Below are 57,671 nucleotides of genomic sequence, written 5' to 3' on the forward strand. Positions count from 1 at the left end.
ACGAGTACCTCCAGCAGTACCGGGGCGAGCACGACATCCGCACCACCTGGCAGGCCCGCGAACGCATCGTCGTCGGCCTCACCGGCGGACCCGAAGGACGCACCCTCATCCGCCGCGCCGCACGCCTGGCGGAGAAGGGCGCGGGCGGGGAGGTGCTGGCCGTGTACATCGCCGCGAGCGACGGGCTGAAGGCCGTGTCGCCGAAGGAGCTGGCCGTCCAGCGCACCCTGGTCGAGGACCTCGGCGGCACCTTCCACCACGTCATCGGCGAGGACGTGCCCTCGGCGCTGCTCGAATTCGCCCGTGGGGTCAACGCCACGCAGATCGTGCTCGGTGTCAGCCGCCGCAGAGCATGGCAGTACGTCCTCGGGCCCGGGGTCAGCGCCACGGTCGCTCGCGAGTCGGGCCCCGATCTCGACGTCCACATCGTCACGCACGCCGCCGCCGCCCAGGGCCGCGGGCTACCGATCGCCCGCGGCGCCCGGCTCGGGCGGGCCCGGATCGTCTGGGGCTGGCTCGTCGGCGTCGCCGGGCCCGCCCTCCTCACCCTGCTGTTCAAGACCGTCGTTCCCGACCTCGGGCTCGCCAACGACATGCTGCTGTTCCTCACCTTCACCGTCGCTGCGGCTCTGCTCGGCGGCATGCTGCCCGCCCTCGCCTCGGCAGCCTTCGGCTCCCTGCTGCTCAACTACTTCTTCACCACGCCCATGCACCGCCTCACGATCTCCGACCCGAAGAACATCGTCGCCATCGTGATCTTCGCCGGTGTGGCCGTGTCCGTCTCCTCCGTCGTCGATCTGGCAGCCCGCCGTACCCACCAGGCGGCACGTCTGCGTGCGGAGTCGGAGATCCTCTCCTTCCTCGCGGGCAGCATCCTGCGGGGCGAGAACTCCCTCGACGCCCTGCTGGAGCGGCTCCGGGAGACTTTCGCCATGGACTCCGTCGCCCTGCTGGAGCGCGACGGCGAGGTCGAGCCCTGGTCGTGCGCGGCGGCGGTCGGCGGCCCCCCGGTCGGCCGTCCCGAAGACGCCGACGTCGACATACCTGTGGGAGACAACCTGGCTCTGGTCCTGAGCGGCCGGGCGCTGCGTGCCGAGGACCGCCGGGTCCTGGGCGCCTTCGCGGCCCAGGCGGTCGTGGCACTGGACCGGCAGCGTCTGGTCGGGCAGGCGGAGGAGGCGCGGAAGCTCGCCGAGAGCGACCGTTTCCGCACGGCTCTCCTCGCCGCCGTCAGCCACGACCTCCGTACGCCCCTGGCCGGGATCAAGGCGTCGGTGACCTCGCTGCGTTCCCATGACGTCGCCTGGTCGGAGACCGACCGCGATGCCCTCCTCGAAGGCATCGAGGAGGGGGCGGACCGGCTGTCCGCGCTGATCGGCAACCTCCTGGACATGTCCCGCCTCAACACGGGCACCGTCGTACCGCTGATCCGGGAGACGGATCTGGACGAGGTCGTCCCCATGGCACTGGGCGGTGTCCCCGAGGGCAGCGTGGAGCTGGACATCCCGGAGACCCTGCCGATGGTCGCCGTCGACCGTGGTCTGCTGGAACGCATCGTCGCCAACATCGTCGAGAACGCGGTCAAGTACAGCCCGGAGCACCGCTCCGTCCTCGTCTCCGCCAGCAGCCTGCACGACCGGGTCGAACTCCGCGTCGTCGACCGCGGACCCGGCGTCCCCGACGCGGCCAAGGGACACATCTTCGAACCGTTCCAGCGACTCGGAGACGCCCCACGAGGCGCTGGAGTGGGGCTCGGCCTGGCGGTCGCGCGGGGTTTCACCGAGGCCATCGGCGCCACCCTCACCGCCGAGGACACCCCGGGCGGAGGCCTCACCATGGTCCTCACCCTGCCCCGGACCGCCACCGGACCTCCGGCTTCCCCCGCCGGCCACGGTGCTGGGTGACCTGGTGGATCCGAGCCACGGGAGGGGTTGAGTCCGCATGTCTGTCCTCATGTCCGCGGAACTGTGAAGTCAGGGAGTCCCTCGACGAACCCGGCCTGCCGCTTGTCCCGGTGCGGCGGGCGGCAGGTGTGGAGCGCGTGGTACGTGGTAAGAGAGAGTCGGCTACTCTCCGCTACCTCGTATCGCTGAAGGGTTCTGTGCTCACATGCTGACCGACGTATGGCCGTTGAGCTGGAGCGTCGGAATCTTCCTGCTGGCCATGGCCGTCACCGTGGTGTGCAGCATCCGGCTCGCAGGGGTGGGCGACACCCTCGCCGACCGTACCGGCTGGGGAGAAGCCCTGTTCGGCGCGGTGCTGTTCGGCCTGGTGACGTCCCTCTCGGGCATCGTGATGACCGCGGTCAGCGCCGCCGCGGATCAGCCGGATCTCGCGTACAGCAACGCTGTGGGCGGTATCGCGGCACAGACCCTCGCGCTCGTCGTCGCCGATGCCTTCCTGCGGAGAGTGAATCTCGAACACGCCGCCGCGTCGCTGCCCAACATGCTGTTCGGCTGCCTGTTGATCGGCTTGTTGGGCATCGCCCTGATGGCCACGTTCAGCCCATCGGTCACCGTTCTGGGCCTGCACCCCGCGTCCGTGGTGATGGTGGCCTTCTACGTCGGGGGTCTCCAGCTCATCCGTTCCTACGGCGAACCCATGTGGCGGGCGGTGCCCACGAGGGACACGGTTTCCGACGTCGCGAGCGAAGAGACCGAGGGACTCGCCGGTCACAGGACATCGCGGCTCTGGAGCGAGTTCCTGGCCGTGGCGGTCCTCGTCGTGATCGGAGGGTGGGCGGTGGCCCGCGCCGCGGAGGGCATCGTCGAACACACCGGCCTGAGCGCCGGATTCGTCGGGGCCCTGTTCATGGGCCTGGTCAACGCCCTCCCGGAAACGGTCACGTCCATCGCGGCCGTCCGCCGCGGAGCCGTCACCCTGGCCGTGGCCGCCATCGTCGGCGGAAACTGCCTGGACGCCCTCAACCTCGTCGTCGGTGACATCGCCTATCGAGGCGGTTCTCTGTTCCACGCCGCCAACCTGGACGAGCTGTTCCTCACGAGTGGTGCGCTGGTCATGACAGCGGTCCTGCTCGGGGGGCTGCTCGTCCGCCAGAAGCGCGGCTGGCTCAGGATCGGCTTCGACGGGATCCTGCTCATCACCATTTACGTGAGCACCATTGCCGTGCTTGCCTTCTGACGGCCGCGATCCGCCCCACAGCGCTCACAGCGGCACCGAGCCGCCGGGCCCGGCGTCCGCCTGCCGCCGCGACGATGCAGGGCGACGAGGCTCGAACAGCGCGGCTCGATCTGCCACAACTGCCGCACCGCGGACCCCTCCTGACGACCACTGCGCATGGGAGCCAGGACTGCTCCGGCCCCCAGGGTCACCTGATCGCGTCGTAGCCGCGTCCGCCATACGGAGGTTCCGATTCAAGCACTCCACGGCCGTCCACCTTCTATGCTCTACATGTTTGTAGATTGCGCGCCGGCGGGGCGGAGGTCCGCAACTCCGGGGCGTGGATTCGCGTGCTCCGTGGAGCGCGCCATGAGGAGGGGAACGAGCATGGCTTCGATGGATCTTGACAAGGTGCTGGACAAGGCGTGGGCGGACAAGAGCCTGCCCGAGGTGCTGGCGGCGCCGGTGTCCGCTCTCAAGGGGGTCTCGGACCGGCAGGGCGACCTGCTCAAGGAAGCGTTCGGCATCAAGACCGTAGCCGACCTTGCCAAGTTGAAGTACGTCGGCTGGGCACAGGCCCTGGCCGCGCTGGACGAGGCCAAGTAGCCCTCCCCGCTGTCGGAACAAGTGGTGCCGCGGACCGGGCCTTCCCCGCGGCACCACCCCCGTACGAACCACACACGCAAGACGAAGGAGAACGCCACGATGGTGTTCAAGCGACTGCTCGGCTCCATGGGGGTCGGCGGCCCGTCCGTGGACACGGTCCTCGCCCCCGGGGCCGCGCTGCCCGGTGGGGGCTTGACCGGGGAGGTTCACCTCAGCGGAGGTCGGGCCGACTTCGACATCGAGCACATCACGCTTGAGCTTCTCGCCCGTGCGGAGGCCGAGCACGACGACGGCGAGCACGAGGGCATGGTGGTCTTCGAGCGGTTCAGCGTCGGCGGTGGCTTCCGCCTGGCCGAGGGCGAGCACCGCACGGTGCCGTTCGCGATCACGCTGCCCTGGGAAACCCCCGTAACCGAGCTTCACGGCCAGCCGCTCGGCATCGTCCTGGGAGTGCGCACCGAGCTCGCGGTGGCCGGTGCCAGGGACCAGGGCGACCTCGACCCTCTCGCGGTCCGCCCCCTGCCGGTGCAGGAGGCGATCCTGGAGGCCTTCGGGCAGCTCGGCCTCGGCTTCAAGTCCGCGGACCTGGAGTACGGCCGGATCCACGGCACTGGTCAGCAGTTGCCGTTCTACCAGGAGATCGAGCTCACCCCGCCCCCGCAGTACGCCGACCGGATCACGGAAATCGAGGTGACCTTCCTGGCCGACCCCGCGGGTATGGAGGTCATCCTGGAGGCCGACAAGCGAGGCGGCCTGTTCTCCGACGGCCACGACGTCCTGGGCCGGCACCGCGTCAGTCACGATGACACGGATCGCTGCGACTGGAACGCGACGGTCGGCTCCTGGGTCAGCCAGCTGGCCGATGCCCACTCCGTCCGAGTTTCCCACCATCCGTACGGGCACGGCGACCTGTACGACCACCACGTCCACAAGGACGAGCACAGCCACCAAGGACACGACGGGCACCACGGCGGCGAGCGGTCCGGTCCAGGCATGGGCACCGTCGTCGCTGCCGGTGCGGCGGGCCTGGCCGTCGGCGTGGTCGGCGGGATGGTCGCCGCCGAAGCCGTCGACGAGATCGGCGACTTCTTCGAAGGCGACGAGGAAGAGGGCGAGGAGGCGTAAGCCGTCCTGCTCCGACGGAGCCTACGGGGTGGGCGCGGGCGGCGGGCGGGTCGCCAGCCACGGGCCCTGACAGCGCCGAAAGATGAAAACGCGCTGGTCAGGGCCTACGGCCTCAGCACTCGATGATGTTCACCGCGAGGCCGCCGCGCGCGGTCTCCTTGTACTTCACGCTCATATCGGCCCCGGTCTCCTTCATCGTCTTGATGACCTTGTCCAGGGATACCTTGTGGCTGCCGTCGCCCCGCAGCGCCATCTTCGCGGCGGTCACCGCCTTCACCGCCGCCATGCCGTTGCGCTCGATGCACGGGATCTGGACGAGGCCGCCGACCGGGTCGCAGGTCAGGCCGAGGTTGTGCTCCATGCCGATCTCGGCGGCGTTCTCCACCTGCTCGGGGGAGCCGCCCAGGACCTCCGCCAGGGCGCCGGCCGCCATCGAGCAGGCCGAGCCGACCTCGCCCTGGCAGCCGACCTCGGCGCCGGAGATCGAGGCGTTCTCCTTGAACAGCAGGCCGATCGCCCCGGCGGCGAGGAGGAAGCGGACGACGCTGTCCTCCTTCTCCGCCTCGGTGCAGCCGTGGGACGCGAAGTTCATGTAGTAGTGCAGGACGGCGGGGATGATGCCCGCGGCGCCGTTCGTGGGGGCGGTGACGACGCGGCCGCCCGCCGCGTTCTCCTCGTTGACGGCCATCGCGTAGAGGGTGATCCACTCCATCGCGTGGGCCTGCGGGTCGCCCTCGGCGCGCAGCTGGCGGGCCGAGTTCGCGGCGCGGCGGCGGACCTTCAGACCGCCGGGCAGGATGCCCTCGCGGGACATGCCGCGCGAGACGCAGGCCTGCATGACGCGCCAGATGTCCAGCAGGCCGGAGCGGATCTCCGCCTCGGTGCGCCAGGCCAGCTCGTTCTCCAGCATCATCGAGGAGATGGAGAGGCCGGTCTCCCGGGCGAGCCGCAGCAGCTCGTCGCCGGTGCGGAAGGGGTGCCGCAGAACCGTGTCGTCCGGGACGATCGGGTTCTCGCCCGCCACCGCGTCCTCGTCCACGACGAAGCCGCCGCCGACCGAGTAGTACGTCTTCTCCAGGACCGGGGCGCCGTCGGTGTCGTACGCGAAGATCGTCATGCCGTTGGCGTGGTACGGGAGCGCCTTGCGGCGGTGCAGTACCAGGTCCGCGTCGAAGTCGAACGGGATCTCGTGCATGCCCAGCAGGTTGATCCGGCCGTTGCCGCGGATCTCCTCGACCCGGGTGTCGGCGTTCTCCACGTCGACGGTCTGGGGCGACTCGCCCTCCAGGCCGAGCAGGACCGCCTTGGGCGTGCCGTGGCCGTGGCCGGTCGCGCCGAGGGAGCCGTAGAGCTCGGCCCGTATCGAGGCGGTGTGCGCGAGCAGGCCTTCGTTCTTCAGGCGGCGCGCGAACATCCGGGCGGCGCGCATCGGGCCCACCGTGTGGGAGCTGGACGGGCCGATACCGACCGAGAACAGGTCGAAGACCGAGATGGCCACGGGAGGACTCCTTGGGGGTTGGTAGACGCCGTTGTCTGCCGGGTGGTGCGGGGGACAAGCGGGGCGAGAGCGGGGCAAGAAGGATGCGGGGGGACAAGGGACGGGGCACCGCGCTCACTCTCTCCAGTGTGCGCGGTGCCCCGCCCGCATGTGCGGTACCGCAGGCCAGGTGCTACTTCAGGCCGGGGTACAGCGGGAACTTCTCGGCCAGCGCGACCACGCGGGCCTTCAGGTCGTCCGCGTCGTAGGACGGCTTGAGGGCGGACGCGATGATCTCGGCGACCTCGGTGAACTCCTCGGCGCCGAAGCCGCGGGTGGCCAGCGCCGGGGTGCCGATCCGCAGGCCCGAGGTGACCATCGGGGGACGCGGGTCGTTCGGGATGGCGTTGCGGTTGACCGTGATGCCCAGCTCGTGGAGCCGGTCCTCGGCCTGCTGGCCGTCCAGCTCGGAGTTGCGCAGGTCGACCAGGACCAGGTGCACGTCGGTGCCGCCGGAGAGGACGGAGACGCCGACCTCGGTGACGTCCGGCTGCACCAGGCGCTCGGCCAGGATGCGGGCGCCGTCCAGGGTGCGCTGCTGGCGCTCCTTGAACTCCTCGCCCGCCGCGACCTTGAACGAGACCGCCTTGGCCGCGATCACGTGCTCCAGCGGGCCGCCCTGCTGACCGGGGAAGACCGCGGAATTGATCTTCTTGGCGAGCTCCTGGGTGGAGAGGATCACGCCGCCGCGCGGACCGCCGAGGGTCTTGTGCGTGGTGGTGGTGACGACATGGGCGTGCGGCACCGGGTTGGGGTGCAGCCCGGCCGCGACCAGGCCCGCGAAGTGCGCCATGTCGACCATCAGGTACGCGCCGACCTCGTCCGCGATACGGCGGAAGGCGGCGAAGTCCAGCTGGCGCGGGTAGGCGGACCAGCCGGCGACGATCAGCTTCGGCTGGGACTCCTTGGCGAGGCGCTCGACCTCCTCCATGTCCACGGTCCCGCTCTCGTCGACGTGGTACGGGACCACGTTGTAGAGCTTGCCGGAGAAGTTGATCTTCATGCCGTGGGTCAGGTGACCGCCGTGGGCCAGGTTCAGGCCCATGATCGTGTCGCCCGGCTTGAGCAGCGCGAACATCGCGGCGGCGTTCGCCTGGGCGCCGGAGTGCGGCTGGACGTTCGCGGCCTCGGCGCCGAACAGGGCCTTGATCCGGTCGATCGCGATCTGCTCGACGACGTCGACGTGCTCACAGCCGCCGTAGTAGCGGCGGCCCGGGTAGCCCTCGGCGTACTTGTTGGTGAGGACGGAGCCCTGCGCCTCCATGACCGCGACCGGGGCGAAGTTCTCCGAGGCGATCATTTCGAGGGTGGACTGCTGACGGTGGAGCTCGGCGTCGACGGCGGCGGCGACGTCCGGGTCCAGCTCGTGGAGGGAGGAGTTCAGAAGCGACATCAGGGGGTCCCTTGGGTCTCAGTTGCCGGAGAACGCGGTGTACTCGTCGGCGGAGAGCAGGTCGGCCGGCTCCTCCGTGACGCGCACCTTGAACAGCCAGCCGCCCTCGAAGGGAGCGGAGTTCACCAGCGAGGGGTCGTCCACGACGTCCTGGTTGAACGCCGTCACCTCACCGGTCACCGGCGAGTACAGGTCGCTGACGGACTTGGTCGACTCCAGCTCGCCGCAGGTCTCGCCCGCGGTCACCGTGTCACCGACCTCCGGGAGCTGGGCGTAGACGACGTCACCGAGCGCGTTGGCCGCGTACTCCGTGATGCCGATCGTGGCCACGCCGTCCTCGACGGCCGACAGCCACTCGTGCTCCTTGCTGTACCGCAGCTGCTGGGGGTTGCTCATGACCTGAATTCTCCTGTACGCGGGGGAGTGCTGATGAACGGTGGTCTTACGGTGTGAGACGGAGGTACGTCACTTCCGTGACGTCCGAGCGCGGGTGGGGAAGCCCGGTTTCTTCCGGGATATCACTTCTGGCGCTTGTAGAACGGCAGCGCGACGACCTCGTACGGCTCGTGCGTGCCCCGGATGTCCACGCCCACGCCCTCGGTGCCCGGGGCGGCGAAGGCCGCGTCCACGTACGCCATGGCGATCGGCTTGCCCAGGGTGGGGGAGGGGGCGCCGGAGGTGACCTCGCCGATCACCTTGCCGTCGGCGACGACCGAGAAGCCCGCGCGGGGGACCCGGCGGCCCTCGGCGATCAACCCGACCAGCTTGCGCGGCGGGGCGGTCTCGGCGCGCTCGGCGGCGGCGGCCAGGGACTCGCGCCCGACGAAGTCGCCCTCCTTCTCGAACTTCACGACCCGGCCCAGGCCCGCGTCGAACGGGGTCAGCGCGGTCGTCAGCTCGTGCCCGTACAGCGGCATGCCCGCCTCCAGGCGCAGCGTGTCACGGCAGGAGAGCCCGCACGGGATCAAGCCGTGCGCCTCGCCGGCGTCCGTCAGTGCCCGCCACAGCCGCTCGGCGTGCTCGGGCGCGACGAAGAGTTCAAAGCCGTCCTCGCCGGTGTAGCCGGTACGGGCGATGAGCGCCGGGACCCCGGCGACCGTGCCCGGCAGGCCCGCGTAGTACTTCAGCCCGTCCAGGTCGGCGTCGGTGACCGCCTTCATGATCGCGGGGGACTCGGGGCCCTGGACCGCGAGCAGCGCGTACGCGTCCCGGTCGTCGCGCACCTCGGCGTCGAAGCCCTCGGCGCGGGCGGTCAGCGCGTCCAGCACGATCTGGGCGTTGCCCGCGTTGGCGACCACCATGTACTCGGTCTCGCCCAGCCGGTAGACGATCAGGTCGTCGACGATCCCGCCGTCCTCCTGGACGATCATCGTGTAGCGGGCCCGGCCGTTGCCCACGGTGGCGATGTTGCCCACCAGCGCGTAGCTCAGGAAGGCCGCGGCCTCCGGGCCGGTGACGGTGATCTCGCCCATGTGCGACAGGTCGAAGAGCCCGGCCCGGGTCCGTACGGCGTTGTGCTCGTCGCGCTCACTGGCGTACCGCAGCGGCATGTCCCAGCCCGCGAAGTCGGTCATGGTGGCGCCGAGTGAGCGGTGCAGGGCGTCGAGGGCGGTGAGACGGGGGGCAGTGCTCATGGGCAGTGGCTCCAGGGCATGACGACGTCAGGACGGAATCCTCCCCATCTGTCATCGGAACCTGAGAGGTTCGCCGATAGCCCCGCAGGGGGTATGCCCCGGAAGAGGGCGCCCGGTCAGGGGCCTCGGCTTGCACCTTGGGTGGAGCCGCCGAAGCGGCCCGCTTTTCAGATCTGCCTCATCCACGCGGTACGGGGCCTGAGAGATTCAAGGGAGGATCTTGCTCCTTCGGCGCCCGGCTCACACTGTGGCCGGAACTCTCCCGCGCGGATTCGAACGGCCGGTATGCAGTTGGCCGGGTCATCATCGCACGCATCGCGGCGGAGTGGGGAGGCCGGTCCGTGGCGATGTGCGAACCGCGGCGACGGTTGTGCCGCCTTGCCGATTCTTTACACTTCAGGTGCAGGCGGGGGTGGCCCGACAGCAGGGGGATGGGCGATGACGTTGCAGTGGTCGGCACCGACCGCGGGAGTGGCGCACGACGCGATGCCCGCACAGCCCGGCGCACCGGCGCAGGAGCTGCTGAACGACCGCGCGCCGGTGGTACGCGATCTGCGCGGTCGCTCCGGAGACTCCCCCGACAGCCTCGATTTCACCGCCGGGGACATCGTGGTCGTCTCGGGCCTCCCCGGCAGCGGAAAGTCGACTCTCATCCGGCGGACCGTGCAGGGGGACGCCGTCGACTCCCAGAACACCCGGGACAGCTGGGCCGCCGCCCTTCCACGCTTACTCCCCTACGCCCTGTACCGCCCCCTGGTGCGCGCCACCCACTACCTCGGACTCCGCAAGGCCCTGCGCGCCGGCGCGTCCGTCGTCGTGCACGACTGCGGCACCCAGGCCTGGGTGCGCCGCTGGCTCGCCCGGCACGCCGCCGGCCGCGGCCGCACCCTCCATCTCATCCTGCTCGACGTGACCCCCGAGGTGGCCCGGCAGGGGCAGCGCGAACGCGGCCGCGGAGTCTCCGGTTACGCCTTCGCCCGCCACCGGCACGCGGTGGCCCGGCTGCTCGCCGACGTCGAACAGGGGCTGCTGCCCGCTGGATGCACCTCGGCGGTCCTGCTGGACCGCGAGGCCGCGGGCGCGCTCGACCGGATCACCTTCACGCAGGCCGAGGCCCCGCCCGCCCGATCCGGTTAGGGTGCTGGCCGAAGAGCTTCACGGCAGCGGCCGGGGAGCGACGGCCGCGACCCGGGCCGAGACGGCTGAGAGAGGGCACAGAGGCAGTGGACATTCCGGCACCCGTCCCGGCACACCCCCAGCAGGGGTGGCCCGCCAACGAGCTCGAAGAGGTGCTGACCGCCTCGCTCGGCGTCGATGACGCGGGCGGCCGCCTCGTCGAGGTGCTCGGCCGCAGCTCCGTGTGGGTGCCGTTGCCCAACGGCGGCACCCCCGCCAGCGCCGACCTCGACCTGCCGATGATGGAGATCGACGGGGCCGCCTTCGTCCCCGTCTTCAGCTCCGAGGGCCAGTTCCTGAGCTGCGTCGGCAGCCATATGTCCTTCGCCGTGGCGCCCGCCCGTGACTTCGCCCGGGGCCTGCCCCCGCAGGTCGGCATCGCCGTGAACCCGGGCGGCGCCGTCGGCATACCGCTGCCGCCGCCCGCCGTCGCCGAACTGTGCCGGGCCGGACGCACCGCCCTGGACGGACCCGCCACCGGCGGCCGGGTCCGGCTGTACGAGCCGGACTGGCAGCACGACCCGGTCGACTTCCTCACCGCCGTCTCCGAGGAGTTCGAGGCCTCGGGTGTGGTGAGCACCGCCCGCCGGGCGCTCGCCAGCATCGAGGGCGGCGACCCCGTCCTCTTCGTCGGCGTCGAGTTCGCCACCTGGGACGGGGCGGGCCAGAGCGCTCCCATGGACGCCCTCGGCCGCGCGCTCGGCCGCGTGGAGGTGCCCTGGCCGGTGAACCTGGTCCTGCTGGACGTGGCCCAGGACCTCGTCGGCGACTGGATGCGCGAGAAGGTGCGCCCGTTCTACCGGCGCGAGGGCCACTGACCGCGAGCGAAGGCGCCCGCGTGCCGACGATCCCGGACCGTGGCGTCAAGCCGGTGTCTGAAGCGGCGCATAAGCTGGTTTGATGGCGAAGCCGCTCCCGTGGGCCCGGAGCGGCGTGAATCCGATGGAACGACGAGGGGCGGGACCCAGGGTGAGTGCGTCGGGCACTGCGGCGGCAGGGCAGGTCGAGCACATGCTGCGCCAGGTGACCCCCGGGCGGTACGACAGCTACGAGGCGCTGCTCGCCGCCCTCGCCGACGGCCGGATCTGGATGCTGCTCTGGCACGGCACAGCCGGTTCCCCCGACGCCCAGTACGGCAACATGGAGATCGACGGCCTGGGTTACGCCCCGTGCGTCACCTCCGCCCAGGAGCTCTCCGCCAGCGGCTGGAACCGGGCCCACGAGCTCGTCACCGGGCGCGAGATCGCCCGCGCCCTGTTCCCGGACCGCTGGGGCATCTGGCTCAACCCGCACGCTCCCGGCGGCGGCGTCGGCGTCCCCTGGCTCGACCTGCGCCGGATCGCCACCGGTCTCGACCGGCTGCCCGCCGGGCCGCTCCGGCTGACCGAGCCCGCCATCGAACTCCCGCAGTTCTACGCCCTGCTCACGCAGAACGCCCACCGCACCGCCGCGGTCCGCTCCCTGCGCCGCGCCTGGGTCCACCCCGCGGTCGGCGTCCCGTATCTCGCCATCGGCCTCGACCTCTACGACACCGGCCGCGCCTCCGTCGAGGCGGTGCGCGCGATGATGCGGGAGTCGGTCGGCGCGGTCCCCGACGGGCTGCCGGTCTCCACCGTCGCCATGTCCGACGAGTACGACCCCGTGGCGATGTGGCTGCACGCCAACGCGCGCCCCTTCTACGACCGTGAGGCGCACGCCCCCGCGGGCTCCCCGCCCGTCGCCGCCCCCGGTTACGGATATCCGCCCCAGCACCGCTGAGCTGCGCCGGAGGCGTGCGAGGTCCAGGCCGCCGGGGTGAACTTCCCCAGATGTCCGGCTTGTTAACTCCGGGCGGGAGGATGTCCCGTAACTGGACGGTTTGTTAACTGTCCGGGTCTCGACTAGGTCTCACCGCTATCCGGACTGTTCTCTTGCGGTGTACCCCGTCTGTAGTGTGCGGCCATCAAACCTCACCACATGGCGAACCAGGGGTGGACCCATGCGCATATTCAAGTCCCGGACTGCCCGGGCGATCACGACAGCGGTCGCTGTCGGTCTGATCGCCACGGGCTGTTCCAGCGAGCGGGACGGGGGCGAATCCAAGGGGGGAGACAAGGACACCTTCGTCTTCGCCGGATCCGGTGACCCCGGTTCCCTCGACCCCGCCCTCGCGAGCGACGGCGAAACGTTCCGAGTCACCCGCCAGGCCTTCGAGGCGCTGCTGGAGCACGAGCCCGGCGGCAGCAAGCTCGTCGGCGGTCTCGCCGAGAACTGGGAGAGCGACCCGGCCGGCAAGGTCTGGACGTTCAACCTGCGCGAGAACGTGAAGTTCCACGACGGCGAGGCGTTCAACGCCGCCGCGGTCTGCGCGAACTACGACTACTGGTTCAACTGGAAGGGCACGTACCAGTCCAGCGCGGTCTCCTACTACTGGCAGTCCATCATGGGCGGGTTCGCGAAGAACGAGGACCCCGAGACGCCCAAGCCGAACTACAAGTCCTGCACCGCCAAGGACGAGAACACGGCCGTCATCGAGGTGAACGAGCCCTCGGCGAACCTGCCGGGCGGATTCTCCCTCCAGGCGCTCGCGATCCACTCGCCGAAGGCGCTCAAGGAGTACGCGAAGCAGGACGCGACCGCCAAGGGCGACGCGATCACGTACCCCAAGTACAGCCAGGAGGCCGGCACGGTCGCCGGTACCGGCCCGTACAAGATCGTCAAGTGGAACAAGGGCAACAAGGAAGTCTCCCTTGAGCGCTTCGACGACTACTGGGGCGACAAGGCCAAGGTGAAGAACCTGGTCTTCCGCACCATCTCCACCGAGGAGACCCGCCGCCAGGCCCTCCAGGCCGGTGACATCGACGGCTACGACCTGGTCGCCCCGGCCGATGTGACGACGCTGGAGAAGCAGGGTTACGAGGTCCCGACCCGTGACGTCTTCAACATCTTCTACGTCGGCATGAGCCAGGGCGCGAACCCGGCGCTGAAGAAGCCCGAGGTCCGTCAGGCGATCACGCACGCCATCGACCGCGAGAACCTCGTCAACACCCAGCTGCCCGCGGGCGGCAAGGTCGGCACCCAGTTCATGCCCGACACGGTCGCCGGCTACTCGGACAAGGTGAAGACGTACCCGTTCGACACCGCCAGGGCGAAGGACCTCCTCAAGCAGGCCGGTGAGGAGAAGCTGAGCATCGACTTCTGCTACCCGACCGAGGTCACCCGCCCGTACATGCCTGCCCCGCAGGACCTGTTCGAGCTGATGAAGGCCGACCTGGAGAAGGCCGGCATCACGGTCAAGCCGAAGGCCATGAAGTGGGCCCCGGACTACCTGGACGCCACCGAGGCCGGCTCCTGCGCCCTGCACCTGCTCGGCTGGACCGGTGACTTCAACGACGGCTTCAACTTCATCGGCACCTGGTTCGCCGGGCCCGACAAGCAGTGGGGCTTCAAGGACCAGAAGGTCTTCGACGCCGTGAACGCCGCTTCCAAGGCCACCGACTCCACCGAGCGCACGGAGGCCTACAAGAAGGCCAACGAGGTGATCATGGAGTACGTCCCGGGCGTGCCGATCTCCTCCTCGCCGCCGGCCATCGCGTTCGCCAAGAACGTCAACCCGCCGAAGGTCTCCCCGCTGACGCAGGAGAACTTCGCCGAGGTCTCCTTCAAGTAATCGCACACCAGCGGGTCCGCCCGGCCACAGCAGTCAGGTGGCCGGGCGGACCCGCATCGACGCACGTGAGAAAGGGGCATGCGGGGTGCTGCGACTCGTCGTAAGAAGACTTCTCCAGCTCATTCCCACCCTGCTCGGCCTGTCGGTTCTGCTGTTCCTCTGGCTGAACCGACTGCCCGGCGGGCCCGCCACAGCGATCCTGGGCGAGCGGGCCACCGAAGCCGAAGTGGCGAGAATCAACCGCGCACTCGGGCTCGACGAGCCGGTGCACGTCCAGTACTGGCGCTTCCTCAAGCGCATCTTCGAGCTCGACCTCGGAACCTCCACCCAGACCGGGCAGCCGGTGTGGGACGAGTTCACCCGCGCCTTCCCAGCCACCGTGGAGCTGAGCCTCGCGGCGATCCTGATCGCCGTCGTCGTGGGCATTCCGATGGGCTACCTCGCGGCCAAGCACCGCGGGGGCTGGCTGGACGTGGCCTCCGTCTCCGGATCACTGCTCGGCATCTGCATCCCGGTCTTCTTCCTGGCCGTGCTGCTGCGCGGGATCTTCTCCGTGAACCTGGGCTGGTTCCCGAGCCAGGGCCGGCTCGACGCCGGTATCAACGCCACCGACGTGACCGGATTCGCCGTCCTGGACGGTCTGTTGACTGGTGAGTTCGACGCGAGCTGGGACGCGATCATGCACCTGGTCCTGCCCGCCGTCGCCCTGGCCTCCATCCCGCTCGCCGTCATCGTCCGGATGACCCGCGCCAGCGTCCTGGAGGTGCTCGGCGAGGACTACATCCGCACCGCCGAGTCCAAGGGCCTGGACAAGGGGACCGTGCGCGGCCGCCATGTGCTCCGCAACGCGCTGCTGCCGGTGATCACCGCGGTCGGCCTGCTGACCGGCAGCCTGCTCTCCGGCGCGGTGCTCACCGAGTCCGTCTTCGACTTCGGCGGCCTCGGCTCCTTCATCCGTACCGCGATCGACGGCCGCGACTACCCGGTCCTCGTCGGGTTCATTCTCTTCATCGCGATGGTGTACGTGTTCATCAACCTTCTGGTCGACCTCGCGTACAGCATCATCGACCCGAGAGTGCGGGTGCACTGACGTGACGATCCTGACCAACAAAGCAGACAAGATCGACCGCCTCGCGGAGCTGACCCAGAGCTCGGAGACGGTCACCGGAACCAGCCTGTGGCGCGAGGCGTTCCGCCGGATGCGCTCCAGCAAGATGGCGATCATCGGTGCGGCGATCATCGGCGTGTTCGTCCTCGTCGCCGTCGTCGGACCGTTGCTGGCCCCGCACGGGCCCACCGCGCAGAACTGGCGCAGCGAGGTCTTCCCGAACCAGGGCAAGTTCATCGGCATGCGCGGCGAGAACTGGTTCGGCCTGGACCACCTGGGCCGCGACATGTTCTCCCGCTGGCTCGTCGGGGCCCGGCAGACGCTGCTCGTCGGTGTGGTCTCCATGCTCATCGGCCTGATCGTCGGCGCTCTGGTCGGTGTGTTCTCCGGGGCCGCCGCCACCCTCGGCGGCAAGGTCGGCCAGCGCGTGGACACCGTGATCATGCGCTTCACCGACATCATGCTGTCGCTGCCGTCCCTGCTGCTGGCGGTCTCCATCGCCGCGGTCCTCGGCCAGTCGCTCACCACCGTGATGATCGCCGTCGGTGTCGTCCAGATCCCCATCTTCGCCCGCCTGCTGCGCGGTTCGATGCTGGTGCAGGGCGGCGCGGACTACGTGCTCGCCGCGAAGGCGGTCGGCATCCGGCGCAAGCGGATCGTGCTCACCCAGATCCTGCCGAACTCGCTGAGCCCGGTGATCGTCCAGGCCACCCTGAGCCTCGCCACGGCGATCATCGAGGCCGCGGCCCTGTCCTACCTGGGCCTCGGCAACCCCGACCCGGCCGTTCCCGAGTGGGGCGTGATGCTCGCCCAGGCGCAGCGCTTCTTCGACAACGACCCGATGATGGCGGCCTACCCGGCCATCGGGATCATCATCACCGCTCTCGGCTTCACCCTGCTCGGCGAGGCCATGCGCGAAGCCCTCGACCCGAAGTTGCGAGGCTGAAGTCCCATGTCACTGCTCTCCGTTGAGGAACTCAGCGTTACCTTCACCGCCCGTGGCCGCAAGGACGCCACGGCCGTGGACGGCGTCTCCTTCGAGGTCGACCAGGGCCAGGTCGTGGGCCTGGTCGGCGAGTCGGGCTGCGGCAAGTCCGTCACCTCGCTCGCCCTGATGGGGCTGCTGCCCCGCAAGGGCGTACGGGTCGGCGGCCGCGCCGAGTTCGACGGCCGGAACCTGCTGACCATGAACGAACGGAACCTGCGCGACCTGCGCGGCAGCCAGCTCGCGATGATCTTCCAGGACCCGTTGTCCTCGCTGAACCCGGTCGTCCCCATCGGCATCCAGGTCACCGAGATCCTCCAGCGCCACCGCGGGCTGAAGGGTGAGAAGGCCCGGAAGGAGGCCGCGTCCCTGCTCGACCGGGTCGGTATCCCGGACCCGGCGCGGCGGCTCAAGGAGTACCCGCACCAGCTCTCCGGCGGTATGCGCCAGCGCGCGCTGATCGCCATGGCGGTGGCCTGCGCGCCCCGCCTGCTGATCGCCGACGAGCCGACGACCGCCCTGGACGTCACCATCCAGGCGCAGATCCTGGAGCTTCTGAAGGAGCTGGTCGACCAGGAGGGCACCGCCCTCCTGATGATCACCCACGACCTGGGTGTCGTCGCCGGGCTCTGCGACGAGGTCAACGTCCTCTACGCCGGACGGGCGGTGGAATCAGCGGCCCGTCGCGAGCTGTTCGCCCACCCCACCCACCCGTACGCGCACGGGCTGCTCGGCTCCATCCCGCGCCTGGACGCGCCGCGCGGCGAGCCGCTGCACCCGATCCGCGGGTCCATCAACGACAAGATCGCCTGGGCCGACGGCTGCGCGTTCGCACCCCGGTGCGACCACTACACGATGGAGTGCCTGACCGGCACCCCCGAACTGACCGAACCACGCACGGCCGGACACCAGGTGCGCTGCGTCAACCCGGTCCTGCCCAAGGCGGAGGTCCCGGCATGAGCCTTCTCGAACTGGACGGCGTCAAAGTCCACTTCCCGGTCAAGAAGGGCCTCTTCTTCGACCGTACGGTGGGCCACGTCTACGCGGTCGACGGCGTCTCGCTGAGCGTCGAGGCCGGTCAGACCTACGGGCTGGTCGGCGAGTCCGGCTGCGGCAAGACGACGCTCGGCCGGGCGGTGCTGCGGCTGAACGACATCACCGAGGGCGGGGTCGTCTTCGACGGCACCGACCTGGCGAAGCTGCCGTCCGAGGAGATGCGCGCCTTCCGCCGCCGCCTCCAGATGGTCTTCCAGGACCCGCTGGGCAGCCTCAACCCCCGGCAGAACATCGAGTCGATCCTGGCCGAGGGCATGGCCGCCCACGACATCGGCAAGGACCAGGCCGAGCGCCGGGAGAAGATCAAGGACATCCTCGCCAAGGTCGGCCTGCCGGCCAACGCGATGTCCCGCTACCCGCACGAGTTCTCCGGCGGCCAGCGCCAGCGCATCGGCATCGCCCGCGCCCTGGTGCTGGAGCCGGACGTGATCATCTGCGACGAGCCGGTGTCCGCGCTGGACGTGTCGGTGCAGGCACAGGTGATCAACCTGCTGGAGGAGCTCCAGGAATCCCTCGGCCTGACCTATCTGGTCATCGCCCACGACCTCGCCGTGGTCCGGCACATCTCGGACGTCATCGGGGTGATGTACCTCGGCGGGCTCGTCGAGGAGGCCCCGAGCGACGCGCTGTACGCGGGGCCCCGGCACCCGTACACCAAGGCGCTGATGTCGGCCGTCCCGGTGCCCGACCCCGAGGTCGAGGACCGCCGCGAGCGCATCCTGCTCCTCGGAGACCTGCCCTCCCCGGCGAACCCGCCGGCCGGCTGCCGCTTCCACACCCGCTGCCCGTGGGTGCAGGAGACCAAGTGCGCCACGGAGCGCCCGCCGCTGCTGGACACCGGCGACGGGCACAAGGTGGCCTGTCACTTCACGGCCGAGATCGAGGCCGGAACGGTGAAGCGGAATCCGGCGACCGGGACCGATGCGGTCACCGCCGGGGAAGCGGTGGCGGCGGGGGCCTCGGAGGAGGATGCCCCCGCGGGCTCCGCCGAGAAGCCCGCGACCGTACCGGCCCAGTCCGACGCGGGAGGGGCCGAACGGGCGGAGGGCAGCCCCACCTCCTAGGACCGGCACAATTGTCCGGTGCTCACCGAACTGTTCACGCCCTCCGTCCTGCACACGCTCGACATCGCCGGGATCTTCGTCTTCGCGATCTCGGGCGCCCTGCTCGCCGTACGCAAGAACTTCGATGTCTTCGGCATCGCGGTCCTCGCCGAGGTGACAGCGCTGGGCGGAGGGCTGTTCCGTGACGTGATGATCGGCGCCATCCCGCCCGCCGCCTTCACCGACCTCGGCTACTTCATCACCCCGCTGTTCGCCGCGGGCCTGGTCTTCTTCCTCCATCCGCACGTGGAGCGCATCCAGGTCGGCGTCAACGTCTTCGACGCGGCCGGGCTCGGCCTGTTCTGTGTGACCGGCACGGTCAAGGCGTACGAGTACGGCCTCGGGCTCACCGCGTCGGCCGCGCTGGGCCTGGCCACCGCGGTCGGCGGTGGTGTGCTGCGCGATGTGCTGGCCAACGAGGTGCCCTCGCTGCTGCGCTGGGACCGCGACCTGTACGCGGTGCCCGCGATCGTCGGCGCGACCATGGTCGTCCTGTGCATCCGCTTCGACACCCTCAACGCCTTCACCAGCGGCATGGCCGTGATCGCCGCGTTCGTTCTGCGACTGCTGGCGCTGCGCTTCCACTGGCGGGCGCCGCGTGCGTACAACCGCTCCTCCGCACGGGCGGAGGAGGCCTGAGGGCTGTGATCGGCGCCCCAAAAAGCTACCGCTCAGTAATGCATCCCTGTACCGTGCATGCCATGGCACAGGCAGCGACAGAGGCGGCGCAGACCGTCCGGGCAACCATCGGCGACAGCGAGTTCGACCGGGACACCGCGGTCACCCTGCGCGAGGAGGGCGTCTACGACGCCGAGCTCTCCGCGGGCTGGACCATCATCCAGGCCGTCAACGGCGGCTATCTGCTGGCCCTGCTCGGCCGCGCCCTCGGCCAGGCCCTGCCGCACCCCGACCCGTTCTCGGTCTCCGCGCACTACCTCACCGCCTCCGTCCCCGGCCCCGCCGTCATCCGGACCCAGACCGTCCGTACCGGCCGCACCCTCTCCACCGGGCAGGCCTCCCTCTTCCAGTACGCCGAGGACGGCAGCGAGATCGAGCGCATCCGGGTCCTGGCCACCTACGGCGACCTCGACACGCTTTCCGACGACGTCCGTACGACGGCGCAGCCGCCCGCCATGCCCGACCGGGACCACTGCCTCGGCCCCAGCGACGGCGCGCCCCGGATTCCCGGCAGCTCCGCCATCACCGAGCGCCTCGACATCAAGCTCGACCCGGCCACCGTCGGCTGGGCGGTCGGCGCCCCGTCCGGCAAGGGCGAGATGCGCGGCTGGTTCGGCCTGGCCGACGGCCGCGACCCGGACCCGCTCTCGCTCCTGCTCACCGTGGACGCCCTGCCTCCGACCTCGTTCGAGCTGGGCCTGAGCGGCTGGACGCCCACCGTCGAGCTGACCACCCACGTCCGCTGCCGCCCGGCCCCGGGCCCGCTGCGCGTCTCCATCACCACGCGCAACCTCGCGGGCGGCTTCCTGGAGGAGGACGCGGAGGTCTGGGACAGCGCGGACCGGCTCGTCGCCCAGTCCCGACAGCTCGCCAAGGCCCCGCGCACGGCATAGTCCGGACCGGCCCGGCGGCCCTCGGGGGACAACCCGGCCGCCCGCTCCGCGTACAGCGCCCACTGGTCCGTGTGGCCCCAGCGCTCCTCGGCCTCCTCGGCCCAGCCGGGCTGCCAGTCGGACCCGAAGGCCAAACCGTAGGGCCTCCTGTTGCGGGAGGGTCAAGCGCGGCCGACGCCGTTCGCCCACCCCTCGTCGAGCCAGTGCGCGCGGCCGATCGTGACCAGCCGCAGCCGCCGCCGGGCCACCCGTATGACCTCCCGCTCGCGCGCCGGTCCGGCTTCCAGCAGGGCCGACGCGGTGATCACCATGTGGTCCACATAGAGGCCGCCCAGCATCAGCAGGTCCTCCTCGCTCCACCCGGCCGCCTCCGGCTCCTGGCCGAGCGCCCATGCCACCTCCTCCGCGAACCGGAGCAGCTGGGCGGCGATGGCCGCGCGGACCGGGCCCACACCGCCGTGCTGCTCGCGGGCGATGAAGCGGAAGTGGGCGGGCTGCGCGCCGACGTGGCGTGCCATCATCTCCACGCTGCGGTCCAGCCGCTCCTCGCTGTCGCCCGTCTCCGCGAGGACCGCGCCGATCAGCCCGTGCAGGCTGCCCAGGGTCTCCTCGACCAGGGCGACGCCGAGCGCGGCCGTGTCCTCGAAGTGCCGGTAGAAGGCCGTCGGGGTGACCCCGGCGGCCCGGGTGACCTCCCTCAGCCCCAGGCTGCTCAGGCTCTGGTGCTCCAGCAGCACGAGCGCCGCGTCCAGGAGGGCCTGGCGCGTTCTGAGTTTCTGGGTCTGGCGGATTCCGGCGGTGTGACTCATGCCATTCAGTAAACAGTTGTTCTCCAAGTCGAGGAAGAGGTGAGGGGTTTAGACTCGTGGGTCAGTGAACACTCGTACTCCGAATGACCTTTGCCGTCGTACAGAGCCGTCGCACAGAGAGGTTCCGCCGTGCTTTTCCTCGTCGTCGCGCTGCTTCTGCTGGGGGTCGTCCTCGGGGCAGTCGCCCATCTCCCGCTTCCGCTGTCGCTGGCCGCCGCCACGCTGATCGGCTGCTGGCTGCTGGTCTTCGCCGTGCGGGAGCGCCTCGCGCGACGCACCGGCTGAGGCCTCGCTCCCCGCCCGCACCCGCACCCGCCGAGCCTGCCGTGTCCCGTCCGATCCGAAGGAGCTCGCACCATGGCCTCGACCCTCACGGACTCCACCCGCCGCGTCACCGCCACCGACACCGAAGCCGCGCCGCTCGGCTCGACCCCGGCCCGCGTGCCGGGCGCGGCTGAGCACGCGACGGGTGTGAAGGGCGCGAAGGGCGTGAAAGCGGGCGCCTCGCTTGCCGTGGGCCGGGAGGCGGACGGGCTGGCCGTCGCCTCGTTCGTGCTCGGCCTTGTCGGCCTGCTGGTCTTCAACCTCCTGCTCGGGCCCACCGCGATCGTGATGGCGTTCCTCGCCCTGGCCCGCCGCACCCGCCGACGGGGCCGAGCCTTCCTCGGTCTCGCCCTGGGCGTCGCCGACCTCGTGGTGCTCGCCGTCCTGATCACCGCCAACGGAACGGCCGCCTGGAGCCTTGGCGGTTGAAGCGGTTGAAGCGGCTGGGGCGGCTGGGGTGGCCGAATCGGCTGGGGCGCGGCTGAGACGGGGCCCGTGCCGACGCGCGCGGGCCCCGGGCCGTGACGCGCCCGCCGTGCGCCCCACCCCGGGCTCGTAGAATCAGCCCCACCATGGCTTACCTCGACCACGCCGCGACCACGCCGATGCTTCCCGAAGCGATCGAGGCGATGACCGCCCAGCTGTCCGTCACCGGTAACGCGTCCTCGCTGCACGCCGCCGGACGCCGGGCCCGCCGTACCATCGAGGAGTCCAGAGAAGCCCTCGCCGACGCCCTCGGCGCACGCCCCAGCGAGGTGGTCCTCACCTCCGGCGGCACGGAGGCCGACAACCTCGCCGTCAAGGGCCTCTACTGGTCCCGCCGCGACGCCGACCCCCGCCGCACCCGGGTCCTCACAGGTCCCGTCGAACACCACGCCGTCCTGGACGCCGTCGACTGGCTCGCCGAGCACGAGGGCGCGACCGTCGACCATCTCCCCGTCGACCGCTACGGCCGGGTCCACCCCGACGACCTCCGCGAGGCGATCCTCCGCAACCCCGACGACATCGCGATGATCACCGTGATGTGGGCCAACAACGAGATCGGCACGATCATGCCGGTACGTGAACTCGCCGCGGTGGCCGCGGAGTTCTCCATCCCCATGCACGCCGACGCGGTCCAGGCCTTCGGTCAGCTGGAGGTCGACTTCGCCCGCTCCGGACTGGCCGCGATGACGGTCAGCGGCCACAAGATCGGCGGCCCGTTCGGCATCGGCGCGCTGCTGCTGGGCCGCGACCACACCCCCGTACCCGTTCTCCACGGCGGCGGCCAGGAGCGCCACGTGCGCTCGGGCACCCTGGACGTGCCCGCCGTCGCCTCCTTCGCCGTGGCCGGACGGCTGGCCGCCGAGCGACGCGAACACTTCGCCCGGCGCGTCGGCGGACTGCGCGACGACCTCGTCGCCGCCGTGCGCCACGCCGTCCCGGACGCCGTCCTCGGCGGCGACCCGGACCCGGCCGGGCGGCTCCCCGCCAACGCCCACTTCAGCTTCCCCGGCTGCGAGGGCGACTCGCTCCTGCTGCTGCTGGACGCCCAGGGCATCGAGTGCTCCACCGGATCGGCCTGCACCGCCGGGATCGCCCAGCCCAGCCACGTACTCCTGGCCACCGGCACGGACCCGGACCTGGCCCGGGGGACTCTGCGCTTCTCGCTCGGCCACACCTCGACCGAGGACGACGTCAAGGCGCTGGCCCAGGCGATCGGCCCGGCGGTGGAGCGGGCGCGGACGGCCGGGCTCAGCTGAGGGCCGTCACCCGGCGGCCTTCGCCGAGGGCGTGGGGGAGGGCGGTGCTGCCGCGGCCCGGCGCACCAGCTCCAGGTAGCGGTCCCAGTCCCAGTGCGGTCCCGGGTCGGTGTGGTCGGTGCCCGGCACCTCCACGTGCCCGATGATGTGCTCCCGGTCGATGGGTATGTCGTAACGCGCGCAGACCGAGGCCGTGAGCCGGGCCGATGACTCGTACATGGCCTTGGTGAGGTCCTTCGGGCGGTCCACGAACCCCTCGTGCTCGATACCGACGGAGCGTTCGTTGTACGCGCGGTCACCCGCCTGATACGCCACGTCCAGCTCGCGGATCATCTGCACCACCCGTCCGTCCTGGCCCACGATGTAATGCGTCGCGGCCCGGTGCGCGGGGTCCTGGAACACCTTCACCGCGCTGGCGAAGCTGCCCTGCGTGACATGGATGATCACACGGTCGATCCGGAAGTCGTCGGGGCGGTCCGCCCGCCGCCAGTTCCCCTCGGACGCGGCCACCCAGGTCGCGGCCGCGTAGTCCAGCTCACCCGGCTTCCGGGGCTTCTCGATGCCGGGCACCTGCCACCACAGGCGCTTCAGCCGGTCGCGCGTGAGCACGGCGGCGGTGCCGGCGGCCGCCGCCGCACCGCCGCCGATCAGCAGCGCGCGCCGGCTGACGCCGCTCGTGGGCTTCTTCCGCGAAGACGTACGTGAGCGCTTTCGCGGGGCCCGGGTGCTCCCGTTGTTCCCCATGTGAACGTCAACGCATATCCGCGAGCGTTCGGTTCCCGGCGACCCGTACCCTGGAGGAGCTATGACTCAGACTTCCCAGCGCCCCCTGCGTGTCCTCGCCGCGATGTCGGGCGGTGTCGACTCGGCTGTCGCCGCGGCCCGCGCCGTCGAGGCGGGCCACGACGTGACCGGTGTCCATCTCGCCCTGTCCGCGAACCCCCAGTCCTTCCGGACCGGGGCGCGCGGCTGCTGCACGATCGAGGACTCCCGGGACGCCCGCCGCGCGGCCGACGTCATCGGTATCCCGTTCTACGTCTGGGACCTGGCGGAACGCTTCCGCGAGGACGTCGTCGAGGACTTCGTCGCGGAGTACGAGGCCGGGCGCACCCCCAACCCGTGCCTGCGCTGCAACGAGAAGATCAAGTTCGCCGCACTGCTCGACAAGGCCCTCGCCCTCGGCTTCGACGCCGTGTGCACCGGCCACTACGCCACGGTCGTGCTCGCCGAGGACGGCAGCCGCGAGCTGCACCGCGCCTCCGACATGGCCAAGGACCAGAGCTACGTGCTCGGCGTGCTGGACGAGAAGCAGCTCGCGCACGCCATGTTCCCGCTCGGCGACACCCTCACCACCAAGGACGAGATCCGCGCCGAGGCCGAGCGCCGGGGCCTGGCCGTCGCCAAGAAGCCCGACAGCCACGACATCTGCTTCATCGCCGACGGCGACACCCAGGGCTTCCTGGCCGACCGCCTCGGCGGCCCGGCCGAGGGCGACATCCTGGACGAGTCCGGTACGAAGCTGGGCACCCACGAGGGAGCGTTCGGCTTCACCATCGGCCAGCGCAAGGGCCTGAAGATCGGCCACCCCGCCCCCGACGGCAAGCCGCGCTACGTCCTCGACATCTCCCCGGTGAACAACACCGTCACCGTCGGCCCCGTCGAGGCCCTCGACGTGACCTCCCTGACCGCGATCAAGCCCCGCTGGTGCGGCACGCCTCCGTCCGGCCCCGGCACGTACACCGCCCAGCTCCGCGCCCACGGCGGGGAGTGCGAGGTCACGGCCGAGCTGGTCGACGGCGCAGAGCTGCACGTCACCTTCACCGAGCCGGTCAGGGGCGTGGCCCCCGGCCAGGCGGTCGTCCTCTACGACGGCACGCGCGTGGTCGGCTCCGCCACCATCGCGACGACGGTGCGCCGCGAGCGGGTGGCCACGGGGACCTGAGACCGGTCCGTACGCCCGGCCGGTGCATCCGGTGAGTGCACCCGGCCCGGTCCGTACGCTGGTCCGTACGCCCGGTCCGCGCGCTCTACGACGCCTGGCGCGCGTACACGTCCTTGGCGAAGAAGTCCGCCAGCACCGGCGCGATGGCCTGCGGGGCCACATCCCGCATCTGGCCCGTCAGCGTGCGGTGCCTGCCGCGCGGCAGCGCCTCGGCCAGGGTCCGGGTCGCCGCACGGGCCGGGGCGGAGCTGAAGCCGCCGCAGATGACCAGCGTCCGGGCGGTGACGGCGGCGAACCGCTCCGCCGGGACCGCCCCGTTCCCCAGCAGCGCGTCGTCGTACGCCAGGGTGTGCGCCATCGCCTCCAGCTCCGCCCACAGCGGGGTGTGCCGCATCCGGGCCGCCGTCTCCTGAGCGACGCCCGTCGCGGACAGGAACAGCTCCACCGCCCCGCCCCGGTCCCCGGCCGCCAGCAGCTGGTGCAGCCGGGCCGTGCAGCGGGCCTTGGACAACAGGCCGGACGCGCCCGGAGTGTAGGGCGGCTCGTACACGGCGAGCAGCTCCACCGGCAGCCCGGCGGCGGCCGCCTCCAGCGCCAGCGCCCCGCCCGACGCCATCCCGAAGACCGCCGCGCCAGGCCCCGCCGCGCCGACGACGGCGGCCAGGTCCTCGGTCTCCCGCCCCGCGGCACCGGACCGGGCGTCACCGCTGGCGCCCCGGCCCCGGCGGTCGTAGGTGATCACCGTGAAGTGCGGGGCCAGCAGGGCGGCCAGCGGCGCGTCGGTCGCCGCGGTGCTCAGCGCCCCGCCGACCAGCACCAGCGGTGGCCCCTCGCCCTGGCGGCGGTAGGCGATCGGGGTGCCGTCGGCGGAGAGAATCCTGTCCATGGGAGAGGAGACCGGGGCGGGCCGCGAAACTCATCGCTCCGGTGGAAAGAACTTCAAGGAGCCCGTGCCCGGGGTCAGCCGGCCACGGTCTCCGTCGCGTAGAAGCAGAAGTGGCCCCTGATCGCGGCGACTTCGGGCTTCGGGTCCGGATAGGCCCAGACGAGATCGGCCGCGCCCGGCAGTGACCAGTAGGAGGCGTCCCCCTTGAACGGGCAGTGCGTGCTGGTGTCCGACGGGCTCAGCAGCTCGGTGCGGACGTCCTCGGGCGGCAGGTAGTAACGGACCGGACAGCCCGTCTCGCGGAGCACGAGCGGGCGGCGGCTCTCGGCCAGCACCTGCCCGTCGTGCACCGCCCGGACGTGCTCGGTGCCCTGCTCGACGGTGATGCGGTGTCCTCGGGTGGCAGTCATGCCGGTTTCAGCGACGTACGGGCCCGAAATCTTCCCCGCTCATCGGCGTCGGCCGGAATCATCCCCGGCCCCTCTCCGGGGCGCACGACTGTCCGAGGCGGGTCGTACGGTTGCCCCATGAACATCTGCGTCTTCCTCTCCGCCGCCGACCTCGACGACCACTACACCGTGCCCGCCCGGGAGTTCGCCGAGTTGCTGGGCAGAGGCGGGCACACCCTGGTCTGGGGCGGATCGGAGAGCGGCCTGATGAAGGTCGTCGCGGACGGCGTCCAGGCGGCGGGCGGGCGGCTCGTCGGGGTGTCGGTCGAATTCCTCGCCGCGAAGGCCCGGACCAACGCCGACGAGATGGTGATCGCCCGCGATCTCGCCGAGCGCAAGGCCCTCCTCCTGGAGAAGGCCGACGCCGTGGTCGTCATGGTCGGCGGGACCGGGACGCTGGACGAGGCCACCGAGATCCTGGAGCTGAAGAAGCACGGCAAGCACACCAAGCCGGTGGTCCTGCTGAACACGGCGGGCTTCTACGACGGGCTGCGCCAGCAGTTCCAGCGCATGGAGGACGAGGGCTTCCTCCCCGTACCCCTCACCGACCTGGTCTTCTTCGCCAAGGACGGCGTCGGCGCGCTCGCCTACCTGGAGGAGGCCGCCGGCCACCAGTGAGCAGGGGCGTCCGCCGGACCCGGTGATCACAGCCCTTAGGATCGCCTCATGCCCACCCACCTCATCACCGGCGCCGGTTCCGGCATCGGGGCCGCCGTCGCCCGCCGTCTCCAGGAGCGCGGCGACGACCTCGTCCTGCTCGCCCGCGACGCCGGCCGCGCCAAGGAGCTCGCCGACCGCTACCCGGGCGCGCGCACACTCGTCGGCGACCTCGGCAACCCCGACCGGCTCTCCTGGGCGTTCGGCCAGCAGACCATGCCCGAGCGGATCGACACCCTGCTGCACGTCGCGGGCGTCGTCGAGCTGGGCGGCGTCGCCGAACTCACCCCCAAGTCCTGGCACTTCCAGCTCAACGCCAACCTGGTCGCCCCCGCCGAGATCACCCGCCTCCTGCTCCCACAGCTGCGCGTCGCCCAGGGCCACGTCCTCTTCGTGAACTCCGGCGCCGGGCTCAGCGCCCACGCCGAGTGGGGCGCGTACGCCGCGAGCAAGCACGGCCTCAAGGCCCTCGCCGACTCGCTGCGCCACGAGGAACACGGCAACGGGGTCCGCGTCACCTCGGTCTACCCCGGGCGAACCGCCAGCCCCATGCAGGCCAAGGTCCACCAGCAGGAGGGCAAGGAGTACGATGCCGCCCGCTGGATCGACCCCGAGTCGGTGGCCACCACCATCCTGATGGCGATCGACCTGCCGCGCGACGCCGAGGTCAACGACCTCACCGTCCGCCCCGGCCGCTGACGTCCCGGGGAGCAGGTTTCCCGCCCCGGACCGTAGGCTTCCCGCGTGAGCGAGAAGAGCAAGTTCAGCGAGTGTCCGGCGACCGGTATCGGGTCCATGCCGGGAGGGGACGCGAGGGAGGCGGCGAAGACCGTCACCGGCTCCTTCGCCGACGGCCAGGGCATGCCGTACCTGGCGGAGCTGCCCGCGCGCGGGCCGGGCGCCGACATGATCGGCCGCAGCGTCGGCCTGCTCGTCGAGATGTACGGGCACGTGGAGCCGAGCGGCTGGCGGATCAGCGACCGGCCCGGCCGCGACACCCGCCGCGCCCGCTCCTGGCTGCGGGAGGACCTGGACGCCCTGGAGGAGTTCACCCAGGGATACGAGGGCTTGCTCAAGGTCCAGGCCGTCGGCCCGTGGACGCTCGCCGCCGCGCTGGAACTGCGCGGCGGTGAGGCCATGCTCGCCGACCCGGGTGCCTGCCGCGACCTGGCCGGGTCCCTGGCCGAGGGGCTGCGCGGGCACCTTGCCGAGGTGCGCCGCCGGATGCCAGGGGCAGAGATCGTGCTGCAACTGGACGAACCGTCCCTGACCGCTGTCCTGCTCGGCCGGGTCCGCTCCGCCAGCGGCTACCGCACCTACCGTGCCGTCGACCGCCAGATCGTCGAGGCGACCCTGCGCGACGTGCTCGCCGCCGCGGGCGAGGACGGCACGACGCTCGTCCACTCCTGCGCCCCCGAGGTGCCCTTCGCGCTGCTGCGCCGCGCCGGGGCCGACGGCATCTCGTTCGATTTCTCGCTGCTCACCGAGCGTGAGGAGGAGGCGATCGGGGAGGCCGTCGAGGGCGGCACCCAGCTGTTCCTGGGCGTGGTGCCCTCCACGGACGCCGCTTCGGGGCCATTGTCAGACCCGGGCGGTAGCGTCATGGGTGTCAGGAAGCTGTGGAGCAGGCTGGGGCTGAATCCGGGGACTCTCGCCGAGTCCGTCGTGATCACTCCGTCGTGCGGTCTCGCGGGGGCATCGCCCGCGCACGCCCGCACCGCGCTCGCCCACTGCGCCAGGGCGGCGAGATCGCTCGCAGACAACCCTGAGTGACGGGCACGACGGGGTAACGGGAGGATGGGGACGATGGTCGGCGAACAGCGGGTGGAGCAGGAGAGCTCGGTTCCGGCGGACGTGCGGGAGAGGCACGCGCTGCTGGCCGAGCAGATCGAGGAGCACCGCTTCCGCTACTACGTGAAGGACCAGCCGGTCGTCAGCGATGCCGAGTTCGACCGGCTGCTGCGCTCACTGGAGGCCCTGGAGGAGGAGCACCCGGCACTGCGCACCCCGGACTCCCCGACCCAGAAGGTCGCCGGGCCCTATGTCACGGAGTTCACCTCCGTGGAGCACCGCGAGCGCATGCTCTCCCTGGACAACGCCTTCGACGACGAGGAGCTGGCCGCCTGGGCCGAGCGGGTGGCCAAGGACGTCGGCACCCCCGGCCACCATTTCCTGTGCGAGCTGAAGGTCGACGGGCTCGCCGTCAACCTCACCTACGAGCACGGCAGGCTGACCCGGGCGGCGACCCGGGGCGACGGCCGCACCGGCGAGGACATCACCCCCAACGTCCGGACGATCGCCGAGATCCCGCACCGCCTCAAGGGCGACGGCATCCCGGCGCTCGTGGAGATCCGCGGCGAGGTCTTCTTCCCGATGGAGGGTTTCGAGGAGCTGAACGCCCGTCTGGTCGCCGCCGAGGACAAGCCCTTCGCCAACCCGCGCAACGCGGCCGCCGGATCGCTGCGCCAGAAGGACCCCAAGGTCACCGCCACCCGCCCGCTGCACATGGTGGTGCACGGCATCGGCGCCCACGAGGGCCTGAGCATCGACCGCCTCTCCCAGGCCTACGACCTCCTCCACGCCTGGGGCCTGCCCACGGCCCAGCACAACAAGGTCGTCGACTCCCTCGCCGGCGTACGGGAGTTCATCGCGTACTACGGCGAGCACCGGCACTCCGTGGAGCACGAGATCGACGGGGTCGTCGTCAAGCTCGACGAGATCCCGCTCCAGGGCCGCCTGGGCTCCACCTCGCGCGCCCCGCGCTGGGCCATCGCCTGGAAGTACGCCCCCGAAGAGGTCAACACCAAGCTGGTCAACATCCGCGTCGGCGTCGGGCGCACGGGCCGCGTCACCCCCTACGCCCAGGTCGAGCCGGTCGAAGTGGCCGGTTCCGAGGTCGAGTTCGCCACCCTGCACAACCAGAACGTGGTCAAGGCCAAGGGCGTCCTCATCGGCGACACCGTGGTCATCCGCAAGGCGGGCGACGTCATCCCGGAGATCCTCGGCCCCGTCGTCGATCTGCGCGACGGCACCGAGGAGGCGTTCGAGATGCCGTCCCACTGCCCCGAGTGCGGGACGGAGCTGCGCCCCATGAAGGAGGGCGACATCGATCTCCGCTGCCCCAACGCCCGTACCTGCCCGGCCCAGTTGCGCGAGCGGCTCTTCTATCTCGCCGGGCGCAAGTGCCTGGACATCGACCACTTCGGCTATGTGGCCGCCGCCGCCCTGACCCGGCCGCTGGAGCCCGCCGAGCCGGTCCTCAAGGACGAGAGCGACCTGTTCTCCCTCACGATCGACCAGCTCCTGCCGATCCGCGCCTATGTCCTGGACCAGGACAGCGGGCTGCCCAAGCGCGACCCGAAGACCGGCGAGGAGAAGATCGCCACCGTCTTCGCCAACCAGCAGGGCGAGCCCAAGAAGAACGCGGTCGCCATGCTGGAGGGCATCGCCGCCGCCAAGGAGGCCCCGCTCGCGCGCATCCTCACCGGGCTCTCCATCCGCCATGTCGGACCGGTCGCCGCCCAGGAGCTGGCCCGTCAGTTCCGCTCCATCGACCGGATCGACGAGGCGAGCGAGGAGGAGCTGGCCGCCGCCGACGGTGTCGGGCCGACCATCGCCGCCTCGGTCAAGCAGTGGTTCGCCGAGGACTGGCACCGCGAGATCCTGCGCAAGTGGCGTGAGGCCGGGGTGCGGATGGCGGACGAGGGGTCCGACGAGGACGAAGGCCCCCGCCCCCTCGAAGGGCTCACCGTCGTCGTCACCGGCACCCTCGCGGGCCACACCCGCGACGGCGCGAAGGCGGCGCTCCAGGCCCTCGGTGCGAAGGTCGCCGGATCGGTGTCGAAGAAGACCGCGTTCGTGGTCGTCGGCGACAACCCCGGCTCCAAGTACGACAAGGCGATGCAGCTGAAGGTTCCCGTGCTGGACGAGGAAGGATTCGCGATCCTCCTCGAACAGGGGCCCGAACAAGCCAAGGGAGCGGCCCTGCCCATTCCGGGAGCCGAGCCCGAATCTACGTCCGAAGCGGCCGCGAAGTCCGCCCCCGAGGTGGACGCGGAGTAACCGACCGCGGGGCCGCAGGTCGTCCGCCGTTCTCCGGATCGAGACGTCTTCGAGACGCGGCCCGGGCGTGGCGCGACCCGGAGCGGGAAGGAAACGGGGCAGAGGGGTGAAGAAGGGTCCGGCGGGCCCCGAACAGCCCTCCCGTTTCACCCGTTCGGCGCATAGCAGATGGTGACGGGTGGTCGGCTCGCATTCGGGCAAGAGCGGTAGAGCGCTGCCCCTGGAAGCCTTTCGCGGCCTACTGTTGAGAGGTGCGCCTGCCGTGCACGGCTGCCCGACCGGGCCGTGGTGCCACGGACGCGGGCGCCACCGAGGGACATCGGCACCGCCGGCTGTGAGAGGGACGGAATGAAACCGACCGAGAGCGCCGCCCCGGTGTCGCGGCTGCAAGGTTTCGTCGGCCTCACGCCCCCCGTGGGCGCCGCCGTCGTAGGGACCGCCGCGTTACTTCTGGCGGTCGGGTTCTACCAGACCGTGCACGAAGGGCACGCGCTCTTCCCGGACGGGGCCGTCGGCTGGTCCCTCGCCGTGCTCACCGGGATCATCGTCGGCCATCTGGTGGCGCTGGGCCGCGACCGGTGGTGGGGCGGCACCGGCTCCGGGGCCGCCCTCACCCTCGCCGTGCTGCTGCTGTACGGCTGGCTGCCCGCCGGTCTGGTCAGCCTCGCCGTCGTGGTGCTCGTCGGGACCGCCCGCAGACACCGCTGGTGGCAGGGGCTGCTCCACGGTGCGGTGGACATCCTCGGCATCGGGGCGGCCGCCCTCGTGCTCGCCGCCTTCGGGGTCGTGCCCACCGTCGAGGAGCCCTGGCGGCCACTCGACTGGGGCATCGCGGCCGTCCCGGAGCTGGTCCTGACGGCGTCGACGTATCTTCTCGTCACCCGGGTCCTGCTGTGGTACGCACGGGCCCCGCACGGTGGCGGGCTGCCGACGATAGCCCGCACCGCGCTGCTGCGGCAGGGGCTCGTCGCCGTCGCGCTCCTCGGCCTCGCTCCGCTGATCTGCGCCGTCGCGATGTCCATGCCCATCCTGCTGCCGCTCTTCGCGGTGCCCCTGATCGCCCTGGACTCCACGCTCTGGATCGCCCGTGCCCGCGCCGAGGAGCAGCTGCGCGACCCGCTCACCGGGCTGCCCAACCGCCAGTGGCTGCTGGAGCGCACCTGGTCGGCCCTGGAGGACGCGGAGAGCATCGGCACCCGCTCGGCGCTGGTCCTGATCGACCTGGACCGCTTCCGCGCGGTCAACGACACCCTGGGCCACCTCGCCGGTGACCGGCTGCTGCTTCAGATAGCGGAGCGCCTGCGGCTCGCCCTGCCGCGCGGTGCGGAGGCGGCCCGGCTCGGCGGCGACGAGTTCGCCGTACTGCTGCCGCACACCGACTCCACCACCAGCGCCCAGCAGGTCGCCCGCCATCTCGTCGCCGAGCTGTCCTCGCCCCTCGACCTCGACGGGCTGACCCTCGTCCTGGAGGCCAGCGCCGGAGTCGCCGTCTACCCCGACCACGCCCTGGACGCCGAAGGGCTGCTGCGCCGCGCGGACGTCGCGATGTACCAGGCCAAGCGGGACCGCACCGGCGTGGAGGTCTACGAGTCCAAGCGCGACAGCAACACCCCCGACCGGCTCGGGCTCCTCGGGGATCTGCGCCGGGCGCTGGACGCGGGCGACGTCGAGCTGCACTACCAGCCCAAGGTCCGCTTCGACGGGCAGGTCGCGGGCCTGGAGGCGCTGGTGCGCTGGGTGCATCCGGAGCGCGGCCGGGTCCCCCCGGACGAGTTCATCGCCATCGCGGAGTCCTCCGGTCTGATGCCGCACCTCACCGAATACGTCCTGGAGACGGCGCTCGCGCAGGTCGCCAGGTGGCGGGCCCAGGGCCTGTTCGTCCCCGTCGCGGTCAACGTCTCCCCGCGCGATGTGCACACCCCCGGCTTCGCGGGGGGCGTCGCCGCCCGCCTCGCCCGCCACGGCGTGCCCGCGGGAGCCCTCCAGCTGGAGATCACCGAGCATGTGCTGCTCGAAGACCCGCAGCGGGCCGCCGACACCCTGGCCGGGCTCACCGCGCACGGCGTGAAGATGTCCCTCGACGACTTCGGCACCGGCTACTCCTCCCTGGTCCACCTGCGCAGACTGCCGGTCAGCGAGCTGAAGATCGACCGGTCCTTCGTGGCCCGGCTGGCCGTCGACCACGAGGACGCGGAGATCGTCCGCTGCACCATCGACCTCGCCCACTCGCTCGGCCTGATCGTCGTCGCCGAGGGCGTCGAGGACGACGAGACGTGGGAGCGCCTGCGGGACCTGCGGTGCGACGCGGTGCAGGGCTGGCTGGTGGCCGCCGCGATGCCGCCCCAGGAGACGACGGCCTGGCTGCGGGCGCGCGGCGAGCACGGCTGGCACCGTCCCGCGGAGCTGAAGGCCCGGGCGGCCGCCGCCGCGGCGAACGGGAAGCCGAAGGCCGAGCAGCACGAGCACCCGCACTCGGCCCAGGGGCGCGCGGTCTCGGGCCCGGCGACGACCTGAGCCCGGGCCCCGTTCCCGTACGAAAGGCTCCGCGCGCCCGTGCGGAAACGGCACCCCGTCCCCGTACGGAACACCGCACCGCCCACCGAAAGGGGCGGGCCGATCGGGGCGGGGCACCCCTCCCCGGTGGACCCCATAGGATTGGGGGTCGGTGGCACATTTCCGCCTGCCGCCCGACGCCTGGCACGCACGCTCGCCGCGTTGCCGAATCGCCCACGTGGCTCCGCCACGAGGGCGCTCCGGCGCCTTGCGATCGCACGCACCGGACGCCGCGCGGCCGTCCTTCGGACGGACGGTGGAGATGCGCCGCCGACCCCCGGCCACAACCACACACCAACCCCTGAGGATCGCTGCATGCCTGGCATCACGCGCGAGGAGGTCGCCCACCTCGCCCGGCTGGCGCGTCTGGAGCTGAAGGGCGAAGAGCTCGATCACTTCGCCGGTCAGCTCGACGACATCATCGGCGCGGTCGCCCGCGTCTCCGAGGTCGCCGACCAAGACGTACCGCCGACCTCCCACCCGCTGCCGCTGACCAACGTCATGCGCGCGGACGAGGTCCGTCCGTCGCTCACCCCCGCGCAGGCGCTCTCCGGCGCCCCGGCCCAGGAGCAGCAGCGTTTCAAGGTGCCGCAGATCCTGGGGGAGGACTAACCGCCATGACGGACATCAGCACCATCATCAAGCTCACCGCGGCCGAGATCGCCGCGAAGATCGCCTCCGGCGAGCTCACCGCCGTCGAGGTCACCGAGGCCCACCTCGCCCGGATCGACGCGGTCGACGAGAAGGTCCACGCCTTCCTGCACATCGACCGCGAAGGCGCGCTCGCCCAGGCCCGTGCCGTGGACGCCAAGCGCGAGGCGGGCGAGAAGCTCGGCCCGCTGGCCGGGGTCCCGCTCGCGCTGAAGGACATCTTCACCACCAAGGACATGCCGACCACCGTCGGTTCCAAGATCCTTGAGGGCTGGGTCCCGCCGTACGACGCCACGCTCACGCGGAAGCTGCGCGCCGCCGACGTCGTCATCCTCGGCAAGACCAACATGGACGAGTTCGCCATGGGGTCCTCCACCGAGAACAGCGCCTACGGCCCCACCGGCAACCCCTGGGACCTCACCCGCATCCCCGGCGGCTCCGGCGGCGGTTCCTCCGCGGCCCTCGCCTCCTACGAGGCCCCGCTCGCCATCGGCACGGACACCGGCGGCTCGATCCGCCAGCCCGCCGCCGTCACCGGCACGGTCGGCGTCAAGCCCACCTACGGCGGCGTCTCCCGCTACGGCATGGTCGCCTTCTCGTCCTCCCTCGACCAGGGCGGGCCCTGCGCCCGTACGGTCCTGGACGCGGCGCTGCTCCACGAGGCGATCGCCGGGCACGACCCGCTGGACTCGACCTCCATCGACGCCCCGGTCCCGCCGGTCGTCGAGGCCGCCCGCAACGGCTCCGTACAGGGCATGCGCGTCGGTGTCGTCAAGCAGTTCCGCGGCGAGGGCTACCAGGCCGGTGTGCTCCAGCGCTTCGACGAGTCGGTCGAGCTGCTGAAGTCGCTCGGCGCCACGATCGTCGAGCTGGACTGCCCCTCCTTCGACCTGGCGCTCTCCGCGTACTACCTGATCGCGCCCTCCGAGTGCTCCTCCAACCTGGCCCGCTTCGACGCCATGCGCTACGGCCTGCGGGTCGGCGACGACGGTACGAAGTCGGCCGAGGAGGTCACCGCGCTGACCCGCGAGGCGGGCTTCGGCGACGAGGTCAAGCGCCGCGTCATCCTGGGGACGTACGCGCTCAGCTCCGGCTACTACGACGCGTACTACGGCTCGGCCCAGAAGGTCCGCACGCTCATCACCCAGGACTTCGAGAAGGCCTTCGAGCAGGTCGACGTGATCGTCTCCCCGACGACCCCGACCACCGCCTTCCCGATCGGCGAGCGCGCCGACGACCCGATGGCGATGTATCTCGCGGACCTGTGCACCATCCCGACCAACCTGGCCGGAAACTCCGCCATGTCGCTGCCCTGCGGCCTGGCCCCGGAGGACGGTCTGCCGGTCGGGCTGCAGATCATCGCCCCCGCCATGAAGGACGACCGGCTCTACAAGGTCGGCGCGGCCGTCGAGTCCGCCTTCGTGGAAAAGTGGGGGCACCCGCTGCTTGAGGAGGCTCCGTCGCTGTGAGTGCCATGGCAAAGAAGGCCAGTAACTTCAAGAAGTCCAAGACCGGGCTGTACGTCTCGCTCGGCAGTACCGCGTTCGGCGCGATCAGCATCGCCAAGCAGGCGAAGCTCGCCCGCCAGGACAACGACGTGCTGCGGCTCGTCGATGCGGCGGTCTCCGCGGCCGCCATCGTCACCGGACTCGCGATCCTCTATCGCGAACTGAAGCGTCTCGGCGACGACGACGTTCTGCTGGGCTGAGAGGGAAAGTTTCACCGTGACTGTCACTGACCTGGTGTCGTACGAGGACGCGCTCGCGTCCTACGACCCCGTCATGGGCCTCGAAGTCCATGTCGAGCTCGGCACCAAGACGAAGATGTTCTGCGGCTGCTCCACGGAGCTGAAGCAGGACGCCAACTCCCAGACCTGCCCGGTCTGTCTCGGGCTGCCCGGCGCGCTGCCGGTGGTCAACGAGATCGGCGTCGAATCCGCCATCAAGATCGGTCTCGCGCTGCACTGCGAGATCGCCGAGTGGTGCCGCTTCGCCCGGAAGAACTACTTCTATCCGGACATGCCGAAGAACTTCCAGACCTCCCAGTACGACGAGCCGATCGCCTTCAACGGCTATCTGGACGTCCAGCTGGAGGACGGCGAGATCTTCCGCGTGGAGATCGAGCGCGCCCACATGGAGGAGGACACCGGCAAGTCGACGCACGTCGGGGGTGCCACCGGCCGTATCCACGGCGCGTCCCACTCCCTGCTCGACTACAACCGGGCCGGTATCCCGCTCATCGAGATCGTCACCAAGCCGATCGAGGGCGCGGGCGCCCGCGCCCCCGAGGTCGCCAAGGCGTACGTCGCCGAGCTCCGCGAGCTGATCAAGGCCCTCGGGGTCTCCGAGGCGCGCATGGAGATGGGCCAGATGCGCTGCGACGTCAACCTGTCGCTGCGGCCCAACGGCACCGAGAAGTTCGGTACGCGCTCCGAGACGAAGAACGTGAACTCGCTGCGTTCCGTCGAGCGGGCCGCGCGCTTCGAGATCCAGCGCCACGCGGCCGTTCTGTCCTCGGGCGGCACGATCGTGCAGGAGACCCGGCACTTCCACGAGGAGGACGGCTCCACCACGGCCGGCCGCATCAAGGACAACGCCGAGGACTACCGCTACTTCCCCGAGCCGGACCTGGTCCCCGTCGCGCCCGCGCGCGAGTGGGTCGAGGAGCTGCGCAAGGGCCTCCCCGAGCTGCCCCGGCTGCGCCGGGCGCGGCTCAAGGAGGAGTGGGGCGTCTCCGAGCACGACATGCAGTCCATCCTCAACGCGGGCGCGGTCGACCTGATCGTCGCCACGATCGAGGCGGGCGCCCCCTCCGACCAGGCCCGCAAGTGGTGGATGGGTGAGCTGGCCCGTAACGCCAACGAGACCGGCCGCGGCCTGGACGAGCTCCCGATCACCCCGGCCCAGGTGGCCCGGGTGGCCGCGCTCGTCGCCGCGGGCGACCTCAACGACAAGCTGGCCCGCCAGGTCATCGAGGGCGTTCTCGCGGGCGAGGGCGACCCGGACACCGTCGTCGAGAAGCGCGGCCTGAAGGTCGTCTCGGACGAGGGCGCCCTGTCCACGGCCGTGGACGAGGCCATCGCGGGCAACGCGGCCATCGCGGACAAGATCCGCGGCGGCAAGGTCGCGGCGGCGGGCGCGCTCGTCGGCGCGGTCATGAAGGCCACCCGCGGCCAGGCGGACGCGGCCCGGGTGCGCGAGCTGATCCTGGAGAAGCTCGGCGTCGAGGGCTGATCCCTCGGCTGAACACAGCCCTGAAGGGGCGGTGCACCCGCATGGCGCGGGCGCGCCGCCCCTTCGGCGTACGAGTGGCGGACCGGGGCCGGTTGGACTTTCCGGTCCGACCTGTTGGACGTTCACCACCGGGCCGTACGCAGTCCTTCCCGCCGCTACCCGGTCTGACTAGCTTCCAGGCTGTAACCACCTGAACCGGGAGGCTCTCTTGACCACGGACATGTCACGGCGACGGCTCTTCGCGCTCGGCGGAGGCGCGCTCGGCGCCGCTGCGGCCGGATCGTTCCTGCCGCCGTCGCTCCAGGCCGCCATCGCCGCGCAGCCTGCCCACGCGGGGTCCGCCGGCGGAGGGCTGAGGTCCATCAAGCACGTGGTGATCCTGATGCAGGAGAACCGTTCCTTCGACCACTACTTCGGCACCTTGCGCGGCGTACGCGGCTTCGGCGACCGCAACGCCATCGAGCTGCCCACCGGCGGGACCGTCTTCGAGCAGCCCGGCCCCTCCGGCTCCACCGTCCTGCCCTTCCCCGTGCGCGGGGCGGCCGAGGAGCAGGAGAAGGACCTCCAGTACATCGGCGCCCTCGACCACTCCTGGAACGGCGGCGCGACGGCCTGGGGCGGCGGCTGGATGAACGGCTGGATCAGCGCCAAGACCGCCGCCACCATGGCGTACTACGACCGCCGCGACATCCCGCTCCACTACGAGCTGGCCGACACCTTCACCGTCTGCGACGCCTACCACTCCTCCATCCACACCTCCACCAGCCCCAACCGCAACCACCTGTGGAGCGGGAAGACCGGTTTCGAGGCGAACGGGAAACGGGCCGTCGGCAACGACGCGTACAACGAGGGCAGCCATCCCGGCTACGACTGGTCCACCTACGCCGAGCGGCTGGAGAAGGCGGGCCGCACCTGGCGTACGTACACCGAGTGGGAGAACTTCACCGACAACCAGATCGAGTTCTACGCCACCTTCAAGGCGATCGCCCGCAAGGCGCTCGCCAGGACCGGCGGTCACACGTACATGGAGGCGTTCTACGCCGAGGTCCGGGGCGCGTCCGAGGCCGAGCGCGAGCGGCTGCTCGCACTGCTGGAGGAGGGCGTGGACACGCTCACCCGGCACGAGCGCAGTCTCTTCGAGCGAGGGCTGCGCCGGGTGCCGACCGGGACCCTCGCCGACGCGTTCGCCGAGGACGTGGCGGCCGGGACGCTGCCGGAAGTCTCCTACCTGGTGCCCTCGGCGGTCGACTCCGAGCACCCGAGCGTCTCCTCGCCCGTGCACAGCGCGACCGTCGTCTACAAGATCCTCGACGCGCTCGGCAAGCACCCGGATGTGTGGCGGCACACCGCCGTGCTGATCAACTACGACGAGAACGACGGCTTCTTCGACCACGTCCCGCCGCCCGTCGCACCCCCCGAGGAGACTGAGGAGCAGTGGGACGGCCGCCCGACCGGCCTCGGGATACGGGTGCCGCTGCTCGTCGTCTCGCCCTGGACCGTCGGCGGATACGTCTGCTCCGAGGTCTTCGACCACACCTCCGTCATCCGCTTCCTGGAGCGCTGGACCGGTGTGAAGGAGCCCAACATCGGCGACTGGCGCCGCCGCGTCACCGGCGATCTCACCTCCGCCTTCGACTTCTCCCGGCCCCGGCGGCAGCCCGCCGTCGAGGCGCCCGGGGCGATCCCGCCGTTCGGGGGCCGCTGGCAGCCGAGGCCGCCCGCCGTCCAGCACATCCCGGTCCAGGAGCCCGGCGTACGCCCGGCGCGCCCGCTGCCGTACCAGCTGGACGCGCAGGTCAGGAGGTTGGGCGGAAGCCTGCGGGTGGAGCTGGGGAACACCGGGCGGTCCTCGGCGCACTTCACGCTCTACCCGTACGCCGGTGAGTTCCCGGCCCCGCAGCACCGGGACGTCCGGGGTGCCGCGCACTGGACCGTACCGCTGACCGGGGATGCGTACCGCTTCACCGTCACCGGCCCGAACGGCTTCCGGCGCGAGTTCGCCGGGCCTGCCGGCGGGGGAGCCGAGGTCACCACCCGTATCGACACCCGCGAGCGCGACCTCCACCTCGTCCTGCGCAACACCGGCCGCCGCCCGCTGACCTTCCTGGTCCGGCCGCTCGGGTACGTCGACGAGGACGACCTGCGGGACTGGACCCGCCGCATCACCGTCAAGCCGGGCCGCCGCCGTACGGTCGTGCACTCCGCGGCCGACGCCCACGGCTGGTACGACCTCGCCGTCACGGCCGACGGGGAGGACGGCTTCCGGCGGCGGCTCATGGGGCACATCGAGAACGGCCGCGCGAGCGTCTCCGGCTGACCCCGGCAGGCGAGTCACAGGGCCCGGTGCATCCCGTACAAGGACCGGATCAGGCCCTGTGACCATGGCCACGAAAGGGACAAAGGATCACTTTCTGCTGAGAGAGTGGCAGCCTCAGGTCATGCGACGTTTACGGGCAGATCACTCCATCTGCGGGTAAAGGTCCACGAACCCGCAGGGAGCCCGTCAGTTGGCCGCCATTGCCCGCTGGTGCATCAAGCACCGCCTTCTCGCCGTCCTCATCTGGCTCGCCGCCCTGGGCGGCACCGCCGCCGCGGCGGGGTTCGCGGGTTCCGCGTACTCCAACGACTACGAGGTGCCCGGCACGGAATCCGGCCGGGCCACCGAGCTCCTCTCGCGCGGTTTCACCGACCTCGGCGGTGACACCGGCACCGTGGTCTGGCACACGTCCGACTCCACGGTCCGGGCCGCCGACGTCGAACAGACGATGACCCGGACGCTCCACGCGATCGAGGACCTGCCCGGCGTCGGAAGCGTCACCAGCCCCTACGGAGCCTCCGGCACCGGCCAGATCAGCGAGGACGGCCACAGCGCCTACGCCACGGTCGCCTTCGACCGCCCCGCCGACGAGATCACGGCCTCCCAGGCCCAGGCCCTCGTGGACACCGCGCAGGGCGCCGAGGCCGACGGGCTCCAGGTCGAGCTGGGCGGAAGCGTCGTCGCCCTCACCGAAGCCCCCTCCGCGCACATCGCCGAAGTCGTCGGTGTCGCCGTCGCGGCCGTCGTCCTCTTCCTCGCCTTCGGCTCGCTCGCCGCCAGCCTGCTGCCCATCGCCACCGCCCTGGTCTCCGTCGGCACCGCCTACGCGGGCATCGTGCTGCTCGGCCACGCGATGACCGTCGCGGACTTCGCCCCGATGCTGGGCATGCTCATCGGGCTCGGCGTCGGCATCGACTACGCCCTGTTCATCGTCACCCGGCACCGCAGAGGTCTCCGGCGCGGTATGCCGGTCGACGAAGCGGCACGGAACGCCGTCACGACCACCGGGCGCGCGGTCGTCTTCGCGGGGGCGACCGTCTGCATCGCGCTGCTCGGCATGCTGATCCTGCGCCTCAGCTTCCTCAACGGCGTCGCCATCGCCGCCTCCCTCACCGTCGTCCTGACGGTCCTGGCCTCCGTCACCCTGCTGCCCGCCCTGCTCTCCCTCATCGGGATGCGGGCCCTCAGCCGCCGCGAACGCCGGCGGCTCGCCGAACACGGACCGCGCCCCGACCTGCCCACCGGCTTCGCCGCCCGCTGGTCCGCCTTCGTGGAGCGCCACCCCAAGCTGCTCGGCGGAATCGCGGCCGTCGTCATGGTGGTCCTCGCCCTGCCCGCCCTCGGCCTCCACCTGGGCACCTCCGACCAGGGCAACAACCCGGCCACCGCCACCACCCGGCAGGCCTACGACCTGCTGGCCGACGGCTTCGGCCCCGGCGTCAACGGCCCCCTCACCATCGCCGCCCAGCTCGACGGGGCGGACGACCGGCTCGCCCTGGACTCGCTGCCCGAGACGCTGCGCACCACCGAGGGCGTCGCCTCGGTCGGCCCGGTCACGTACAACAGCAGCGGCGACACCGCCTTCCTCACCGTCGTACCCGACTCCGCGCCCCAGTCGCAGGAGACCAGCGAGCTGGTCGACCGCATCCGGGCGGACGTGCTGCCGACGGTCCAGGACAAGACGTCTCTGGAGGCGTACGTCGGCGGGGTGACGGCGAGCTACGACGACTTCGCCGAGATCATCGTCGGCAAGCTGCCGCTCTTCGTCGGGGTCGTCATCGGACTCGGCTGTCTGCTGCTGCTCCTCGCCTTCCGCTCCATCGGCATCCCCGTCAAGGCCGCGGTCATGAACGTGGCCGCCGTCGCCTCCTCCTTCGGCGTCGTCGTCGCCGTCTTCCAGTGGGGCTGGGGGAGTGAGCTGCTCGGCCTCGGAAGCGCCGGCCCCATCGAACCCTTCCTCCCCGTGATCATGGTCTCGGTCCTCTTCGGGCTCTCCATGGACTACCAGGTCTTCCTGGTCGGCCGGATGTACGAGGAGTGGTTGGAGACCGGCGACAACCGGCGGGCGGTCCGGGTCGGCCTCGCCGAGACCAGCCGGGTGATCAACTCCGCCGCCGTGATCATGATCTCCGTCTTCCTCGCCTTCGTCCTCAGCGGCGACCGGGTGATCGCCATGTTCGGCATCGCGCTGGCCACCGCCGTGGCCCTGGACGCCTTCGTCCTGCGCACCCTGCTCGTGCCCGCGCTCATGCACATGCTCGGCGGCGCGAACTGGTGGCTGCCGGGCTGGCTGGACCGGCGGCTGCCCCGGATCAGCATCGAGCCGCCCGACTGTGTACCGCTGCATGCGAGGATCCCGGGAGCACGCGGTACGGACGAGGGCGCCGGGGCGGTGACGGTCCGGCCCGCCGAGGAGGAGCACGATGTTCGCCATATCCCTGGGTGACGACCAGGCGGAGCTGCGCCCGCTGGAGGTCTGGCAGGCCGAGGAGTTCCTCGCCCACATGGACCGGGCCCGGGAGCTGGTCGACCCCTGGATTCCGTTCGCCTCCTTCGCCACCGACCTGGACTCGGCGCGCGCTCTGCTCCTGAAGTACGCGGAGAAGCAGGCGACGGACACCGGGCGGCTGTACGGCATCTGGCTGGCGGACACCCTCGTCGGCGGTGTCATGTTCCGGATCTTCGACGCGGAGTCCGGCAACTGCGAGATCGGCGTCTGGCTGGAGCCCGCCGCCCAGGGCCGCGGCCTGATCACCCGCGCCGCCGAGCGCCTGATCGACTGGGCGGTGTACGAGCGCGGCATGCACCGCGTGGAGTGGGACGCCTCCGCCGCCAACACCCGCTCGATCGCGGTCGCCGAGCGGCTCGGCATGACCCGCGACGGGGTGATCCGGCAGAACTACCTCTACCGGGGCGTACGCCACGACTCGGAGGTCTGGTCCGTCCTCGCCCCGGAATGGCGGGCCCGCGCCGGGCGCTGAGATTCGAGTGAGGCCGGGGTCTCGCGGATTCCGGCCCTTGCGTTAAGGGCGCTCTCATCCGGGGCCCCTAGCGTGCGGCGTATGAAGACCACCCCCTCCAAGACGACCGCGCCCGCCGACGACCCCGAGAAGAGCACCGACGGCGCCGCCGTTACGGAGGGCCCGCCCACGGAGGGGGCGCCGGAGACCGGGGCTTCCGGCGAGACCGGGGCCTCCGGCGAGGCTGAGGCTTCCAAGGAGGCCCAGACCTTCACCCAGGCCGAGGCTTCCAATGAGGCCGAGGCCGACGACCTGGAGCCCGACGACTTGGAGCCCGACGACCTGGAGCCCGACCCCTTCACCGAGGCCCGGCACGGCGTCGGCGCGGGCGCGGCGGCCGTCGTCTCCGCCGCCCTCGGCGTCGTCGCCCTGACCGGCGCCTGGTCGGGCCGGGTCGCCGCCGAGCGCGAGACCCTGATGGGCCAGATCCAGACGGCCGGCGGCTCCAGCGCGGCCGAGCAGATCTCCGCGATCTACGGGGACGCCTGGCACACCACCGCCCTGGTCAACGGCGTCTTCGCCGTCCTGGCCCTCCTCGTCGGCGTCTTCGTCCTCGTCCGCCCCGCCTTCGGCGCCCCCTCCGACCGGCCGCAGCCCGCCTGGGTCCGGGCGGTCGCCCTGGCCGGCGTCGCCCTCGGCGTACTGGGCGTACTGATCTCCGCGGGCATGTACTTCGACCTCTTCGTCCCCCTGCCCAGCCCGGGCGCACCCGCGGGCGGCTGACCCGGGCCCGGGGTGAGCCGAAGCCCGGGCCCGGTACGGCACGGACCTAAGGCTCCTGCTCACTCCTCGGACACCGGGCGTGCCCGCCTAAGGCCCCCGGCGCCGCGAAGATGCGGCACTCGCCCGATGCGGCGCCCCCTCCTGGCCGACGACAGTGGAAACACAGCGGAGACAGGGCCCCGGTAGACCGGCCGGGCAACCCTCCGGCCCCTCCGGTCCGCTGCCATGACCAGGAGTCAGGGAGAAACACCATGTACGAGTACGAGCTCTACCGCAGCGCCTCCGCCGAGCTGATCCGCCGGGCCGACGCCGAGCGCGAGATCGGCCGGGCCCGCCGCGCCCTTCGCGCCGCCCGCCGTACCGGACGCGGCGACCCGGAAGGGAAGGTGGTCGAGGAGCGCACCCGCTTCGTCCGCGCCGCCTGACGGTGGCACGGCCCGGGACGACCACCGAGCCGCGCCCCGAGAGCAAGATCACCATGCGGGAAAGGGGTCCCGTTTCCTCGGACGCGTATGCGATGCTCGGCGGCGTGGAGACCAGGTCAGTCAGCCGCGTGTTCGTCGGGCGAGCCGAGGAGCTCGCCTCACTCACCGAGGGGCTCGCCCGCGCCGCTTCAGGCGAACCGCAGGCACTGCTGATCGGCGGGGAGGCAGGCGTCGGCAAGACCCGCCTGGTCGAGCAGTTCGTCATGGCGGCCCAGCGGCGCGACGCCGTGGTGGCCGTCGGGGCCTGCGTCGAGATCGGGGCCGACGGCCTGCCGTTCGCCCCCTTCCCCACCGCACTGCGCGCCCTGCGCCGCGCCCTGCCCGAGGAGATGGCCGCCGCCTGCGCCGGGCAGGAGGGCGAGCTCGCCCGGCTCCTGCCCGAACTGGGCGAGGTCCATCAGGACGCCACCGACGAACACAGCATCGCCCGTCTCTTCGAGCTCACCGCCCGGCTCCTGGAACGGATCTCCGCCGACCGCGCGGTCGTCCTCGTCCTGGAGGACCTCCACTGGGCGGACGCCTCCACCAGGCATCTGCTCGCCTACCTCTTCCGTACGCTGCGCAGCGGCCGCCTCATGGTCGTCGGCACCTACCGCGCCGACGACATCCACCGGCGCCACCCTCTGCGCCCGCTCCTCGCGGAGCTGGACCGGTTGCGCACCGTCACCCGCATCGAGCTCGACCGGTTCAGCCACGAGGAGGTCGGCCGCCAGCTCACCGGGATTCTCGCCGTGGCCCCCGATACCGGGGTCGTCGACGAGATCTTCGACCGCTCCGACGGCAACGCCTTCTTCGTCGAGGAGCTCGCCCGCTCCCTGGAGTGCTGCGGAGACGGCTCGGGCCTGACCGAATCGCTCCGCGACCTGCTGCTCGTCCGCGTGGAGGCGCTCCCCGAGCACGCCCAGCGCGTCGCCAGACTCGCCGCGGAGGGCGGTTCCTTCGTCGAGCACGAACTGCTGGCCGCCGTCGCCGGGCTCGACGAGGACGACCTCAACGAGGCGCTGCGGGCCGCCGTCGGCGCCAACCTGCTGCAACCCGCACCCGACAGCGACGGTTACCGCTTCCGGCATTCCCTGGTCCGCGAGGCCGTCAGCGACGACCTCCTGCCCGGGGAGCGCACCCGCCTCAACCGCCGCTATGCCGAGGCGCTGGAGGCCGAGCCGTCCCTCGTACGGGAGGACGAACGCGCCACCCGCCTCGCCAGCTACTGGTACGCCGCCCACGACGCGGCCAAGGCCCTGCCCGCCGTGCTCCAGGCCGCCGTCGAGGCCCGGCGCCGCTATGCGCACTCCGAGCAACTGCGGCTGCTGGAGCGGGCGATGGAGCTGTGGGACGACGTGCCCGACACTGTACGCGCCACCCTGCGCCCCTTCGACTACGCGGAGGTCTACCCGGCCTCCGGCTGCGACCCGGAGAACGCGCCCCTGCGCTACCTGGACGTGATGGCCGAGGCCACCGTCGCCGCCCGCTTCGGCGGCGACCGCGGGCGGGCCCTGGCCATCTCCAAGAAGGCCATGCGGGTGCTGCGGTCCGAGGCCGATCCGCTGCGCGAGGCCTGGTTCTGGGTGCAGCGCGCCCGGCTCGTCCAGAGCCTCGACAAGGGTGACGGGTGGGAGGAGCTGGCCACCGCGCAGGAGCTGGTGCGGGGTCTGCCGCCGTCCGCCGTGCAGGCCGACGTCCTGACCAATGTGGCCAGTTGGCGGGCCCTGCACCAGCCCGGCCCGCAGGCGCTGGCCGACAGCGACCGTGCGGTGGAGTACGCCCGGCTCGTCGGCGACGAGTACATCGAGCTGCACGCCCGCCTCACCCGGGGCTGGCTCACCGCGGACGCGGGCGGCATCGAGGACGGCCTCGGCGAGATGTACGCGGTTCGGGACCGCGCCGAGAAACTGCGACTGGTCCAGCTGCTGGGCCGGGCCAGCATCAATCTGGCCTCCTCCCTGGAGGCGATGGGCCGTTCGCTGGAGGCCGTGGCCGCCGCCGACCACGGCATCGAGGTCTGCCACAGCCACGGCCTGGCCGACTCCGGGGCCTGGGTGTACGCCAACCAGGCCCAGTCCCTGTTCTCCCTCGGCCACTGGACGCAGAGCGCGGCCGCCGCCGAGTCGGCCGCCCGCCTCGCCCTGTCCCCCAAGGCGAAGGGCCTCGCCGCCCAGCGCCGCACCGAACTGGCCGTCGCCCGCGGGGACATCGCCGAGGCGGAGGAACTGCTCGCCCTGGTCCGCAGGCACTTCGGCCAGCGCGACCCGCAGCCCCAGCACCTGATCACCCCGGTCCAGCACGGCATGCTGCTGGCGGCGGGGCAGGGACGGCTCGCCGAGGCGCGGGCCGCCTTCCAGGAGCTGGCCCGGCCCGGCTTCCCGCCCGGCACCCAGCGCTACGCCCTGCCGCTGCTCCAGTCCGCCGCCATGATCGAGGCGGACGCCCGGGGGCTGCCCGCCGCCGAAGCCGGGCGGCCGGAGATCCTCGCCCTGATCCGCCGGTGCGCGAAGAGCCTGCCGCTGCTCGTGCCCGTGTGGGCCGCCCACGGCGTCTTCATCGAAGCGGAGCTGGCCCGTGCGGAGGGCGCGGACACCCCTGAGCACTGGGCACGGGCCGCCGAGGCCTTCGGCCCGCTGAGCCGCCCCTACGAACTGGCCCGGATCCATCACCGCTGGGCCGAGTCCCTGCTCATCGCCCCCGGCGACCGGTCCACCGCCACGGCCCTGCTGCACCGGGCCCACACGGTCGCCCGACGGCTCGGCGCCCGCCCGCTGGCCGAGGCGGTCGGACAGCTGGCGGCCCGGGCCAGGGTCACCCTGGACACGGCGGACCCCGGCGAGGGGGACCACCCGGTCATCCTGACCGCACCCGTCGATGCCACCGGGGAGGAGGCCGAGCCGTTCACCGACGAGAAGGCCGGCCCCGCGATCGCCGCCGTCGAGTCCTTCGGGCTGACCCCGCGCGAGCAGGACGTACACCGGCTGGTCGCGGCCGGGCACACCAACCGGAGGATCGCCGAGGAGCTGTTCATCTCGCCGAAGACCGCGAGCGTGCACGTCTCCAACATCCTGGCCAAGCTCGGCGTCTCCAGCCGCGGTGAGGCGGCAGCCCTGGCCCACCGCCTCCGCCTCTACCCGGTCGCGTGAGGAGACTTCCAGGGGGTGTCCGGCGCCCGCCCACGCGGGATTGCCGACCCTTAATGCTCCTCGTCCTCACCGCGCTCCGGACCGCTCACCGGCCTTCCCGGGCGGGGCCGGTCGAGCACGGCGTCCTGCTCGGGGGCTGTCGGCCGCATACGCCGGGGGCCGGGCTCGGGCGGACCGCCCGAGCCCGGGTCCGTGTCCGGGGCGCGGACGGTCACCTTGCCGGAGGACAGGTCTATCGGCCCCCGGCCCGGATCGCCGACGCCGAAGTCCACCCGGCTCAGCTCCAGCCGCTTCTGCTCGTCCGCGGCGTGCCTGCGCCCCGGGGCGAACAGCTCCTCGAAGAAATTGAACACCGGCCGTGCTCCCTCCGACGCGCAGCGCGGACGGGCGGCTACTCCACCTCCACCAGGAGAATCCTGTCGTCTCCCGGCTTCGGCGTCCCCCGGCCGTCCGTGTTGCTGGTGACCAGCCACATCCGGTCGCTTCCCGCACTCACCACCGTACGCAGGCGGCCGTGCTCCTCATCCAGGAACGACTGGGGGTCCGCCAAAGGTTCCTCGGCCTTCTCGCCCGACAGCGGAATCCGCCAGAGCCGCTCACCGCGCAGCCCCGCCATCCAGATCGAGCCCTCGGCGTACGCGATCCCGCTGGGCGAGGCCTCGGAGGTCTCCCACTGGGCCACCGGGTCGATGAACCCCTCTTCGCCCTCACGGCCCTCGGCCTCGGGCCAGCCGTAGTTCCCGCCGGGCTCGATCAGGTTCAGTTCGTCCCAGGTGTTCTGGCCGAACTCGGCCGCCCACAGCCGCTTCTGCGCGTCCCAGGCGAGCCCCTGCACATTGCGGTGCCCGTACGAGTACACCACCGAGTCCGCCTCGGGGTTGCCGTGCACCGGCTCCCCGTCGGGGGTCATCCGAAGGATCTTGCCCGCCAGCGACTCCTTGTCCTGGGACAGGCCCGTGTCCCCGGTCTCGCCCGTGCCCGCGTACAGCATCTTGTCCGGACCGAACGCGATCCGTCCGCCGTTGTGGACGCTGCCCTTCGGGATGCCGCGCAAGACGGTGTCCGGCGCCCCCAGCCGCTGTCCCACCGGGCGCCTCTCGTCGTAACTCATCCGTACGATCCGGTTGTCGGACGTGGTCGTGAGGTAGGCGTACACCAGCTGGTCCGCGCCGAACGTCGAGGAGACGGCGAGCCCGAGCAGCCCGCCCTCGCCCGACGGGGACACCCCGGGCACCGAGCCCAGCAGCGTCTGCTTCCCGCTCTCGCCGTCGATGAGGTGGACGGTCCCCTCGTCCCGTGAGGCGACCAGCAGATCACCGTCCGGCAGCGCGGCCAGCCCCCAGGGCGACTCCAGGCCCTCGGTCAGCGTCGAGACCACCTTCACCGAGCCCTTGGCGGGCGGCTGGTCGGCCGACGCGCCCGGCGAGGGGGCGCCGGAGCTCCGCGAGGCGGTCGGTGAGGCGGAAGCCGTACCGGACGGTGATCCCTCCGCCCCGCCCGAGGAGCACGCGGCGGACAGGAGCAGCGAGGCCGTCGCCAGCGCGGCCACCACCCCCCTGCGCACCGCGGGGGACTGAACAGCTCCGAACACAGCACCGCGCACTGAACCGATCCTTTCGACGGCCGTCCGACTCTCTGCCCGTACTACCTGCTGCTTGCCGCCTGCTACCTGTTTCATACACGGCGGCCATGCCAGGAGTTCCCGGTGCGGCCCATTCTCCCGCCACCTTCCGCCGGGCGCGCGGTCTCAGTCCCAGGAGCCCCGCGCCGGGGGCAGCCCGGCGATCTCCGCCAGGTCCCGCTCGTCCAGGGCCACCCCCGCCGCCCCCGCGTTCTCCACCGCCCACCGTTCCCGCTTCGCCCCCGGCACCGGCACCACATGCGGGCCCTGGCGCAGCACCCACGCGAGTGCCACCTGTGCCACCGTCGCCCCGCGCCGCTCCGCGATCCGCCGCAGTCCGGCCACCACCGGCTGGTTCGCCGCCATCATCTCCGCCGTGAACCGCGGATGCCTGGCCCGCAGATCCTCGGGCTCGAACCCCTGGCCCGGTTTCAGCGTCCCGGTCAGATAGCCGCTGCCCAGCGGCATCGCGGCCAGCAGCCCGACCCCGCGCGCCGCGCACCAGGGCAGCAGCTCCTCCAGCGCCTCCGGCGACCACACCGACAGCTCCGCCTCCACGGCGCTGACCGGGAAGACCTGCTGAATCCGCGCCAACTGCCGGATCGTTCCCGCATACGGCCCGGCGCCCGACCTGCGCGGGGCGTGCGCCCCCACCGCGCAGAGCCCCAGCGAACGGACCTTGCCCGCCGTCACCAGCTCCGCCATCGCCCCCCAGGTCTCCTCCACCGGCACCTCGGGGTCGGCCCGGTGCAGCTGGTACAGGTCGATCACATCCGTCTGGAGCCGGCGCAGCGAGGCGTCACAGGCCCGCCGCACATACCCGGGCCGGCCGTTGGCCACGATGTGCTGATCACCCACCAGAAGCCCGCACTTGGTGGAGACGAACGCCTCGGACCGGCGGCCCTTGAGCGCCCGGCCTACCAGCAGCTCGTTGGTGAACGGCCCGTACATGTCCGCGGTGTCGAGCAGTCGGACGCCCGCATCGAGTGCCGCGTGCACCGTCCGCACCGAACGGTCGCCGCGCTGCTGCGATGCGCTGTAGCCCCAGCTCATCGGCATACAGCCCAGCCCGACCGCGCCCACGGCAAGCCCCGCCGCCCCGATAGTCCTGCACTCCAACTCCCCGAACCCTCCCTCGTTCCCGCGGTCACGGGGCCGTACCGCACCCAAAGCTAACCTCTGGCCGAACCGCGTCCGGCGCCAGCCGTCCTGGAGCACTCGCACGCCTGTCGCATAGCCTCCTGACCATGACTGCGACGACTGCCGACGTATGGCTGCCCTTCCCGGCCGACGAGATCGACGCCCTGCCCGAAGGCCTCAACTACCTCTTCTGGGACGGTGGCCCGGACTTCCCCGGCGATCCGGCCGACTGCGCCTACTACGTCGTTCCCTACATGAAGGGTTCCGAGATCGCGGTACGGCCGCTCGCCGCCATGAGCACCGTCCAGGTGGTCCAGACGCTCTCCGCGGGCATCGACCACGTGGAGCCGGGCCTCGGACTGCTGCGCGCGGGGGTGCGCCTCTGCAACGCCAAGGGGGTGCACGAGGCGTCGACCGCCGAGCTGACGCTCGCCCTCATCCTGGCCTCCTTGCGCGGCATCCCCGGATTCGTGCACGGCCAGGACAAGGAGGAGTGGCGGTCCGGCTTCTACCCGGCGCTCGCCGACAAGTCCGTGCTGATCGTCGGGTACGGCTCCATCGGCTCGGCCATCGAGGACCGGCTCGGCCCCTTCGAGTGCGCGCGGGTGGCGCGCGTCGCGCGCTCCGCACGGACCACCGCACGCGGTCCCGTACACACGCTCGACGATCTCCCCGCGCTGCTGCCCGAGGCCGACGTCGTCATTCTCTCCACCCCGCTGAACCCGTCCACGCAGGGGCTGGTGGACGCCGACTTCCTCGCCGCGATGCGGGACGGGGCCCTTCTCGTCAACGTCGCCCGGGGCGGAGTCGTCGACACCAAGGCCCTGCTGTCCGAACTCGAGTCAGGGCGACTGCGGGCCGCGCTCGATGTGACCGACCCGGAACCGCTGCCGTCGGGCCATCCTCTCTGGCATGCTCCGAATGTCTTGATCACACCTCATGTGGGCGGCAGCACCTCGGCGTTCGAGCCGCGCGCCAAGCGGCTGCTGGCCGCGCAGCTCACCCGGTTCGCCGCCGGGGAGCCGGTGCGCAACGTGGTACGCACCACCGGCTGACCGGCCCCGGGCGGCCACGCTACGGGGCGGTCCGGATGCACGCAGTGCCGCTCACCTCGCATTTCGTCACGGAGCGTAGAGAAGCTATGGCCCTGAGTGACGGATTTGGTGTATCGTCCGCACCGGAGGGCTGCGCCGTGGAAGGGAAGGCGCGGGGGGAGCATCGGAACGCGAGGGGGCGACGGGCGATGTGCTGGCCATGGAGAGACGATCCGACGCGGGCGGGCGGGCGGCCGGGGTCCTCGGAGCGGACGCGGCGCTCCGCCCGCCCGTGGCCGGATTCCGGCCCCGGTTCCGCACTGGCGACGAGGCCGGGCCCGGGGCGGGGAGCCCTCCGGTGAGCGCGCTGGGGGCCCTGCTCTCCCCGCGCTCCGCCTCCGGCGGTGCGGGCCTGCGGTCCCGGATTCTGCTCGGCGTCGTCTGCGCGGGGTATTCGGTGGGTGCCGCCGTCGGCTGGGGGTCACCCCGACTGGCGCTCGTCATGGGGGACTTCGGCCTCGCCGTGGCGGCGCTGGTCGCCGCCGTCTCCTGCTTCCTCTACGCGCGCACCGGCGCGGGGCGGCTGCGCCCCGCCTGGCTGCTGTTCTCGCTCTCCTCGCTCATGGCGGCCTGCGGAAACGCCGTCTGGGGCTGGTACGAGGTGATCCTCTCGGTCCCCGTGCCGACCCCTTCCCTCGCCGACGTCTTCTTCCTCTGCTTCGCCCCGCCCGCCATCGTCGGGCTGCTCGTGCTCGCCAAGCGCCCCGTCACCCGCGCCGGCTGGGTCTGCCTGGCCCTGGACGCCTGGCTGATCGCCGGCTCCCTGTTGACGCTCGCCTGGAGCCTCGCCCTCGCGCACGCCGCGCACATGGCGGGCTTCCAGGAGGCCAGCGTGGCGCCCGCCGCCCTCTCGCTGGCCTATCCGCTGCTCGACATCGTGCTCGTCTCGATGGTGCTCGCCCTGCACTTCCGCCGGTCCGGCGCCAACCGCTCCGCGGTCAACACCACCATCGCCGCCCTGGCGCTCACCGTGCTGAGTGACGCGGTCTTCACCTCGCCGCTGCTGCGCTCCACCTACCACTCGGGCCAGCTCCTCGACGCGGGCTGGTTCGCCGGTTCGCTGCTCCTCGCCTACGCCCCCTGGGGTGCCCGGCGAGGGCCCGGGGCCGCCGAGCGCCCCGGGCCCCCGCGGGCCGCCGCCAGCCGCCCGATCGCCGGTTCGCTGGCCGCCCTGACCCCCTATCTCGCCGCCGCCGTCTGCACCCTGGGCATCCTGTACAACGTGGTCGAGGGCCGCCGGGTGGACCGGGTCGTCGTCCTCACCGGCTGTACGGTCGTCCTGGCGCTCGTCGTCCGCCAGGGCATCATGCTCCTCGACAACATCTCGCTCACCCAGGAGCTGGCCCAGAAGGAGAACCACTTCCGCTCCCTGGTCCAGGGCTCCAGCGACGTCATCATGATCGCCGCACCCAACGGGACCCTGCGCTACGTCAGCCCCGCCGCCGCCGGGGTCTACGGGCGCGAGGCGGAAGATCTCGTCGGCTCCGAGCTGTCCTCGATCATCCATCCCGAGGACCTCGGCGGGGTGGTCCACGAGGTGCGGCGCTTCCTCGCCGCCCCACCGCACGAAGAACCCACCACGCGCATCGAGTGCCGCTTCCGCTCCGGAACCGGCGACTGGCTCAACGTCGAGTCCACCGTCAACCGCCACCAGGGCGGCCTCCTCCTCAACAGCCGCGACGTCACCGAACGGGTCAGGCTCCAGGCCCAGTTGCAGCACAACGCCGAGCACGACCCGCTCACCGACCTGCCCAACCGGGCGCTGTTCACCGCCCGGGTCCGCAAGGCGCTCGGCGGCCGCCGAGCGGGCGACTCCGGCACCGCCGTCCTCTTCATCGACCTCGACGGCTTCAAGGCGGTCAACGACACCATCGGCCACCAGGCGGGCGACGAACTGCTCATCCAGGCGGGCCGCCGCCTCCAGGAGTCCGTCCGGGCCGGGGACACCGCGGCGAGGCTCGGCGGCGACGAGTTCGCGGCGCTCATCATCGGCGACGGCACCCGCGACCAGGGCGCCCGGGAGTATCAGGTCCACGAGATCGCCGACCGGCTGCGCCTCACCCTCTCCCAGCCGTACCGGATCGGCTCCAGCGAGGTCCGGGTGGCCGCCTCCATCGGCGTCGCCTTCGCCGAGCCCGCCATCAGCCCCACCGACCTCATGCGCAACGCCGACCTCGCGATGTACCGGGCCAAGGCGGGCGGCAAGGACCGGGTCGAGCTGTACGCCCCGCAGATGCAGGCCGACGTCGTACGCCGCTCCGAGCTGGCCACCCGGCTGCGGACCGCCCTGCGCGACGGCGAGTTCGCCCTGCTCCACCAGCCAGTGGTCCATCTCGCCAGCGGGTCCGTGGCCGCCGTCGCCGCCCAGGCCCGCTGGAGATCCGCCCAGGGCATCCTGTTCACCCCCGCCGAGTTCCTCCGGGTCACCGGCGACGACGACCGCACCGCCGAGCTCGGCCGCTGGCTCCTGGAGGAGTCCGTCGCCCAGGCCGCCGACCGGGCCAGGGCCGGGCACCCCGTCCCCGTCGCCGTCCGGCTGTCCGCCGCCCGGCTGCTGGACACCGCCGCGCCCTTCGGCTCCATCGAGGCGCTGCTGACCCGGCACGGCCTGCCCTCGGGTGCCCTGATGATCGAGGTGGCCGACAGTGACCCCCGCGTCTCCTTCGACGCCCTGGAGCAGCGCCTCGTGGCCCTGCGCCGGCTCGGCGTACGGATCGCGCTCGACGGCTTCGGCAGCGGCTTCGCGGCGATCAACGCCCTGCGGCGGCTCCCCATCGACGTACTGAAGCTCGACCGGAATCTGGTCGAGGGGGTGGTCGAATCGGCCAGACTGCACAAGATCACCAGCGGGCTGCTGCGGATCGCCTGCGACCTCGGCCTCCAGTCCGTCGCCGACGGCGTCGACGTCCCCGACCAGGTCCTCGCCCTGCGCGCCATGGGATGCACGCACGGCCAGGGGATGGCCTTCTCCGGGCCGCTCGACGAATACCGGCTGCGGCGGGCGCTGGTCCGCGGGGAGTTCCCCGTGCCGGGCATTCCGGGCCCCCGGCCGGCCATGGCGGGCGGCTCGATCCCGCTGCTCACCGGATCACATACTGAGACGCCCGTCCCACCCCCTTGACACGTCATGCGTGCCGGAGAGAGGGTCAATGCCATGCGCACCCGAATTCTCGTACTTGGAAAGCGCGTCGGCTGAAGCAGAGTCACTCCACGACACTCTGCGGACCACTCCGGCGCGCTCCCCTCGCTTGCCTCACGGCACGAGGGGTTTTTTGTTGCACCGACACCGCTCAAACCGCTGCAAAACACCCGCGAAAACCCTCAGCTTCGAGAAGAGAATGCCGATGACCGAGCAGGCCACCGGGGCCCATCACCCGCAGCCGCGCGCCCGTAACGGCGGACAGCCGTCCGCCACCGTCGAGCACGTCACGGGCGCCCAGTCCCTCATCCGTTCTCTTGAGGAAGTCGGCGCCGACACGGTATTCGGCATCCCCGGCGGTGCGATCCTCCCCGCCTACGACCCGATGATGGACTCCACCCGCGTCCGTCACGTCCTGGTCCGCCACGAGCAGGGCGCCGGTCACGCCGCCACGGGGTACGCGCAGGCCACCGGCAAGGTCGGCGTCTGCATGGCCACCTCGGGGCCCGGCGCCACCAACCTGGTCACCCCGATCGCCGACGCGCACATGGACTCCGTGCCGCTCGTCGCGATCACCGGCCAGGTCGCCTCCAAGGCCATCGGTACCGACGCCTTCCAGGAAGCCGACATCTGCGGCATCACGATGCCGATCACCAAGCACAACTTCCTGGTGACCAAGGCCGAGGACATCCCGCACACCATCGCCGAGGCCTTCCACATCGCCTCCACCGGCCGTCCCGGACCGGTCCTCGTCGACATCGCCAAGGACGCCCTCCAGGCCCGGACCACCTTCAGCTGGCCGCCCACCCAGGACCTGCCCGGCTACCGCCCGGTGACCAAGCCGCACGCCAAGCAGATCCGCGAGGCCGCCAAGCTGATCACCCAGGCCAGGCGCCCCGTGCTGTACGTCGGCGGCGGCGTCCTCAAGGCCAGGGCCACCGCCGAGCTGAAGGTCCTCGCGGAGCTGACCGGAGCGCCCGTCACCACCACCCTGATGGCGCTCGGCGCGTTCCCCGACAGCCACCCGCTGCACGTGGGAATGCCGGGCATGCACGGCGCCGTCACCGCCGTCACCGCGCTGCAGAAGGCAGACCTGATCGTCGCCCTCGGCGCCCGCTTCGACGACCGCGTCACCGGCAAGCTGGACAGCTTCGCCCCGTACGCCAAGATCGTCCACGCCGACATCGACCCGGCCGAAATCGGCAAGAACCGCACCGCGGACGTCCCGATCGTGGGCGACGCCCGCGAGGTCCTGGCCGACCTGGTCCAGGCCGTCCAGGCCGAGCACAACGAGGGCCGCACCGGCGACTACGCCGCATGGTGGAAGGACCTCAACCGCTGGCGCGACACCTACCCGCTCGGCTACGACCTGCCCGAGGACGGCAGCCTCTCCCCGCAGCAGGTCATCCAGCGCATCGGCAAGCTCGCCCCCGAGGGCACGATCTTCGCGGCGGGCGTCGGCCAGCACCAGATGTGGGCCTCCCACTTCATCGACTACGAGCAGCCCGCCACCTGGCTCAACAGCGGCGGCGCCGGGACGATGGGCTACGCGGTCCCGGCCGCGATGGGCGCGAAGGCCGGCATGCCCGACCGCACGGTCTGGGCCATCGACGGCGACGGCTGCTTCCAGATGACCAACCAGGAACTGACCACCTGCGCGCTCAACAACATCCCGATCAAGGTCGCCGTCATCAACAACGGCGCCCTCGGAATGGTCCGCCAGTGGCAGACCCTCTTCTACAACCAGCGTTACTCCAACACCGTCCTGCACTCCGGCCCCGACAGTGACGGCGGTCCGGCCAGGGGCACCCGCGTCCCGGACTTCGTCAAGCTGTCCGAGGCCATGGGCTGCTACGCCATCCGCTGCGAGGACCCGGCCGAACTGGACAAGGTCATCGAAGAGGCCAACTCCATCAACGACCGCCCCGTCGTGATCGACTTCATCGTCCACGAGGACGCCATGGTCTGGCCGATGGTCGCCGCCGGCACCTCCAACGACGAGGTCCAGGCCGCACGCGGCGTCCGCCCCGACTTCGGCGACAACGAAGACGACTGAGAGACAGAGAGAGAACGACTCCATGTCCAGCAAGCACACGCTCTCCGTCCTGGTCGAGAACAAGCCCGGTGTCCTCGCCCGGATCACCGCCCTGTTCTCCCGACGCGGCTTCAACATCGACTCGCTCGCGGTCGGTACCACCGAGCACCCCGACATCTCCCGCATCACCATCGTCGTGAATGTCGAGGACCTGCCCCTGGAGCAGGTGACCAAGCAGCTCAACAAGCTGGTCAACGTCCTGAAGATCGTCGAACTCGAGCCCGCCGCCGCGATCCAGCGGGAGCTCGTCCTGGTGAAGGTCCGCGCCGACAGCGAGACCCGCTCCCAGATCGTCGAGATCGTCCAGCTGTTCCGCGCCAAGACCGTCGACGTCTCCCCGGAGGCCGTCACGATCGAGGCGACCGGAGGGGCCGACAAGCTGGAGGCGATGCTCAAGATGCTGGAGCAGTACGGCATCAAGGAGCTCGTCCAGTCCGGCACCATCGCCATAGGGCGCGGCGCGCGCTCGATCACCGACCGGTCCCTGCGCGCCCTCGACCGCTCGGCCTGAGCCGACGCACCCGAGCGGGGCGGCCGTCCGCCCCGCTCGGATGGCGAGACCCGACCACACTCACGACGCACCCCGCCGTACGGTGGGACGCAACACCTGCACACCAAGGAGAAGACCCAGTGGCCGAGCTGTTCTACGACGACGATGCCGACCTGTCCATCATCCAGGGCCGCAAGGTCGCGGTCATCGGCTACGGCAGCCAGGGCCACGCCCACGCGCTGTCGCTGCGTGACTCCGGCGTCGACGTCCGCGTCGGTCTGCACGAGGGCTCGAAGTCCAAGGCCAAGGCCGAGGAGCAGGGCCTGCGCGTGGTGACCCCCGCCGAGGCCGCCGCCGAGGCCGACGTCATCATGATCCTCGTCCCGGACCCGATCCAGGCCCAGGTCTACGAGGAGTCCATCAAGGACAACCTCAAGGACGGCGACGCCCTGTTCTTCGGCCACGGCCTGAACGTCCGCTTCGGCTTCATCAAGCCGCCGGCCAACGTCGACGTCTGCATGGTCGCCCCCAAGGGCCCCGGCCACCTGGTCCGCCGCCAGTACGAGGAGGGTCGCGGCGTCCCGTGCATCGTGGCCGTGGAGCAGGACGCCTCGGGCAAGGGCCTGGCGCTCGCCCTGTCGTACGCCAAGGGCATCGGCGGCACCCGTGCCGGCGTCATCAAGACCACCTTCACCGAGGAGACCGAGACCGACCTGTTCGGTGAGCAGGCCGTCCTCTGCGGTGGCACCGCCGCCCTGGTCAAGGCCGGTTTCGAGACGCTGACCGAGGCGGGCTACCAGCCCGAGATCGCGTACTTCGAGTGCCTGCACGAGCTGAAGCTCATCGTCGACCTCATGTACGAGGGCGGCCTGGAGAAGATGCGCTGGTCCATCTCGGAGACCGCCGAGTGGGGCGACTACGTCACCGGCCCCCGGATCATCACCGACGCCACCAAGGCCGAGATGAAGAAGGTCCTCACCGAGATCCAGGACGGCACCTTCGCCAAGAACTGGATGGCCGAGTACCACAACGGTCTGCCCAAGTACAA

49 protein-coding genes and 1 riboswitch (1 of these 50 running past the window's edge) are annotated in these 57,671 nt (G+C 71.4%); of the genes, 38 read left to right on the forward strand and 11 right to left on the reverse strand.

Going from position 1 to position 57,671, the window contains the following annotated elements:
- The 4 genes from CIB93_RS11275 to CIB93_RS11290 all read left to right on the forward strand — a co-directional run.
- Positions 1–1,904: DUF4118 domain-containing protein (locus CIB93_RS11275; RefSeq protein ID WP_096626646.1), on the forward strand; the 1,904-nt coding region annotated here is incomplete at its 5' end.
- A gap of 205 nt (positions 1,905–2,109) precedes the next feature.
- Complete coding sequence (locus CIB93_RS11280) at positions 2,110–3,141, forward strand: sodium:calcium antiporter (protein WP_096626647.1); 1,032 nt, start codon at positions 2,110–2,112, stop codon at positions 3,139–3,141.
- Positions 3,142–3,507: 366 nt separating this feature from the next.
- Positions 3,508–3,726 carry a hypothetical protein gene (locus tag CIB93_RS11285; protein WP_096626648.1) on the forward strand — a complete coding sequence of 73 codons (219 nt, stop codon included), beginning with the start codon at positions 3,508–3,510 and terminating at the stop codon, positions 3,724–3,726.
- Positions 3,727–3,825: 99 nt separating this feature from the next.
- A complete protein-coding gene (locus CIB93_RS11290) occupies positions 3,826–4,851 on the forward strand; it encodes a sporulation protein (protein WP_096626649.1) in 1,026 nt (341 codons plus the stop codon).
- Positions 4,852–4,963: 112 nt separating this feature from the next.
- Here the strand turns inward: CIB93_RS11290 and CIB93_RS11295 are convergent, their stop codons facing one another.
- The 4 genes from CIB93_RS11295 to gcvT form a co-directional block, all read right to left on the reverse strand.
- Entirely contained in the window at positions 4,964–6,349 is a 1,386-nt protein-coding gene (locus CIB93_RS11295) for an L-serine ammonia-lyase (RefSeq protein ID WP_096626650.1), read from the reverse strand.
- A 172-nt stretch (positions 6,350–6,521) separates the two neighbouring features.
- Positions 6,522–7,781 carry a serine hydroxymethyltransferase gene (gene glyA / locus CIB93_RS11300; protein WP_096626651.1) on the reverse strand — a complete coding sequence of 420 codons (1,260 nt, stop codon included), beginning with the start codon at positions 7,779–7,781 and terminating at the stop codon, positions 6,522–6,524.
- A gap of 18 nt (positions 7,782–7,799) precedes the next feature.
- The gene (gene gcvH, locus CIB93_RS11305) at positions 7,800–8,177 is read right to left on the reverse strand and encodes a glycine cleavage system protein GcvH (RefSeq protein ID WP_018492303.1); all 378 of its coding nucleotides are present in this window, start codon (positions 8,175–8,177) and stop codon (positions 7,800–7,802) included.
- Positions 8,178–8,299: 122 nt separating this feature from the next.
- Positions 8,300–9,415 carry a glycine cleavage system aminomethyltransferase GcvT gene (gene gcvT / locus CIB93_RS11310; RefSeq protein WP_096626652.1) on the reverse strand — a complete coding sequence of 372 codons (1,116 nt, stop codon included), beginning with the start codon at positions 9,413–9,415 and terminating at the stop codon, positions 8,300–8,302.
- A gap of 177 nt (positions 9,416–9,592) precedes the next feature.
- A riboswitch (glycine riboswitch) is annotated at positions 9,593–9,690 on the reverse strand.
- Positions 9,691–9,853: 163 nt separating this feature from the next.
- Between gcvT and CIB93_RS11315 the strand changes: the two genes are divergently transcribed.
- From CIB93_RS11315 to CIB93_RS11360, 10 genes are all read left to right on the forward strand, one after another.
- Positions 9,854–10,552: an AAA family ATPase gene (locus CIB93_RS11315; RefSeq protein WP_096626653.1), complete on the forward strand. Its 699-nt coding sequence runs from the start codon at positions 9,854–9,856 to the stop codon at positions 10,550–10,552.
- An 86-nt stretch (positions 10,553–10,638) separates the two neighbouring features.
- On the forward strand, positions 10,639–11,409 hold the full coding sequence (locus tag CIB93_RS11320; RefSeq protein ID WP_096626654.1) for an enhanced serine sensitivity protein SseB: 771 nt from the start codon (positions 10,639–10,641) through the stop codon (positions 11,407–11,409).
- 193 nt (positions 11,410–11,602) lie between these two features.
- Positions 11,603–12,349 (forward strand): enhanced serine sensitivity protein SseB C-terminal domain-containing protein, encoded by a 747-nt coding sequence (locus CIB93_RS11325; RefSeq protein ID WP_096626655.1) that lies wholly within the window; start codon positions 11,603–11,605, stop codon positions 12,347–12,349.
- A gap of 220 nt (positions 12,350–12,569) precedes the next feature.
- Positions 12,570–14,240: an ABC transporter substrate-binding protein gene (locus tag CIB93_RS11330; protein ID WP_096626656.1), complete on the forward strand. Its 1,671-nt coding sequence runs from the start codon at positions 12,570–12,572 to the stop codon at positions 14,238–14,240.
- A gap of 85 nt (positions 14,241–14,325) precedes the next feature.
- Positions 14,326–15,330, forward strand: coding sequence for an ABC transporter permease (locus CIB93_RS11335; RefSeq protein WP_096626657.1), 1,005 nt, complete (start codon positions 14,326–14,328; stop codon positions 15,328–15,330).
- Position 15,331: 1 nt separating this feature from the next.
- A complete protein-coding gene (locus tag CIB93_RS11340; RefSeq protein WP_096626658.1) occupies positions 15,332–16,294 on the forward strand; it encodes an ABC transporter permease in 963 nt (320 codons plus the stop codon).
- A gap of 6 nt (positions 16,295–16,300) precedes the next feature.
- The gene (locus CIB93_RS11345; RefSeq protein WP_096626659.1) at positions 16,301–17,293 is read left to right on the forward strand and encodes an ABC transporter ATP-binding protein; all 993 of its coding nucleotides are present in this window, start codon (positions 16,301–16,303) and stop codon (positions 17,291–17,293) included.
- Positions 17,290–18,453, forward strand: a complete 1,164-nt coding sequence (locus CIB93_RS11350; RefSeq protein WP_096626660.1) for an ABC transporter ATP-binding protein — start codon at positions 17,290–17,292, stop codon at positions 18,451–18,453. The genes CIB93_RS11345 and CIB93_RS11350 overlap by 4 nt, the downstream gene beginning before the upstream one ends.
- An 18-nt stretch (positions 18,454–18,471) precedes the next feature.
- Positions 18,472–19,131, forward strand: coding sequence for a trimeric intracellular cation channel family protein (locus CIB93_RS11355; RefSeq protein WP_096626661.1), 660 nt, complete (start codon positions 18,472–18,474; stop codon positions 19,129–19,131).
- Positions 19,132–19,193: 62 nt separating this feature from the next.
- On the forward strand, positions 19,194–20,063 hold the full coding sequence (locus CIB93_RS11360; RefSeq protein WP_179500061.1) for a thioesterase family protein: 870 nt from the start codon (positions 19,194–19,196) through the stop codon (positions 20,061–20,063).
- A 161-nt stretch (positions 20,064–20,224) separates the two neighbouring features.
- Here CIB93_RS11360 and CIB93_RS11370 read toward each other — a convergent pair whose 3' ends face one another.
- Positions 20,225–20,872, reverse strand: coding sequence for a TetR family transcriptional regulator (locus CIB93_RS11370; RefSeq protein ID WP_096626662.1), 648 nt, complete (start codon positions 20,870–20,872; stop codon positions 20,225–20,227).
- 129 nt (positions 20,873–21,001) lie between these two features.
- Here CIB93_RS11370 and CIB93_RS37840 point away from each other — a divergent pair, with 129 nt between their 5' ends.
- From CIB93_RS37840 to CIB93_RS11385, 3 genes are all read left to right on the forward strand, one after another.
- Entirely contained in the window at positions 21,002–21,157 is a 156-nt protein-coding gene (locus CIB93_RS37840; RefSeq protein ID WP_096626663.1) for a hypothetical protein, read from the forward strand.
- Between the two features lie 72 nt (positions 21,158–21,229).
- Positions 21,230–21,625, forward strand: a complete 396-nt coding sequence (locus CIB93_RS11380; protein WP_096626664.1) for a hypothetical protein — start codon at positions 21,230–21,232, stop codon at positions 21,623–21,625.
- 143 nt (positions 21,626–21,768) lie between these two features.
- The gene (locus tag CIB93_RS11385) at positions 21,769–22,938 is read left to right on the forward strand and encodes a cysteine desulfurase family protein (protein ID WP_096626665.1); all 1,170 of its coding nucleotides are present in this window, start codon (positions 21,769–21,771) and stop codon (positions 22,936–22,938) included.
- A gap of 6 nt (positions 22,939–22,944) precedes the next feature.
- Here CIB93_RS11385 and CIB93_RS11390 read toward each other — a convergent pair whose 3' ends face one another.
- The gene (locus CIB93_RS11390) at positions 22,945–23,682 is read right to left on the reverse strand and encodes an N-acetylmuramoyl-L-alanine amidase (RefSeq protein ID WP_096626666.1); all 738 of its coding nucleotides are present in this window, start codon (positions 23,680–23,682) and stop codon (positions 22,945–22,947) included.
- A gap of 61 nt (positions 23,683–23,743) precedes the next feature.
- Here CIB93_RS11390 and mnmA point away from each other — a divergent pair, with 61 nt between their 5' ends.
- The gene (gene mnmA / locus CIB93_RS11395) at positions 23,744–24,880 is read left to right on the forward strand and encodes a tRNA 2-thiouridine(34) synthase MnmA (protein WP_096626667.1); all 1,137 of its coding nucleotides are present in this window, start codon (positions 23,744–23,746) and stop codon (positions 24,878–24,880) included.
- 85 nt (positions 24,881–24,965) lie between these two features.
- Here mnmA and CIB93_RS11400 read toward each other — a convergent pair whose 3' ends face one another.
- Both CIB93_RS11400 and CIB93_RS11405 read right to left on the reverse strand, forming a co-directional pair.
- On the reverse strand, positions 24,966–25,766 hold the full coding sequence (locus CIB93_RS11400; protein ID WP_096626668.1) for an alpha/beta fold hydrolase: 801 nt from the start codon (positions 25,764–25,766) through the stop codon (positions 24,966–24,968).
- A gap of 74 nt (positions 25,767–25,840) precedes the next feature.
- Positions 25,841–26,176 (reverse strand): DUF427 domain-containing protein, encoded by a 336-nt coding sequence (locus CIB93_RS11405; protein ID WP_096626669.1) that lies wholly within the window; start codon positions 26,174–26,176, stop codon positions 25,841–25,843.
- A 117-nt stretch (positions 26,177–26,293) separates the two neighbouring features.
- Here CIB93_RS11405 and CIB93_RS11410 point away from each other — a divergent pair, with 117 nt between their 5' ends.
- The 15 genes from CIB93_RS11410 (at position 26,294) to CIB93_RS11475 (ending at position 47,044) form a co-directional block, all read left to right on the forward strand.
- Entirely contained in the window at positions 26,294–26,833 is a 540-nt protein-coding gene (locus CIB93_RS11410; RefSeq protein ID WP_096626670.1) for a TIGR00730 family Rossman fold protein, read from the forward strand.
- A gap of 48 nt (positions 26,834–26,881) precedes the next feature.
- Positions 26,882–27,571, forward strand: a complete 690-nt coding sequence (locus CIB93_RS11415; protein WP_096626671.1) for an SDR family oxidoreductase — start codon at positions 26,882–26,884, stop codon at positions 27,569–27,571.
- 45 nt (positions 27,572–27,616) lie between these two features.
- Complete coding sequence (locus tag CIB93_RS11420; RefSeq protein ID WP_096626672.1) at positions 27,617–28,645, forward strand: methionine synthase; 1,029 nt, start codon at positions 27,617–27,619, stop codon at positions 28,643–28,645.
- Positions 28,646–28,678: 33 nt separating this feature from the next.
- Positions 28,679–30,934 (forward strand): NAD-dependent DNA ligase LigA, encoded by a 2,256-nt coding sequence (gene ligA / locus CIB93_RS11425; protein WP_096626673.1) that lies wholly within the window; start codon positions 28,679–28,681, stop codon positions 30,932–30,934.
- A 348-nt stretch (positions 30,935–31,282) separates the two neighbouring features.
- The gene (locus CIB93_RS11430; RefSeq protein ID WP_096626674.1) at positions 31,283–33,448 is read left to right on the forward strand and encodes a bifunctional diguanylate cyclase/phosphodiesterase; all 2,166 of its coding nucleotides are present in this window, start codon (positions 31,283–31,285) and stop codon (positions 33,446–33,448) included.
- Positions 33,449–33,802: 354 nt separating this feature from the next.
- Complete coding sequence (gene gatC, locus CIB93_RS11435; RefSeq protein ID WP_003966094.1) at positions 33,803–34,099, forward strand: Asp-tRNA(Asn)/Glu-tRNA(Gln) amidotransferase subunit GatC; 297 nt, start codon at positions 33,803–33,805, stop codon at positions 34,097–34,099.
- Positions 34,100–34,104: 5 nt separating this feature from the next.
- On the forward strand, positions 34,105–35,607 hold the full coding sequence (gene gatA, locus CIB93_RS11440) for an Asp-tRNA(Asn)/Glu-tRNA(Gln) amidotransferase subunit GatA (protein WP_096626675.1): 1,503 nt from the start codon (positions 34,105–34,107) through the stop codon (positions 35,605–35,607).
- A 5-nt stretch (positions 35,608–35,612) separates the two neighbouring features.
- Entirely contained in the window at positions 35,613–35,846 is a 234-nt protein-coding gene (locus CIB93_RS11445; RefSeq protein ID WP_018492329.1) for a hypothetical protein, read from the forward strand.
- Positions 35,847–35,862: 16 nt separating this feature from the next.
- On the forward strand, positions 35,863–37,371 hold the full coding sequence (gene gatB, locus CIB93_RS11450; RefSeq protein ID WP_096626676.1) for an Asp-tRNA(Asn)/Glu-tRNA(Gln) amidotransferase subunit GatB: 1,509 nt from the start codon (positions 35,863–35,865) through the stop codon (positions 37,369–37,371).
- Positions 37,372–37,579: 208 nt separating this feature from the next.
- Entirely contained in the window at positions 37,580–39,688 is a 2,109-nt protein-coding gene (locus CIB93_RS11455; protein ID WP_096626677.1) for a phosphocholine-specific phospholipase C, read from the forward strand.
- Positions 39,689–39,878: 190 nt separating this feature from the next.
- A complete protein-coding gene (locus tag CIB93_RS11460) occupies positions 39,879–42,134 on the forward strand; it encodes an efflux RND transporter permease subunit (RefSeq protein WP_096626678.1) in 2,256 nt (751 codons plus the stop codon).
- A complete protein-coding gene (locus CIB93_RS11465; protein ID WP_096626679.1) occupies positions 42,112–42,669 on the forward strand; it encodes a GNAT family N-acetyltransferase in 558 nt (185 codons plus the stop codon). The genes CIB93_RS11460 and CIB93_RS11465 overlap by 23 nt, the downstream gene beginning before the upstream one ends.
- 72 nt (positions 42,670–42,741) lie before the next feature.
- Positions 42,742–43,431 (forward strand): hypothetical protein, encoded by a 690-nt coding sequence (locus CIB93_RS11470; protein ID WP_373558737.1) that lies wholly within the window; start codon positions 42,742–42,744, stop codon positions 43,429–43,431.
- Between the two features lie 251 nt (positions 43,432–43,682).
- The gene (locus tag CIB93_RS37845) at positions 43,683–43,856 is read left to right on the forward strand and encodes a hypothetical protein (RefSeq protein WP_179500062.1); all 174 of its coding nucleotides are present in this window, start codon (positions 43,683–43,685) and stop codon (positions 43,854–43,856) included.
- A gap of 92 nt (positions 43,857–43,948) precedes the next feature.
- Positions 43,949–47,044 carry a helix-turn-helix transcriptional regulator gene (locus tag CIB93_RS11475; protein WP_179500065.1) on the forward strand — a complete coding sequence of 1,032 codons (3,096 nt, stop codon included), beginning with the start codon at positions 43,949–43,951 and terminating at the stop codon, positions 47,042–47,044.
- Positions 47,045–47,094: 50 nt separating this feature from the next.
- Here CIB93_RS11475 and CIB93_RS11480 read toward each other — a convergent pair whose 3' ends face one another.
- From CIB93_RS11480 to CIB93_RS11490, 3 genes are all read right to left on the reverse strand, one after another.
- On the reverse strand, positions 47,095–47,397 hold the full coding sequence (locus CIB93_RS11480; RefSeq protein ID WP_096626681.1) for a DUF6191 domain-containing protein: 303 nt from the start codon (positions 47,395–47,397) through the stop codon (positions 47,095–47,097).
- Between the two features lie 38 nt (positions 47,398–47,435).
- Complete coding sequence (locus CIB93_RS11485) at positions 47,436–48,647, reverse strand: sorbosone dehydrogenase family protein (RefSeq protein ID WP_096626682.1); 1,212 nt, start codon at positions 48,645–48,647, stop codon at positions 47,436–47,438.
- Between the two features lie 144 nt (positions 48,648–48,791).
- Entirely contained in the window at positions 48,792–49,748 is a 957-nt protein-coding gene (locus tag CIB93_RS11490; protein WP_179500066.1) for an aldo/keto reductase, read from the reverse strand.
- Positions 49,749–49,912: 164 nt separating this feature from the next.
- On the opposite strand from CIB93_RS11490, the gene CIB93_RS11495 reads away from it, so the two are divergent.
- From CIB93_RS11495 to ilvC, 5 genes are all read left to right on the forward strand, one after another.
- Entirely contained in the window at positions 49,913–50,860 is a 948-nt protein-coding gene (locus tag CIB93_RS11495) for a 2-hydroxyacid dehydrogenase (RefSeq protein WP_096626684.1), read from the forward strand.
- Between the two features lie 337 nt (positions 50,861–51,197).
- Positions 51,198–54,020: a bifunctional diguanylate cyclase/phosphodiesterase gene (locus tag CIB93_RS11500; protein ID WP_096626685.1), complete on the forward strand. Its 2,823-nt coding sequence runs from the start codon at positions 51,198–51,200 to the stop codon at positions 54,018–54,020.
- Positions 54,021–54,237: 217 nt separating this feature from the next.
- A complete protein-coding gene (locus CIB93_RS11505) occupies positions 54,238–56,094 on the forward strand; it encodes an acetolactate synthase large subunit (protein ID WP_096626686.1) in 1,857 nt (618 codons plus the stop codon).
- Positions 56,095–56,116: 22 nt separating this feature from the next.
- Positions 56,117–56,644, forward strand: a complete 528-nt coding sequence (gene ilvN, locus CIB93_RS11510; RefSeq protein ID WP_096626687.1) for an acetolactate synthase small subunit — start codon at positions 56,117–56,119, stop codon at positions 56,642–56,644.
- 119 nt (positions 56,645–56,763) lie between these two features.
- Positions 56,764–57,671, forward strand: the 5' portion of a protein-coding gene (gene ilvC, locus CIB93_RS11515; protein WP_096626688.1) for a ketol-acid reductoisomerase. Its footprint extends 94 nt past the window's final position; the window shows 908 of its 1,002 coding nt (coding positions 1–908); it begins with the start codon at positions 56,764–56,766; its stop codon lies beyond the right edge, outside the window.

The organism is Streptomyces sp. WZ.A104 (assembly GCF_002382885.1).
Classification (GTDB): domain Bacteria; phylum Actinomycetota; class Actinomycetes; order Streptomycetales; family Streptomycetaceae; genus Streptomyces.

Coding starts and splice junctions, on each gene's coding strand:
- CIB93_RS11280 (WP_096626647.1), top strand. CDS start 2,110: ATGCTGACCGACGTATGGCCGTTGAGCTGGAGCGTCGGAATCTTCCTG.
- CIB93_RS11285 (WP_096626648.1), top strand. CDS start 3,508: ATGGCTTCGATGGATCTTGACAAGGTGCTGGACAAGGCGTGGGCGGAC.
- CIB93_RS11290 (WP_096626649.1), top strand. CDS start 3,826: ATGGTGTTCAAGCGACTGCTCGGCTCCATGGGGGTCGGCGGCCCGTCC.
- glyA (WP_096626651.1), bottom strand. CDS start 7,781: ATGTCGCTTCTGAACTCCTCCCTCCACGAGCTGGACCCGGACGTCGCC.
- gcvH (WP_018492303.1), bottom strand. CDS start 8,177: ATGAGCAACCCCCAGCAGCTGCGGTACAGCAAGGAGCACGAGTGGCTG.
- gcvT (WP_096626652.1), bottom strand. CDS start 9,415: ATGAGCACTGCCCCCCGTCTCACCGCCCTCGACGCCCTGCACCGCTCA.
- CIB93_RS11315 (WP_096626653.1), top strand. CDS start 9,854: ATGACGTTGCAGTGGTCGGCACCGACCGCGGGAGTGGCGCACGACGCG.
- CIB93_RS11325 (WP_096626655.1), top strand. CDS start 11,603: ATGCTGCGCCAGGTGACCCCCGGGCGGTACGACAGCTACGAGGCGCTG.
- CIB93_RS11330 (WP_096626656.1), top strand. CDS start 12,570: ATGCGCATATTCAAGTCCCGGACTGCCCGGGCGATCACGACAGCGGTC.
- CIB93_RS11345 (WP_096626659.1), top strand. CDS start 16,301: ATGTCACTGCTCTCCGTTGAGGAACTCAGCGTTACCTTCACCGCCCGT.
- CIB93_RS11350 (WP_096626660.1), top strand. CDS start 17,290: ATGAGCCTTCTCGAACTGGACGGCGTCAAAGTCCACTTCCCGGTCAAG.
- CIB93_RS11360 (WP_179500061.1), top strand. CDS start 19,194: ATGGCACAGGCAGCGACAGAGGCGGCGCAGACCGTCCGGGCAACCATC.
- CIB93_RS11370 (WP_096626662.1), bottom strand. CDS start 20,872: ATGAGTCACACCGCCGGAATCCGCCAGACCCAGAAACTCAGAACGCGC.
- CIB93_RS11380 (WP_096626664.1), top strand. CDS start 21,230: ATGGCCTCGACCCTCACGGACTCCACCCGCCGCGTCACCGCCACCGAC.
- CIB93_RS11385 (WP_096626665.1), top strand. CDS start 21,769: ATGGCTTACCTCGACCACGCCGCGACCACGCCGATGCTTCCCGAAGCG.
- CIB93_RS11390 (WP_096626666.1), bottom strand. CDS start 23,682: ATGGGGAACAACGGGAGCACCCGGGCCCCGCGAAAGCGCTCACGTACG.
- mnmA (WP_096626667.1), top strand. CDS start 23,744: ATGACTCAGACTTCCCAGCGCCCCCTGCGTGTCCTCGCCGCGATGTCG.
- CIB93_RS11400 (WP_096626668.1), bottom strand. CDS start 25,766: ATGGACAGGATTCTCTCCGCCGACGGCACCCCGATCGCCTACCGCCGC.
- CIB93_RS11405 (WP_096626669.1), bottom strand. CDS start 26,176: ATGACTGCCACCCGAGGACACCGCATCACCGTCGAGCAGGGCACCGAG.
- CIB93_RS11410 (WP_096626670.1), top strand. CDS start 26,294: ATGAACATCTGCGTCTTCCTCTCCGCCGCCGACCTCGACGACCACTAC.
- CIB93_RS11415 (WP_096626671.1), top strand. CDS start 26,882: ATGCCCACCCACCTCATCACCGGCGCCGGTTCCGGCATCGGGGCCGCC.
- ligA (WP_096626673.1), top strand. CDS start 28,679: ATGGTCGGCGAACAGCGGGTGGAGCAGGAGAGCTCGGTTCCGGCGGAC.
- CIB93_RS11430 (WP_096626674.1), top strand. CDS start 31,283: ATGAAACCGACCGAGAGCGCCGCCCCGGTGTCGCGGCTGCAAGGTTTC.
- gatC (WP_003966094.1), top strand. CDS start 33,803: ATGCCTGGCATCACGCGCGAGGAGGTCGCCCACCTCGCCCGGCTGGCG.
- gatA (WP_096626675.1), top strand. CDS start 34,105: ATGACGGACATCAGCACCATCATCAAGCTCACCGCGGCCGAGATCGCC.
- CIB93_RS11445 (WP_018492329.1), top strand. CDS start 35,613: ATGGCAAAGAAGGCCAGTAACTTCAAGAAGTCCAAGACCGGGCTGTAC.
- CIB93_RS11465 (WP_096626679.1), top strand. CDS start 42,112: ATGTTCGCCATATCCCTGGGTGACGACCAGGCGGAGCTGCGCCCGCTG.
- CIB93_RS37845 (WP_179500062.1), top strand. CDS start 43,683: ATGTACGAGTACGAGCTCTACCGCAGCGCCTCCGCCGAGCTGATCCGC.
- CIB93_RS11475 (WP_179500065.1), top strand. CDS start 43,949: ATGCTCGGCGGCGTGGAGACCAGGTCAGTCAGCCGCGTGTTCGTCGGG.
- CIB93_RS11495 (WP_096626684.1), top strand. CDS start 49,913: ATGACTGCGACGACTGCCGACGTATGGCTGCCCTTCCCGGCCGACGAG.
- CIB93_RS11505 (WP_096626686.1), top strand. CDS start 54,238: ATGCCGATGACCGAGCAGGCCACCGGGGCCCATCACCCGCAGCCGCGC.
- ilvN (WP_096626687.1), top strand. CDS start 56,117: ATGTCCAGCAAGCACACGCTCTCCGTCCTGGTCGAGAACAAGCCCGGT.